The organism is Microbulbifer sp. TYP-18, assembly GCF_040932045.1.
Lineage (GTDB): Bacteria > Pseudomonadota > Gammaproteobacteria > Pseudomonadales > Cellvibrionaceae > Microbulbifer.
Genome location: NZ_JBFRBC010000001.1, coordinates 346030 through 403700, shown reverse-complemented (window position 1 = coordinate 403700; position 57671 = coordinate 346030). Strand labels below are relative to the sequence as shown.

49 protein-coding genes (2 of these 49 only partly in view) are annotated in these 57671 nt (G+C 59.9%); 9 read left to right on the top strand and 40 right to left on the bottom strand.

The window, feature by feature from the left end; genetic code table 11:
* Positions 1-228, bottom strand: the start of a protein-coding gene (locus ABVT36_RS01560) for a Do family serine endopeptidase (RefSeq protein ID WP_367148492.1). Its footprint begins 1170 nt before the window's first position; 228 of the gene's 1398 nt are visible here — the first part of the coding sequence; it begins with the start codon at positions 226-228; the stop codon falls past the left edge of the window.
* Between the two features lie 236 nt (positions 229-464).
* Between ABVT36_RS01560 and mpaA the strand changes: the two genes are divergently transcribed.
* On the top strand, positions 465-1181 hold the full coding sequence (mpaA, locus tag ABVT36_RS01555) for a murein tripeptide amidase MpaA (protein WP_368454938.1): 717 nt from the start codon (positions 465-467) through the stop codon (positions 1179-1181).
* Between the two features lie 2 nt (positions 1182-1183).
* On the opposite strand, the gene ycjG is transcribed toward mpaA, so the two are convergent.
* From ycjG to rpoE, 5 genes are all read right to left on the bottom strand, one after another.
* A complete protein-coding gene (ycjG, locus tag ABVT36_RS01550) occupies positions 1184-2131 on the bottom strand; it encodes an L-Ala-D/L-Glu epimerase (protein ID WP_368454937.1) in 948 nt (315 codons plus the stop codon).
* Between the two features lie 197 nt (positions 2132-2328).
* Positions 2329-2778 carry a SoxR reducing system RseC family protein gene (locus ABVT36_RS01545; protein WP_368454936.1) on the bottom strand — a complete coding sequence of 150 codons (450 nt, stop codon included), beginning with the start codon at positions 2776-2778 and terminating at the stop codon, positions 2329-2331.
* A gap of 10 nt (positions 2779-2788) precedes the next feature.
* Entirely contained in the window at positions 2789-3823 is a 1035-nt protein-coding gene (locus ABVT36_RS01540; protein WP_368454935.1) for a MucB/RseB C-terminal domain-containing protein, read from the bottom strand.
* Positions 3824-3825: 2 nt separating this feature from the next.
* The gene (locus ABVT36_RS01535; protein ID WP_368454934.1) at positions 3826-4515 is read right to left on the bottom strand and encodes a sigma-E factor negative regulatory protein; all 690 of its coding nucleotides are present in this window, start codon (positions 4513-4515) and stop codon (positions 3826-3828) included.
* A 188-nt stretch (positions 4516-4703) separates the two neighbouring features.
* The gene (gene rpoE / locus ABVT36_RS01530) at positions 4704-5318 is read right to left on the bottom strand and encodes an RNA polymerase sigma factor RpoE (protein WP_367148498.1); all 615 of its coding nucleotides are present in this window, start codon (positions 5316-5318) and stop codon (positions 4704-4706) included.
* Between the two features lie 171 nt (positions 5319-5489).
* Here rpoE and nadB point away from each other — a divergent pair, with 171 nt between their 5' ends.
* Positions 5490-7097 (top strand): L-aspartate oxidase, encoded by a 1608-nt coding sequence (gene nadB, locus ABVT36_RS01525; RefSeq protein WP_368454933.1) that lies wholly within the window; start codon positions 5490-5492, stop codon positions 7095-7097.
* 177 nt (positions 7098-7274) lie between these two features.
* Here nadB and ABVT36_RS01520 read toward each other — a convergent pair whose 3' ends face one another.
* Together ABVT36_RS01520 and ABVT36_RS01515 are read right to left on the bottom strand one after the other, a co-directional pair.
* A complete protein-coding gene (locus tag ABVT36_RS01520; protein ID WP_368454932.1) occupies positions 7275-7727 on the bottom strand; it encodes a protein YgfX in 453 nt (150 codons plus the stop codon).
* Positions 7702-7947: a succinate dehydrogenase assembly factor 2 gene (locus ABVT36_RS01515; RefSeq protein ID WP_368454931.1), complete on the bottom strand. Its 246-nt coding sequence runs from the start codon at positions 7945-7947 to the stop codon at positions 7702-7704. Before ABVT36_RS01515 ends, ABVT36_RS01520 begins: the two co-directional genes overlap by 26 nt.
* Before the next feature lie 156 nt (positions 7948-8103).
* Here ABVT36_RS01515 and ABVT36_RS01510 point away from each other — a divergent pair, with 156 nt between their 5' ends.
* Positions 8104-9138: a folate-binding protein YgfZ gene (locus tag ABVT36_RS01510; protein ID WP_368454930.1), complete on the top strand. Its 1035-nt coding sequence runs from the start codon at positions 8104-8106 to the stop codon at positions 9136-9138.
* Between the two features lie 13 nt (positions 9139-9151).
* On the opposite strand, the gene ung is transcribed toward ABVT36_RS01510, so the two are convergent.
* From ung to ABVT36_RS01490, 4 genes are all read right to left on the bottom strand, one after another.
* Entirely contained in the window at positions 9152-9874 is a 723-nt protein-coding gene (ung, locus tag ABVT36_RS01505; protein WP_368454929.1) for a uracil-DNA glycosylase, read from the bottom strand.
* A gap of 5 nt (positions 9875-9879) precedes the next feature.
* Positions 9880-10461 carry a uracil-DNA glycosylase family protein gene (locus ABVT36_RS01500; protein WP_368454928.1) on the bottom strand — a complete coding sequence of 194 codons (582 nt, stop codon included), beginning with the start codon at positions 10459-10461 and terminating at the stop codon, positions 9880-9882.
* Between the two features lie 15 nt (positions 10462-10476).
* Positions 10477-10959, bottom strand: a complete 483-nt coding sequence (locus ABVT36_RS01495; protein ID WP_368454927.1) for a YajQ family cyclic di-GMP-binding protein — start codon at positions 10957-10959, stop codon at positions 10477-10479.
* A gap of 100 nt (positions 10960-11059) precedes the next feature.
* Positions 11060-11599, bottom strand: coding sequence for a YaeQ family protein (locus ABVT36_RS01490; protein ID WP_368454926.1), 540 nt, complete (start codon positions 11597-11599; stop codon positions 11060-11062).
* 359 nt (positions 11600-11958) lie between these two features.
* Here ABVT36_RS01490 and ABVT36_RS01485 point away from each other — a divergent pair, with 359 nt between their 5' ends.
* The gene (locus tag ABVT36_RS01485; protein WP_368454925.1) at positions 11959-12777 is read left to right on the top strand and encodes a PDZ domain-containing protein; all 819 of its coding nucleotides are present in this window, start codon (positions 11959-11961) and stop codon (positions 12775-12777) included.
* 506 nt (positions 12778-13283) lie between these two features.
* Here the strand turns inward: ABVT36_RS01485 and ABVT36_RS01480 are convergent.
* The gene (locus tag ABVT36_RS01480) at positions 13284-14201 is read right to left on the bottom strand and encodes a zinc metalloprotease (protein ID WP_368454924.1); all 918 of its coding nucleotides are present in this window, start codon (positions 14199-14201) and stop codon (positions 13284-13286) included.
* A gap of 1208 nt (positions 14202-15409) precedes the next feature.
* Here ABVT36_RS01480 and ABVT36_RS01475 point away from each other — a divergent pair.
* Positions 15410-16582: an efflux RND transporter periplasmic adaptor subunit gene (locus ABVT36_RS01475; RefSeq protein WP_368454923.1), complete on the top strand. Its 1173-nt coding sequence runs from the start codon at positions 15410-15412 to the stop codon at positions 16580-16582.
* Between the two features lie 10 nt (positions 16583-16592).
* On the top strand, positions 16593-19778 hold the full coding sequence (locus ABVT36_RS01470; protein WP_368454922.1) for an efflux RND transporter permease subunit: 3186 nt from the start codon (positions 16593-16595) through the stop codon (positions 19776-19778).
* 183 nt (positions 19779-19961) lie between these two features.
* Here ABVT36_RS01470 and ABVT36_RS01465 read toward each other — a convergent pair whose 3' ends face one another.
* A complete protein-coding gene (locus ABVT36_RS01465; protein WP_368454921.1) occupies positions 19962-22457 on the bottom strand; it encodes a TonB-dependent receptor plug domain-containing protein in 2496 nt (831 codons plus the stop codon).
* A gap of 856 nt (positions 22458-23313) precedes the next feature.
* Here ABVT36_RS01465 and ABVT36_RS01460 point away from each other — a divergent pair.
* Positions 23314-26388: a glycosyl hydrolase family 18 protein gene (locus ABVT36_RS01460; RefSeq protein ID WP_368454920.1), complete on the top strand. Its 3075-nt coding sequence runs from the start codon at positions 23314-23316 to the stop codon at positions 26386-26388.
* A 130-nt stretch (positions 26389-26518) separates the two neighbouring features.
* Here the strand turns inward: ABVT36_RS01460 and gltS are convergent, their stop codons facing one another.
* From gltS to trmJ, 21 genes are all read right to left on the bottom strand, one after another.
* Positions 26519-27721 carry a sodium/glutamate symporter gene (gene gltS / locus ABVT36_RS01455; RefSeq protein WP_368454919.1) on the bottom strand — a complete coding sequence of 401 codons (1203 nt, stop codon included), beginning with the start codon at positions 27719-27721 and terminating at the stop codon, positions 26519-26521.
* A 901-nt stretch (positions 27722-28622) separates the two neighbouring features.
* Positions 28623-29309, bottom strand: coding sequence for a tRNA (N6-threonylcarbamoyladenosine(37)-N6)-methyltransferase TrmO (gene tsaA, locus ABVT36_RS01450; protein ID WP_367148514.1), 687 nt, complete (start codon positions 29307-29309; stop codon positions 28623-28625).
* A gap of 24 nt (positions 29310-29333) precedes the next feature.
* Entirely contained in the window at positions 29334-30797 is a 1464-nt protein-coding gene (locus tag ABVT36_RS01445) for an NAD-dependent succinate-semialdehyde dehydrogenase (protein WP_368454918.1), read from the bottom strand.
* Between the two features lie 72 nt (positions 30798-30869).
* Positions 30870-32264: a ribosome biogenesis GTPase Der gene (gene der / locus ABVT36_RS01440; RefSeq protein ID WP_368454917.1), complete on the bottom strand. Its 1395-nt coding sequence runs from the start codon at positions 32262-32264 to the stop codon at positions 30870-30872.
* Between the two features lie 158 nt (positions 32265-32422).
* Complete coding sequence (gene bamB, locus ABVT36_RS01435) at positions 32423-33589, bottom strand: outer membrane protein assembly factor BamB (RefSeq protein WP_368454916.1); 1167 nt, start codon at positions 33587-33589, stop codon at positions 32423-32425.
* Positions 33586-34341 (bottom strand): YfgM family protein, encoded by a 756-nt coding sequence (locus ABVT36_RS01430; RefSeq protein WP_368454915.1) that lies wholly within the window; start codon positions 34339-34341, stop codon positions 33586-33588. Before ABVT36_RS01430 ends, bamB begins: the two co-directional genes overlap by 4 nt.
* An 88-nt stretch (positions 34342-34429) precedes the next feature.
* Positions 34430-35692, bottom strand: a complete 1263-nt coding sequence (gene hisS / locus ABVT36_RS01425; protein ID WP_368454914.1) for a histidine--tRNA ligase — start codon at positions 35690-35692, stop codon at positions 34430-34432.
* A gap of 117 nt (positions 35693-35809) precedes the next feature.
* Positions 35810-36922 carry a flavodoxin-dependent (E)-4-hydroxy-3-methylbut-2-enyl-diphosphate synthase gene (gene ispG, locus ABVT36_RS01420; RefSeq protein ID WP_367148520.1) on the bottom strand — a complete coding sequence of 371 codons (1113 nt, stop codon included), beginning with the start codon at positions 36920-36922 and terminating at the stop codon, positions 35810-35812.
* A gap of 132 nt (positions 36923-37054) precedes the next feature.
* Entirely contained in the window at positions 37055-38044 is a 990-nt protein-coding gene (locus ABVT36_RS01415) for a RodZ domain-containing protein (RefSeq protein ID WP_368454912.1), read from the bottom strand.
* Positions 38034-38810, bottom strand: coding sequence for a type IV pilus biogenesis/stability protein PilW (gene pilW, locus ABVT36_RS01410; RefSeq protein WP_368454911.1), 777 nt, complete (start codon positions 38808-38810; stop codon positions 38034-38036). Before pilW ends, ABVT36_RS01415 begins: the two co-directional genes overlap by 11 nt.
* Before the next feature lie 455 nt (positions 38811-39265).
* Entirely contained in the window at positions 39266-40393 is a 1128-nt protein-coding gene (rlmN, locus tag ABVT36_RS01405; protein ID WP_367148523.1) for a 23S rRNA (adenine(2503)-C(2))-methyltransferase RlmN, read from the bottom strand.
* 56 nt (positions 40394-40449) lie between these two features.
* Positions 40450-40878, bottom strand: coding sequence for a nucleoside-diphosphate kinase (ndk, locus tag ABVT36_RS01400; RefSeq protein ID WP_367148524.1), 429 nt, complete (start codon positions 40876-40878; stop codon positions 40450-40452).
* A 259-nt stretch (positions 40879-41137) separates the two neighbouring features.
* Positions 41138-41332, bottom strand: coding sequence for a Fe-S cluster assembly protein IscX (gene iscX / locus ABVT36_RS01395; RefSeq protein WP_367148525.1), 195 nt, complete (start codon positions 41330-41332; stop codon positions 41138-41140).
* Between the two features lie 34 nt (positions 41333-41366).
* A complete protein-coding gene (gene fdx / locus ABVT36_RS01390) occupies positions 41367-41705 on the bottom strand; it encodes an ISC system 2Fe-2S type ferredoxin (RefSeq protein ID WP_367148526.1) in 339 nt (112 codons plus the stop codon).
* Between the two features lie 49 nt (positions 41706-41754).
* A complete protein-coding gene (gene hscA / locus ABVT36_RS01385; protein ID WP_368454909.1) occupies positions 41755-43617 on the bottom strand; it encodes a Fe-S protein assembly chaperone HscA in 1863 nt (620 codons plus the stop codon).
* A 2-nt stretch (positions 43618-43619) separates the two neighbouring features.
* Complete coding sequence (hscB, locus tag ABVT36_RS01380) at positions 43620-44171, bottom strand: Fe-S protein assembly co-chaperone HscB (RefSeq protein WP_368454908.1); 552 nt, start codon at positions 44169-44171, stop codon at positions 43620-43622.
* A gap of 97 nt (positions 44172-44268) precedes the next feature.
* A complete protein-coding gene (gene iscA / locus ABVT36_RS01375) occupies positions 44269-44592 on the bottom strand; it encodes an iron-sulfur cluster assembly protein IscA (RefSeq protein WP_367148529.1) in 324 nt (107 codons plus the stop codon).
* 12 nt (positions 44593-44604) lie between these two features.
* Positions 44605-45012: a Fe-S cluster assembly scaffold IscU gene (gene iscU, locus ABVT36_RS01370; protein ID WP_368454906.1), complete on the bottom strand. Its 408-nt coding sequence runs from the start codon at positions 45010-45012 to the stop codon at positions 44605-44607.
* 26 nt (positions 45013-45038) lie between these two features.
* Positions 45039-46253, bottom strand: coding sequence for an IscS subfamily cysteine desulfurase (locus ABVT36_RS01365; RefSeq protein WP_368454904.1), 1215 nt, complete (start codon positions 46251-46253; stop codon positions 45039-45041).
* Between the two features lie 81 nt (positions 46254-46334).
* The gene (iscR, locus tag ABVT36_RS01360) at positions 46335-46817 is read right to left on the bottom strand and encodes a Fe-S cluster assembly transcriptional regulator IscR (protein ID WP_367148532.1); all 483 of its coding nucleotides are present in this window, start codon (positions 46815-46817) and stop codon (positions 46335-46337) included.
* A gap of 130 nt (positions 46818-46947) precedes the next feature.
* Positions 46948-47733 (bottom strand): tRNA (cytosine(32)/uridine(32)-2'-O)-methyltransferase TrmJ, encoded by a 786-nt coding sequence (gene trmJ / locus ABVT36_RS01355; protein WP_368454902.1) that lies wholly within the window; start codon positions 47731-47733, stop codon positions 46948-46950.
* A 171-nt stretch (positions 47734-47904) separates the two neighbouring features.
* Between trmJ and ABVT36_RS01350 the strand changes: the two genes are divergently transcribed.
* Positions 47905-48708, top strand: a complete 804-nt coding sequence (locus tag ABVT36_RS01350) for an inositol monophosphatase family protein (RefSeq protein WP_367148534.1) — start codon at positions 47905-47907, stop codon at positions 48706-48708.
* Between the two features lie 111 nt (positions 48709-48819).
* Here the strand turns inward: ABVT36_RS01350 and ABVT36_RS01345 are convergent, their stop codons facing one another.
* Complete coding sequence (locus tag ABVT36_RS01345) at positions 48820-50796, bottom strand: ATP-binding protein (protein WP_368454901.1); 1977 nt, start codon at positions 50794-50796, stop codon at positions 48820-48822.
* A gap of 502 nt (positions 50797-51298) precedes the next feature.
* On the opposite strand from ABVT36_RS01345, the gene ABVT36_RS01340 reads away from it, so the two are divergent.
* Positions 51299-52450 carry an acyl-CoA desaturase gene (locus ABVT36_RS01340; RefSeq protein WP_368454900.1) on the top strand — a complete coding sequence of 384 codons (1152 nt, stop codon included), beginning with the start codon at positions 51299-51301 and terminating at the stop codon, positions 52448-52450.
* Positions 52451-52590: 140 nt separating this feature from the next.
* Here the strand turns inward: ABVT36_RS01340 and ABVT36_RS01335 are convergent, their stop codons facing one another.
* The 4 genes from ABVT36_RS01335 to ABVT36_RS01320 form a co-directional block, all read right to left on the bottom strand.
* On the bottom strand, positions 52591-54678 hold the full coding sequence (locus tag ABVT36_RS01335; protein ID WP_368454899.1) for a TonB-dependent receptor: 2088 nt from the start codon (positions 54676-54678) through the stop codon (positions 52591-52593).
* A 69-nt stretch (positions 54679-54747) separates the two neighbouring features.
* A complete protein-coding gene (locus ABVT36_RS01330) occupies positions 54748-55752 on the bottom strand; it encodes an alpha-L-glutamate ligase-like protein (RefSeq protein ID WP_368454898.1) in 1005 nt (334 codons plus the stop codon).
* On the bottom strand, positions 55753-57285 hold the full coding sequence (locus tag ABVT36_RS01325; protein WP_367148539.1) for an inactive transglutaminase family protein: 1533 nt from the start codon (positions 57283-57285) through the stop codon (positions 55753-55755).
* A 62-nt stretch (positions 57286-57347) separates the two neighbouring features.
* A protein-coding gene (locus ABVT36_RS01320; RefSeq protein ID WP_368454897.1) for an ATP-dependent zinc protease crosses the window boundary here: on the bottom strand, positions 57348-57671 show its 3' end. 375 nt of this gene lie beyond the right edge of the window; only the last 324 of its 699 coding nucleotides appear in the window; its start codon lies beyond the right edge, outside the window; the stop codon is at positions 57348-57350.

The window sequence follows — 57671 nt, the reverse complement described above, 5'->3', positions numbered from 1 at the left end:
GCCGCGGCGCGGATCCAGCAACTGGCGGAAAATATCCGGGATGTCCCCGCGGAACTGCGGCGGTTCGTTACCGCGGACCCTGCGACTGGTCTCCATAGTGTTGATCTTCACCACTGCGGGAGAATTTTCCTTGATGAGGTCGGTCAGTTCCGGCAGCCCCCTGGCGAAGGCGGATGTCGAAATCAAGAGACACAGAATCACAAGACACTGCACACTGCGCTTTACCATCGATTTGTTACCTTTGGTTATTCCTTCTAGTATCCTATAGGACAATCAACTTGGCAGTCACCTTCGGCCGCCCTTCGCCCATATGGTCGCCCATATGGGGGGCTGAGCCGCCGGCGACCATGGGTTTCCGGTAACGATTAGTGGCGTTTTGGCCGCAAAAGTTCGCCCCCATAGTGTAAATCAGTGTTAAGTCCAGCTTGAGCCGACATGGGAAAGGGCTCTCAATCGAGTCAACTATGACCAGGCCTCGCCCCCGCTCCGAACGCGGCCGCTTCTGCCATCCGCGCCGTCAGTACGGACACTCCGAACTGGGCGCGCCGCTGTTGTACTTTCCGGCCCAGAACCTGGACGACAGCCGTGGCCAACAGGGTATCGTCATGGCCGGCACCCACGGCGATGAGACGGCCTCCGTAGTGGCACTGTCATGCGCCCTGCGCAGCCTGCTTGCGGACCAGCTGCGCCACCATGTAATCCTCGCGGTAAACCCCGACGGCTGCCAGCTGGGTTTGCGGGCCAATGCCCGCGGAGTCGACCTCAACCGCAACTTCGCCACCGCCAACTGGACTCCTGACGGCAGTGTCTATCGCTGGTCCAGCACTGCGCAAGAGCGCGATGTGAAGCTGGCCACCGGCGCCTGTGGCGGCTCGGAAGCGGAAACCGCAGCCCTGTGCCAACTGATCGAACAGCTCGCCCCTCCCTGGGTGGTATCCATCCACGAGCCACTGGCCTGTATCGAGGATGCCGGCAACTCTCCACTGGGGCAGTGGCTGGCGGGTGGCATGGAACTGCCACTGGTGGCAGGGCTGGACTACGAAACGCCCGGCTCCTTCGGCAGCTGGTGCGCCGAACGGGCACTGCCCTGTATCACCGTTGAGCTGCCGCCAATTTCCGCTGACGCCGCCTGCGAGCAATATCTGCAGACACTGCTGGGGCTACTGACCTGGAGCGGCTGATTTCAGACCCAGTAAACCATACCCGCACCGTATCTCACCGGCGGATCCACATCCCGGGCGAGCCAGGAAGGCCCATCCAGGTCCAGCAGCGGTACCCGCTCTCCCAGCGGCCAGGCAGCGCGAATTGCCCGGGATGTGCACAACATGCAACCCAGCATCAACGCAAAGCCTTCGGCCCGGGCGGCCTCGGCCAGTGCCAAAGCCTCGGTGATACCGCCACTCTTATCCAGTTTGATGTTGAGCATTTCGTAGCGCCCCCGCAAGCGCGGCAGGTCGTCCCGGGAATGGCAGCTCTCATCGGCACAAATCGGCAGCGGATGGGCAAAAGAAGACAGGTGGGCATCATCGCCGGCGGGCAGCGGTTGCTCCAGCATCGCGACTTCCAATTCCGCCAATTGGTGACAGCGGGCCTCCAGGCTTACAACCGGCCAGGATTCATTGGCATCGATCACCAGCCGGCTGTCCGGCACCGCATCGCGCACCGCCCGCACCCGCTCAATCACCTGCTGGTCGTCGAGTTTGAGTTTCAGTGTGGCCGCCCCCCCGGATACGGCCACCTGCGCCGCTGACGCCATGGCCTGCGGGGTATCGATGACCAGGGTCTGCACTGTGGGCAACTTTTCCACTCCGGGAAGGGACTTCCCTGACTTTCGCGCCTGCCAGTCCGCCAGTGCACAGTCCAGCGCGTTGCGCGCCGCCCCGGCCGGCAGGCGCGACTGCAGTTGCCGCTGACTGAGCCCGCAACCAATATCCGTCAGCACCGGCGTCAGCTGCTGAATGACCGACTCCACCGACTCCCCGTAGCGGGCGTAGGGTGTGCATTCCCCAACCCCGGTAACCCCGCCCCCCTGCACTTCGGCCACCACCACCTGCACCTCTGTACGGGCGCCGCGGGAAATGACAAATGCCGTTCGCAACGGCCAGCTCTCCCTATAGCAGTGGGCACGCATGGAGAATCTCCTGTAGTCGCTGGAAAATCAGGCGGGAGGGGCACAATGACATTCGGGAACCCGATAGATGGTCACTCACCAGCCGGATCTTTACCTTTGAAATCCAGTGTAATTACACGATATGGCTTGGCGGCAAACTCCTGCGTCGACCTGTCCGTGTCCTGTCAGCGGGTTAATACCAGTTTAGCGGGGGGACTTCAGTCCGGCTGGTGGGATTCGATACGCAGCAACAGTGGTGTGTAGGAGGGGTTGGTTCGATTGCGGCGACTGTGCCAGTGCACCAGTGCGGCGCCCAGAACCAGCCCGCCAGCCGCCCCTATAATGGCGCCCCTCTCGCCGGCCAGCGCCTCGCCCACCAGTGCCGCCAGCATCAGGCAAGCCAGGGGTAACAGATAGACCAGCATGGCGGCGGCAGTCAGCGTATGCTCGGGGATACCGATCACTGCCTTGTCATTGAGGGAAAGGTCCATGGGATTCCAGCTGTTCAGATCGACCCGAATCCGCGACTTCCCCGCCAGATAGTCACTCAACAAACCGGTGCCGCAGCCGGATCTGGCCACACAGCCGTGGCAACCCTGCTGCCCCATGGCCTCCACCCAGATGGCATCGGCCTCGATAGCAACTACACGACCCTGCTGTTCCACCATCACGGTCACCTCAGGGCTGGGTGCCTACGGCCCGTGCCACCAGTTGCGCGGTGGCGCCGGGGATCTCCCCCACCACTGTGACCGTATAATTGACACCATCCACTTCCATTTGGTCCATATAGGCAACTGTGGCACCGCGGATAGCGCGGCCTTTGAAGTTCAGTTCTGGCCCGAGACGCTGCACAAAGACCGTAAAAACACTGAGCCCGTCGCTGAACGCCAGCATGTCACCATCGGCCAGTGTGCGCACCGCCACCAGCTTGTAGCCATCCGGCAGCCAGCGCACCTGCCAGCGACTCTGCGCGGACTCACAGCCGCCACTCTGGTCAATCTGACGCGCCCCGGGCGACTGTGGCTTGAGATCTGTATCGTCTATAGGGCCGAGATCCAGTTGTACAAACTGGTAGCGCTCCAGAATTTTGCCATCCGCGCCAAACAGGATCGACTTCAGCGGCAATCCCGTTTCCCGGTCCAGGTTCACCAGCATTCCCAAGCGGTGATGGTCCCGCGGACGGGCCTCGATCACTACCGTGTCCCGGTCCGCAACCCGCTCTTCGCCACGCAGTAAAAAATGGTAGGCATTCTGTGCACCGTCGCGAGCGGCACTGCCCCACAGCGACACCCGTGCCAGTGGGCCCATTCTATCACCGCAGTTCCCGGGGTGGCCCCGGCTGATCAGCTCGCGCGGCTGGCCGCTCAGGTAGCGCACCCGCTCCACCTGCTCCCCGGCGCGCACGGCGTGGACCACCTGCAAGGTTTCCAGTGTGCCCATGTGCTCGAAAGTCACCAGACCGCGATAGTCCAGACCGTCCACTGCCGCAGAGAGCTTGTCGAGCCAGTAATCAATCCGCTCCGAGGCTTGCGAATCCCCATCAGAACCGCCGGTGCCGGGTTGCTCTGATCCATCTGCCGGCTGCTGCAAACCTGGGTCTGCCAGGGCCGAACCGATCGCTGGTCCGCTCGCGCCCACAGGGGAAGCCATGAACAACAAAGCCAACAGCAGGCTGTTGGCTTGTGGATTGAAGCGGGAAAAGGCTGTGCGCAAGACTAATTTCCACCCTGTTCGGCAAAAGTGGCCCGCACAAAGGGTACCATGCCCTGATTACCCAACTCTGCAGCCTGCTCCGAATGCTCAACCATAACCCGGTTGAGGTGTCGCATCAGCTCCGGGGTGGGAAGCTGCTGGACAAACGCCTGGCCGGGACCGTCCCCCTGGCGCTCAGGAACCAGTCGCGGCATGGCCGTACTCACTGCGCGGGCAGTGGGCGCCGGCACATAGAAACCACTGGGCTGCTGGACGGACTGCACCGGCGGCTGAACCGGCCGCTCAGCCGTCGCCACCAGTTCCGCACTGCCGGGAGATTCGGGCAGCTGCTGCACACCCAAAATGGCCGCGAAGGCGACAGTCGCAGCCACCGCACCCCGGGTCAGCATACGGCGGGTGCGCCGGTAACCGGTATCCCCGACGGCAATACCATCGCTCGCCGCCTGCGCGGAAAGCGGCAATTCCCGCTCCAGTGCCATGGAAACACCGGCGGCGAGACCCGGATTCACTTTGGCGATCCGTTCGCGACGCATTACGCTGGCCGCCAACTGGTAACGCGACCAGCGCTCACCTATCTCTGCGGAGGTGGCGCTCGCCTTCAGCAGACGTTGTAATTCCAGCTCACTGGCCTCACCGTCCACCAGTGCGGACAGCGATTCGTTAAGCCGATTCTGATGATCCCCGTTAGACATACGGGTATACCCTCTCTGTGCGGTTGAATGCCCGGCCGTTACCCCTACCGGCGTTTGAATTTTTCTATGCTGACCGGTGAATGCCCCGGTCATGCTCTGAGACCCTCAATGCGGCGAATCGTTTCCCTGCTGCGGCAAATAATTCGTACAATTTTCCGCCAGTTTGCCCGGGGCCAGTGGCGCCTTCATCAACCTCGGTCGCCGACTATTTCAGGCTCTCCAGCCATCACCGCCTGAACTGCCCGGTCGATCGCCTCCCGGGCGCGAAAAATGCGCGATCGCACAGTGCCAACCGGGCAGCTCATGACCTCGGCGATCTCCTCGTAACTGAGCCCCTCCATCTCCCGCAAAGTCACCGCGGAGCGCAAATCCTCCGGCAGCGCGCGAATAGCTGCGTGCACCGCTGTTTCCAACTGGTCGCGGAACAGCTGATTTTCCGGTGTGTCATTGTCCCGCAGGAGATCCGCACCGGAATAGTACTCAGCGTCCTCGAGATCCACATCGGAAGATGGTGGACGCCTGCCACGGGCCACCAGGTGATTCTTGGCGGTATTGATCGCAATGCGATACATCCAGGTGTAAAAGGCGCTTTCACCGCGAAAATTTGCCAGCGCCCGGTAGGCCTTGATAAATGCCTCCTGGGTGACGTCCTGGACTTCGCTGTGGTCCTTGATAAAGCGGCTCACCACCGCCAGGATCTTGTGTTGGTACTTCAATACCAATAGGTCAAAGGCGCGCTTATCCCCTTTTTGTACCCGCTCCACCAGCTGGCTGTCACTCGGTGACGCCTGATGCGCTGTCATCCCCTACTCCCGTAAACCACTGCCCCACGCCCGCAGCCTTCTCCCAGGCCGCCGCGCGAAGCTTTCGTTATGTGGTGGTGAGGACACTCGAGAGACAACATAAGTTCCGGGCCAAATCGACGAATGAACGGTAGGCGCTATACTACGCGACCCCTCAACACATTGAAAATTATGACTACTCAGGCGAATTACGACATCCTGGTAATCGGCAGCGGCGCGGCCGGCCTGACTCTGGCCCTGCACCTGGCCTCCCGCTTTCGCGTCGCCCTGCTGTCCAAACAGCGGCTGCGGGACGGCTCAACCTGGTTCGCCCAGGGCGGTATAGCGGCGGTGCTGGACAGCGCCGATTCTATTGAATCACATATAGCCGACACCTTAGATGCAGGTGCCGGTCTCTGCCACCCGGATGCAGTGCGGCAGACAGTCGAAAATAGCGCCGCTACCATCCAGTGGCTGATCGAGCAGGGGGTGGACTTCGATCGCGAAGACAGTGGTTACCACCTAACCAAGGAGGGCGGGCACAGCCACCGCCGCATAGTGCACAGCGCCGACGCCACCGGCCGTGCCGTGCACAGTTCCCTGTTGGAGAGGGTGCGCGAGGCGGAAAATATCCACTGTTTCGAGCACCATATCGCCCTCGACCTGGTGCGCCAGCCCGATCCCTCCAGGGGTCGCTTCCGCTGTGCCGGCGTCTATGTACTCGACAGGCACTCCGAACAGGTCGAGCTGTTTCAGGGCCGGGCCGTTGTGCTGGCCACCGGCGGCGCCAGCAAGGCCTACCTGTACACCAGCAATCCGGATGGCGCCAGTGGCGACGGCATCGCCATGGCCTGGCGCGCCGGCTGCCGGGTGGCGAATATGGAATTCAACCAGTTTCACCCCACCTGCCTGTACCACCCGGAGGCCAAGGCGCTGCTGGTAACCGAGGCGCTGCGGGGCGAAGGCGCCCGACTGAAGCTGCCGGATGGCAGCCGCTTTATGCACCGCTTCGACGATCGCGGTGAGCTGGCGCCGCGCGACATAGTTGCCCGCGCCATCGACCATGAGATGAAACGCCTCGGCGCTGACTGCCTGTATCTGGATATCTCTCACCAGGACGCGGACTTTGTCCGCAACCGTTTCCCCACCGTGTACAACAACTGCCGCCAGTACGGAATCGACATCACCAGTGAACCTATCCCGGTGGTACCCGCAGCCCACTACACCTGTGGCGGCGTTGTGGTCGACCGGCATGGCCGCACCGACCTGGATCAGCTGTATGCGGTGGGGGAAACCACATTCACGGGGCTGCACGGAGCAAACCGGCTGGCCAGCAATTCACTGCTGGAGTGTCTGGTCTATGCGCGCGCCGCCGCCATGGATATAGAGGCCACCCTGGATGGAGTAGCCCCGCCGCGCACCGCCCCCGCCTGGGATGCCTCCCGGGTCACCGACTCCGATGAGGATGTTGTCATCTCACACAACTGGGACGAATTGCGGCGGTTTATGTGGGATTACGTCGGCATAGTCCGCACCCGCAAGCGCCTGCTGCGGGCGGAGCACCGGGTGAGGATGTTACAGGGGGAAATTCGCGAGTTTTACGCCAATTACAAAATCACCAGCGACCTGATCGAACTGCGCAACCTGGCACTGGTTTCGGAGCTGATCATCCGCTCCGCCCTGGAGCGGCGCGAGAGCCGTGGACTGCACTATTCGCTGGACTACCCGGAGCTGCGGGAACTGGCGATGGACACAGTGCTGGTACCGGAAAATTTCGCCAACCAGCGCCAGTTTGTCTAGCAGGCTGTTGAAATTCAAAGAATTTCGACGCCTGCTACCGGAATATGGATGTTCCGGCAAAATCGGCGACGCCTAAGTCGTTGATTTTGGGAGAAAAGTGAAAATCACATTTTTCACTTTTCGTGTTTTGAAACAGGCAGGACGCCTTTTTCAACAACCTGCCAGGGCCTGTTCCGGTCAGCGGGAGTATCGCAATGCCATCTGCAGACGCCGCCAGTGATCGCGACCGAGGCTGTCCCGCGCAAAGACCAGCCGCAGGCGCCGGTCTTTGGTGTCGCGACCGTTGATCACTATCAGCCAGAACCAGAGCACCAATTCGCCCTCAAAGGCAAACTCGCGCTCCCCGGCCGTTTCCGTGCGCCAAAACCAGCGCCGCTCCCGGGTCGACAAAACTCCGCAGCCAGCTCTGATCCGCCTCCACTCCACCCAGCAAATGGCAATCACCAGTGCGGACGCCAACAGGCTGACCGGCCACCAGAGCCGGCTCAGCCAGACCAGTGCCAGGGACTGGAGCCCGATTCCCAACAGGATCGCGGCCAGGAGGCGCGACGGTACCACAGAGCATTGCAGCCGGGCGCTGCGCTCAAAATTTGCCGCGCTAAAATTATTCCTGCAGGCCGGTATTGTCACGGATGATCTGCACTATGCGCAGCAATTCCGGGTCGTCCGGGTCGTCGCGATTCAGCAGCCAGGCAAACAGGTCCTGGTCTTCGCTATCCAGCAATTGGATATAGCGCTGCCTGTCCCCCTCCGGCAGGGTGTCGTAAACCTGCTCCAGAAACGGCAGCAGCACCAGATCCAGCTCCAGCATTCCCCGGCGACTGGCCCAAAAAAGGCGGTTGCGATCCACACTTCAATCCAACAGCGGTGAGTTTCGCGCAGTATACCGTAAACCGTGGCCGGAACCGCCGGCATATCCCCTCCTCAACCACTGTCCACGGGTTGAAAAAACATTGCGCCACCCTAAGGTAGTGCCGGTAGGCAAATTCAAATACGGGCGGCGATTATGGAGTTACAGCAGTGGCGGGATTTTCTAAGCGGGAGGGGCGCCACCTGGGACCGGGACCAGGCCCACTTCGCAGACACAGGTGGGGAGCTGCAACTGATTGACTTGAGCCCTATGGGCGCGGTATCGGTCACCGGGGCGGACAGCCAGAAGTTCCTGCAGGGGCAGTTCACCTGCGACCTGGTCAACCTACCCGACCACCACACAACCCTTGGAGCCCACTGCAATCCCAAAGGCCGGGTGATCAGTGCCTTCTTCGCCCTAAAAGTTGCCAGAGACGATTTTGTACTCTGTATGCCACGGGATCTGGCAGCGGTGGCGACAGCGGCGCTGGCCAGATACTCGGTCTTCTTCAAGGCGGACCTGTGTGATATCAGCGCTGACCACCAGTGGCTGGGCCTGCAGGGTGCGGAAGCGGTCCGGCATGCGGCTGAGCTACTGGGCCTGGAAGGCCTCGACAGCGGCACAGTAGTGCCCTTTGAGATCGACAGCAGCCGTGCACTGGCGTTTGCGGTATCCCCTCAGCAGGTTGCGATCCTGGTACCGCGGGCACAAGCGGAGGAACTCTGGCAGCGGCTGGAAAGCCACGCACAAGCTGCCAGCTACGGCAACTGGCTGGGTCAACAGATCGCCGCCGGCATACCGCAACTGCATACAGACACCAGCGAGGCGTTTATTCCACAGATGTTGAACCTGCATGTCTTGGATGGCGTAAGTTTCAAAAAGGGCTGTTATACGGGTCAGGAGGTGGTGGCCCGGCTGCAATACCGGGGCGCCACCAAACGTCGCATGTTTCGCGCCCGTTGCGAACCCGGCCCTTTGCCGACTCCGGGTACGGACATCCGCATTGGCGAGCACAGGCCCGCAGGTGAAGTACTGACCGCCGCGCCCGTTGCGGGCGGCATTGAACTGCTGGCGGTACTCAACAATGCCCTGGTGGCGGTGGAAGATCCCCTCTGTCTCGACGATGGCCGCGCCCTGAAACTGCTGGATCTGCCCTATGATGCGGACGCCGATCCACTAGCAGAGCCCTGACGCGGACAGGCGACTACACCTCCACCGCCACCCGACGCAGTGCAGCGGCCTCCGGCAGGGCCCACTCGATCGCCTGCTGGCCGTGCTGCAACAGCCAGTCATTGGCGGAGGAAAAAGGCCGGGTGCCGAAAAAACCCCGATTTGCCGACAGGGGCGAAGGGTGCGGGGCGCTCAGTACCAGATGGCGGCTGCGATCGATAACCGCGCCCTTTTTCTGTGCATAACTGCCCCAGAGAATAAATACCAGTCCTTCCCGCTGTTCCGCCAGAGCGCCTATAGCCGCGTCGGTGAACTGTTCCCAACCGCGCCCCTGATGTGCGCCGGCTCTGGAATCCTCGACGGTCAGGGTCGCATTCAGCAGCAACACCCCCTGCTCTGCCCACGGCTGTAAACAGCCGTGGCGCGCCGGCGCTATACCCAGATCCGAGTGCAGCTCCTTGTAGATATTTTGCAGCGACGGCGGAATCCGCACCCCCGGCATCACGGAAAAACAGAGCCCGTGGGCCTGCCCCGCCCCGTGGTAGGGATCCTGCCCCAGAATAACTACCTTAACCCGGTTGAAGGGGGTTGAATTGAAGGCGTTAAAAATCTGCGGGCCGGGGGGATAGATCCGCTTGCCCGCCTGCTTTTCCAACCGCAGGAATTCCCGCAGTTCAGCCATATAAGGTTTGTGAAATTCGTCCTCCAACACTTTGAGCCAGGAGGGGTGAATCTTGATTTTATGCTCTGTATCCATAGTCATTAGCTAAGAATTTTCGCTACTTGACGCCGCAATCCCGGCACGACTTCCGCCTCGAACCAGGGACGCTGGCGCAGCCAGAGGGTATTGCGCGGGCTGGGGTGCGGCAGGGGAAAATAACCCGCCGGCACAGCGTCGCGGAAGTGCCGCACATTTTCAGTAATGCTGCCATACCAGTGCGGCAGGTAATAGCGCTGCGCATACTGGCCGATCAACAGTGTGAGTCGCAGCTGTGGCAGCTGCTGCAACAACCGGGCGTGCCAGGCCGGTGCGCACTCCGGCCTCGGTGGCAGATCGCCGCCCGCACCGCGGCCGGGGTAACAGAATCCCATCGGGATTATGGCGATCCTAGAGTCATCGTAGAAAGCGTCCCGCTCAATATCGAGCCAGCGCCGCAGGCGATCCCCGGAAGGGTCATTCCAGGGGATACCCGTCTCATGCACGCGGGTTCCGGGCGCCTGGCCGACAATCAGTAAACGGGCGGATTCCCCGGCGCGCACGACGGGATTCGGCCCCAAAGGCAGCAGCGCTTCACACAGGCGGCAGGCGCGTACCTCCTGCAACAGGGAAATCAATTCGCTCATGACAGTGGCAGATACTCAATCGCGAAAATTGCTGAACTGCAGCGGCTGCTCCAGCTCCCTGTCGCGCAGCATGGCCATTACCTGCTGCAGGTCGTCGCGCTTCTTGCCGGTGACCCGCACCTGGTCGCCCTGAATGGCCGCCTGCACTTTCAGCTTTTCATCCTTGATCAACTTGACGATCTTCTTTGACAGATCTTTTTCCAGGCCGTTTTTCATCGTCACCGAGGCCCTGAGCTGTTTGCCGGACTGTTCCTTTTCCCCCACCTCCATCGCCAGGGGATCTATCTGACATTTGACCAGCGCCGCACGCAGCATATCCAACATCTGATCCAGCTGGATATCCGCCTCGGCGCGCACTACCAGGGAGAATTCATTTAACTCCACTTCCGCATCCACACCCTTAAAATCGAAGCGGTTGGCCACGGTGCGGTTTACCTGATCCACCGCATTGGTCAACTGGTGCTTGTCCACTTCGGACACTATGTCAAATGAAGGCATTGCTATCTCCTTGTTGTGTAGCTCGCGTAACTCACAGGCCAAATGGGCGCCCTTCGGGTTGAGCCAATCCGCCCGGCCCCGCGTGTTTTGAGTCTGTGACTCAGGGTTTTCGGATCTCCGCCACCAGCTCCGCACTGCGGTTTCCCGATCCAATCCAGATACGCCCGTCCTGCACAGTGACATGCAGGTCCATATTGCGCTCCGCCATGGTTGCAAGTTGCGCACAGGCATCGGCATCCAGGTGGTAGACACACAGGTTTTCGTGGCGACCCAGAGCCTGCCCCTGTTTTTGCCACCAGACCTGCGCCGTGCGCCGCCCATAGCTGTATACCAGAACCCGATCTGCGCGATTGCAGGCCTTGCGCAACCGCTCGGGCCCCGGCAGCCCCACTTCGACCCAGAGTTCGATGGCTCCACTCAACCCCAACTGCCAAAGGTCCGCTTCGTCTCCCGACGAAAGCCCCCGGGTAAATTCAAGCTGTGGCGACGCATTGTGGGCAAAAGCCAACAACCGCACCATCATCCGCTCATCGGTTTCGGAAGGGTGGCGCGCCAGAGTCAACTGGTGTTCCCCATAATACTCCCGATCCATATCCGCCACCTGGAGCCGGACTTTGAAGATGGTTGCTTTTAATGCCATTAGAGTAGAACACCCCGGTGTTGACGGAATCCAGGCCCAGACAGAACGCCCTGGCTATTACAGGCCTAGGAACAGCAGCATTGTGCGCCGGGATTATATCGTCGCCTGCTACTGCTACAACCCTTGGCCGGACACAAGAAGCAGCAGGCAATCCCAGTGCAGACCCCAGTCGCAATAGGACCGGCATCAGCCCCGCCACTGGTACGACAACACCACCCCAAAACCCCCGACAATACCGCACCGGATTGATTAGGCGAAGGTCGTCGGCAGAAACGGCTAAATTTTCGTACACTACTATTTAACCCGGTACCTGGGATCAACCCCCAAGTGCCAGAACAGATATAGAGAGTCGATTCACAATGAGAAGTGAAATACTCATCGCCGCCGCCGGTGTTCTCGCACTGGTTCCTGCCGCCTATATCGCTGCCGAACTAACCGGTGAAGCTTCAGCAAATCCCGCTCCGGCGGCTACCGACACCGCCAGCCTCGAACTCCGCGTAGCGCGCCTTGAGTCCTCCCTGCAGCGCATCAACGACATCCAGGGCCGCCTGCTGGAACTGGTGGGTGATATCCAGGCCCAGGCCGATGGCACCCCCACTGCCGACCACGCCGACCCGGCCGCCCCCGACCGTCAGACCTCGGCAAGTCAGCCTCGATCGAGGCGCGACAGCCAGCAGCGTTTGCGCGACCACCAGCTGCAGCAACTGCTGCGTGCGGGCATGCATCGGGACCGGGCTGAATTAGTGCTGCGCAGACAGGAGCGCTTCAACTATGAACATATGTCTTTGTCCCACAGCTACCATCATCTGGCGGACAAGGGCTCCGCAGAAGCTCTGGCACTGCGGGAACAAATGGAACACTACAGAAATCCCCGCCGGGCACTGGCAGACGAACTGACGGATGCGGAGTTTGAAGCGTATCTGCAGGTGATCGGCGGGCCCGCCGATATGCAAGTACGCAAGGTGGTTATCGACACGCCGGCGGCGGCAGCGGGATTGCAGCCTGGTGACAGAATCGTTTCCTATAACGGACAAAGGGTCTTCCACATGGGCGACCTGCGCCGGGAAATCTACAAGGTGCCCCCGGGAAAAAACGTGGCTATCGAAGTGAAGCGGGCCGAAACAGGGCAGAAGGACACGCTGTTTGTGCCCAGCGGACCACTGGGAATTCGCGGATAGGTCACGGCACAACCGGATAAGGGACTGCCCCACAATGGCCGCTATTATCTGCACAATCCGAATATCGCATAGAGCAATCAAGCACCAGTTGTGGAATACGCCCTACCCCCGGTCTTAGGGCCTGTTCACACTAACTGAGTCGGCCCTGTTGTGCCAGAAAAGGTGCCAATCGAGGCAAGAGGAGCGCGGTTTGGTTGTTCCAAATGAGCGACGAGCAACGAAGAGTGGCGCCTTTTCCGGTACAACCCGAAGGGCTGCCCCTGGTTTAGCGCCCTGCGGCGTTAAAAATTGCTCATGTGGGCCACAATTCCTGCCTTGCAGGCCACTAAACCAGTAGCAGCAGGGCTATCTCAGTTAGTGTGAACAGGCCCTAGCAGGCTGTTGAAACAGGGATGTGCGGGTGGCAAATTAGAGGGATAACTGCCTGGTTTGCCGTGGAGGGTTTGCGGACATGTGCCGCAAACCCCGGTTGAAAAAAGCCTGAAAAAGGCTTTTTCAGCAACCTGTTAGAGACCGCGATAAACGCTGCTCAGTTCGTCCGCGCGGCTGGACTGCCCGGCGGTAAACTCAAACATGCAGGAGTCATAGCTGTAGTCCATAAAATTATGGATCGGGTCTACACCCGGTGAACTCTTGCCTTTACAGGAATCGCGACCTATCGGGCAACCACTCGCCGGAGATCTCTCTGCCGGCGTATCGGCAACATAGTCACCGCTGCCCCGGCAACCACCCTGGAAAGTATGGTAGAGACCCAGCCAGTGCCCTACCTCGTGGGTCATAGTATCCCCTTCGTTATAGGGCGCAGCGCTACCACCGGGCAGTGAACCGGTCAGCACCACCACACCATCGTCAATGGGGTTACCGGCATACCAGCTGGGAAAAGTCGCCCAGCCCAGCAGCCCGTTACCTATGTTGGCCACGTAAATGTTCAGATCACTGGCATCACCCACGCGCAGAGCCGACTTCATGGCGGCTTCCGCCGGGGAGTCAGGGCTTACGTTGTACCAGGCATTGTTGGCGGTGCTGGTGGTGGATACCAGATTGAATGTGAAGGGCGTATCCGCAAAGGCGGCATTCAGGACGTTCATCTGATTGTTGATAACAGAATTTGAAACCGCGCCGTTATTGCTGCTATCGGTGATCACGTGAAAGTGCACATCGACACTGACAGACCCCGCGGAGCGCTCGGCATAGGCGGCGCTGGCGTCGGAACCCGACGCTCTGACCCGCATATTCTTGAGATGCTCCTCCCTCAAAGCGGCCTCTTTATCCGTTGGGTGCTTGGTACCACAGCGGAGAAAGTTGGCGTTGTCGCTGGCATGCCCGAATGCACTGTCACTTTGCGCACTGGCAGCCATAGGGGTTGCGAGCACACAAAAGGCCAAAGCCTTACCAATGAGATTGGTTCGCAAAGAAAGCTGCATAGAATAATTCCTTAGCATTTATTGTTGATTATTGTTTTACTTCAAATGAAGCCCGCATAAGATCGAGTTTTTCTTATACCTCTGTCAACCTTAGGGGCCGCAATAATAATATATTGGCGCATGAACCATCCACCCAAAAATCCAAAAAATCGACGGCCGGCAGCCCTCCGCATAGTAGTTTTATACACAGAGGTAAAATTCTTGCCAGACTCAAATCAAAATATCGCCAACAAACTTATTTACCCTATTTTTTAGCGGAAAAACCGCAATATTCAGCGTTATAATTCACCAGACAAAATGAGGTATGGCTCACATTTACCATAAGTTTTTTTGACACTTTCACCTTACACCCCTAACGATGACTTACTGTGCGAGCTGGATAAATAATACCGAAATTCTCGGTGGTTCCGGCTACAGGAATAACAAAAATTTGGCGCCCCTCACCCACACAAAAACACAAAGACCACTTATGTTCTCTTGGTCCCAACAGTATTTACCGACATATAATCATTAATGGCATCAAAAACAGAACATGGAATACAGGAGTTATACCGGGACTTAGCGAAGCGATTTCAATGGCTGGAGTTTTATTTTCGCCGATAGACCTTCACTTGAATATCTGTGTCAGCCATATACCTGGCTTTTACCGCACAGAACCTGTATCTGCACAGTTGATTTGACACCTGCAAGTGCGCACTGAAATCGACGAATTTTCCCACTCACCTTTTCCCTAAAACCCCGCGAAATTCAGGGGGACAACAAACTCCCGTGCCCGGCCAGTATCTGCGCCTAAAGTAATCTGACCACTTACAGCCACAGCCAATACGCCGACGGTGTCCACATCCGGGCAACTTTGGCAGCCGGCGACTGCCCTGCCCCGCAGCCTTAAGCCGCAATAGGTGCAACCTGAACCGGCTGCTTTTTCGCTGTGATCGAGACAATCAAGCCCTTCCCCCGCTAACTCCCCTCTCGTCTGGGCGCGGAATTACAACACTTCGCCGCAGGGGAATCTGGCCGGAGTACACCCAAGCCCTTGACCACATTGGTTAAAGCCTTCCGCAAGCCGCAAACCCACCCCCATTAAGTGGTTGATCGAAAATCACGCAATCACATAAAATACACCATGAATGGAATCGGCCTCCCCGCCACTTCAATATTCCCCGTGTTCGATTACAGTACCCGCACAGTCGGCACTTATCGAGGTAGTCATGCTCAACAGGAAAATTCTCGCCGGTCTTCTGGCCGTATCCTCACTGCTCTCGGCCTGTAGCGAAGAGAGCGCGGTGCCCCCGGGAATGACACCTCAGGTGACGGTGGTCACCCTCAAGTCCGAACCGGTCACTCTCACCCGGGAGCTGCCCGGACGCACGGCACCCTTCAAGGTGGCGGAAGTCCGCCCGCAGGTTAACGGCATCGTAAAGCAACAGCTGTTTCGCGAGGGTGGCCAGGTCGATAGCAACCAGCCGCTCTACCAACTGGATGACGCCATCTACCGCGCGGACCGGGACAGTGCCCAGGCGAATCTGCAGCGCGCCGAAGCCGCCATGAATATCGCCCGCCTGAAGGCCGAGCGCACCAAGGATCTAATTGGCAACGGCGCGGTAAGCGAGCAGGAGAACGACTCCGCCGAAGCGGACCTGCAGGAAGCCAGAGCCAATGTGGCGGCGGCCAAAGCAGAGCTGCAAAGGGCCAGGATTCAGCTGGACTATGCCCGGATTACATCGCCCATCAGCGGCCGCATCGGTAAGTCTGCGGTGACCCAGGGTGCGCTGGTCACCGCCAACCAGAGTGCGGCGCTGGCAACGGTGCAGCAACTGGACCCCATTTATGTAGACGTCACCCAGTCCGCCGCGGAACTGCTGAGTCTGCGCAGGGCCCTGGATGCGGGTGCCCTGGCTGAAGCCAGCCACCTGCCGGTAAAGATTCTGCTGGAAGATGGCAGTGAGTTCGCGCACCCGGGCAAACTGGAATTTGCCGATGCCAGTGTGGACCCCTCCACCGGCAGTGTGTTGCTGCGGGTAGTGGTGCCCAACCCGGACCATATGCTGCTGCCGGGCATGTATGTGCGCGCGGTGGTGGGCAGCGGCGTGCGCGATAACGCTATTCTGGTACCTCAGCAGGGTATAGCCCGGGATCCCAAAGGCAACACATCGGCAATGGTAGTAACCCCGGAAAATGTAGTGGCACAGCGTTCCGTGCAAGTGAGCCGCACAGTGGGCAGCCGCTGGCTGGTGGAAGACGGCCTGCAGGCCGGGGATCGGGTGGTAGTGGCCGGTCTGCAAAAGGTCCGCCCGGGTGCGCCAGTGCATCCCACTGAAGCTACCGATGAACAACAGCCTGCTGCGACGGGGGATACCCAGGCCACCGAGCCGGGGGTTTAAGGAAAGGGTTATGGCAAGTTTTTTTATTGACCGCCCAATCTTCGCCTGGGTTCTGGCCATCATCACCATGTTGGCAGGGGCTCTGTCCATCAGCAAACTGGCGGTGGAGCGCTACCCGAATATTGCACCGCCCGCGGTGAATATCAGCGCGAATTACCCCGGCGCCTCGGCCAAGGTGGTGGAGGACTCGGTCACCCAGATTCTTGAGCAGAGCATGAAAGGCCTGGATGGCCTGATTTATATGTCTGCTACCAGCCAGTCCAATGGCAGTGCCTCCCTCTCCCTGACGTTTGCAAACGGCACCGACCCGGATACCGCCCAGGTGCAGGTGCAGAACAAGATGCAGCTGGCGTTGCCACTGCTGCCGCAGGAAGTCCAGACCCAGGGGGTGAGCGTCAGCAAATCCCGCTCGGGCTTCCTGATGGTCGCCGGCTTCGTGTCGGAAGACGGCAGCATGAACCGCAACGATATCGCCGACTATATCAACTCAGCGGTGGTGGACCCAATCAGCCGGGTACCCGGCGTGGGCAATGTACAGGTGTTCGGATCCAAGTACGCCATGCGTATCTGGCTGGATCCGAACAAGCTGCTCACCTACCGACTGTCGCCAGCGGATGTGGCGGCGGCAGTGCGGGCCCAGAATGCCCAGGTCGCAGTGGGCGACCTGGGTGGTGCACCCTCGGTACCGGGACAGCAACTCAACGCTTCCATCACCTCCCAGGGTCGTCTGCAGACGCCGGAGCAGTTTCGCCAGATCGTAGTACGGGCCAATGACGACGGCTCCCTGCTGCGTCTCGGCGACATTGCGCGGGTGGAACTGGGGGCCGAAAACTACGAGTTTATCTCCCGTTACAACCGCCAGCCGGCGACCGGTATCGCAATCAACCTGGCCACCGGCGCCAATGCGCTGGACACTGCAGAGGCGGTCAAGGCGAAACTGAAAGAGCTGGAGCCCTTCTTTCCCCGGGGCCTGGAGACAGTGGTGCCCTTCGATACCACGCCCTTTGTCAAGGTTTCCATTAAAGGGGTTATCAGCACCCTGATCGAAGCGGTCATCCTGGTTTTTCTGGTGATGTACCTGTTCCTGCAGAATTTCCGCGCGACCCTGATTCCCACCATCGCAGTACCGGTGGTACTGCTGGGGACCTTCGCCGTACTCGCCGCACTGGGTTTCTCGGTGAATATGCTCACCATGTTCGCCATGGTTCTGGCTATCGGCCTGCTGGTGGACGACGCCATTGTGGTGGTGGAAAACGTCGAACGGGTGATGAGCGAAGAGGGGTTGCCGCCCCGGGAGGCGACGAGAAAATCCATGCGACAGATAACCGCGGCCCTGGTGGGTATTGGCGTGGTGCTGTCGGCGGTGTTCGTGCCTATGGCGTTCCTGGATGGGGCCACCGGGGTAATTTACCGGCAGTTCTCCGCAACCATTGTCGCCGCTATGGCCCTGTCGGTGCTGGTGGCGATTATTCTGACCCCGGCCCTCTGTGCCACCCTGCTGAAACCTTTACCCAAGGGCGGCAGCCACGGAGAGAAGGGCTTCTTCGGCTGGTTCAATCGCAATTTCGAGCGCGGCAATCAAAAGTACCAAACCGGGGTGAGTGCGATCCTGGCCCGCAGCGGCCGCTTTATGCTGCTTTTTGTGGGGCTCTCCGCGGTGATGGCACTGCTGTTCCTGCGCCTGCCCACCTCCTTCCTCCCCGATGAGGACCAGGGAATTCTGTTCGCCATGGTGCAGGCACCGGTGGGCGCCACTCAGGAACGCACCATGGCCTCTATCCGCAAGGTGGAGGACCAGTTTCTGGACCAGGAACAGGGCACGGTAAAATCCGTGTTCGCGGTGCAGGGCTTCAGCTTCGCCGGCAGCGGCCAGAATACGGGGATCGCCTTTATCAATATGGAGGATTGGTCCCAGCGCGAGCAGCCGGCACAAAGTGTCAGCTCAGTGGCCATGCGGGCCATGGGCGCCTTCACGCAGATCAAGGACGCCTTGGCTTTCGCCTTCGCCCCGCCGCCACTACCCGAATTGGGCACTTCCGGCGGCTTTGACTTTTACCTGAAGGACAACGGCAACCTGGGCCACGAGGCGCTGACCGCGGCCCGGAACCAGTTTCTGGGCATGGCCGGGCAGAACCCATTGCTCGCCAATGTCCGTCCCAACGGCCAGGAGGACACGCCGCAGTTTCGCGTCGAGATAGATACTGCCAGGGCGGCGGCGCTGGGATTGTCCATCGCCGACATCAACAGCACTCTGAGTACCGCCTGGGGCAGCGCCTACATCGATGACTTTATCGATCGCGGCCGGGTCAAGCGGGTTTATCTGCAGGCGGATGCGCCCTATCGTATGGTGCCGGAAGATTTCCAGCTGTGGTCTGTACGCAACAACAAGGGCGACATGGTGCCGCTGTCCTCCTTCGCCAGCTTCTCCTGGGACTACGGTTCGCCGCGCCTGGAGCGATACAACGGTGTACCCGCCATGCAGATCAATGGCCAGGCGGCACCCGGCGTCAGCTCCGGGGAGGCCATGCAGGAGGTGGAAAAACTGGTCGCGCAGCTGCCGGCAGGCATCGGAATGGAGTGGAGTGGCCTGTCGTATCAGGAGCGCGCCGCCGGCGCCCAGGCACCGCTGCTCTACACCTTGTCGCTGCTGATTGTATTCCTGTGCCTGGCCGCACTCTATGAGAGTTGGACAGTACCCACGGCGGTGCTGCTGATGGCGCCCCTGGGGGTATTGGGCGCGGTGCTTGCCAACACTTTGCGGGGCATGGAGCGCGATGTTTATTTTCAGGTGGCCATGCTCACCACTGTTGGCCTGACCAGTAAAAACGCCATCCTGATCGTGGAGTTTGCCAAGCAGAACCTGGAAAACGGCATGGCGGTGGTGGAAGCCACTATGCGCGCAGTGCGCGACCGCTTGCGCCCGATTCTGATGACCTCACTGGCGTTCGGCCTCGGCGTGCTGCCACTGGCGATATCCACTGGAGCGGGATCCGGCGCCCAGCGCGCCATCGGCACCGGGGTACTGGGCGGCATGGTGGTGGGAACCCTGCTGGGCATCTTCTTTATCCCACTGTTTTTCGTCGTGGTGCAGCAGATTTTTGGCCGTAAAAAAGTGCCGCAAAATTCCGGGCCGGCTCAGTTGGATGAGGTTGCCGATAAAAAAGGGGAAAAAACACAAACAGCGGACGCCCTGTAAAACACCCCGGCTACTGCTCCGGGCTTTGTGGCTATATAAAGGCGGAAGAAAGTAGATCCGGGCAGGAAACCCGCCCAAGGAGAATCTCAGTTGTCGCTGGAAGCGAGTCGGACAGGACTTGAGGCCTAAGGCTGAAAAAAAACCGGCAACCTATTTGGTTGCCGGTTTTTTCATTTAGTACCCTCAGTCAAAATCATACCGCGCGCGCATATAGTAGAAGGCGCCATTAAAACCCATCGGCGAGGTAGCCGGGTATCTGGAACCGGCAATGCCACTCCACTCGTGCTCCGTCGGGTAATTATCCAGTATGTTCTCGGCACCGGCGATAAGGGAGAGCTGGTCGGTGAAGTTGTAACCTACCTCCACATCCAGTGTCACCTCGGACGGCGCGTCGATCGGCAGTGTGTCATCCTCCAGGTGCGGCTCCCAGAAGGCACCGAAGTAGTTGACCCGTGCCAGGGCACGCCAATTGTCCTCCGCATGCCTCAGGGAGATGTTGCCACGGGTATTTGGCAAATTGTCCTCAATCTGGCGAATCCGCAGGTTACTCATGGTCTCGGGATTGAAATCCTCAACCTCGGTCTCGGTCCAGTTGAAGGCCAGACTCAGGTCAGTGCTACCGCCCATCAGGTCCAGCGGATAGGTTGCCACCAGATCGAGCCCCCGGGTGTTGGTATCGAAGTCGTTGGTATAAAACTTGAACGAGTCCAGTGATTCCGCCCCGGTAATGCCGGCGGCCACCAGCTCCGCGCGCTCCTCGTCGCTCAATTCCCGATCCGCCGACTGCGACAACCGGCCCTCGACATCGATATTGAAGTAATCCAGTGTCACGTCCAGGTCACCGATATTGAACACGGCGCCGAAGGTGTAGTTGGTGGACTCTTCAGGCTCCAGCTGCCGGCCCCCGTAGACCAACGCCACCGGACTGGTGGGCGGGATGGTGCCCTGGTTCACCAATTCTCCTTCCACAAAAACAGTGGAGACCGCGTTGATATTGGACTGGCCTGGAGTGGGTGCGCGGAAGCCTGTAGAGGTGGTGGCGCGCAGCGCCAGGCTGTCGACAACCTGGTAGTGGGCGGAGAGCTTATAGTTGCTGGTGGAACCAAAGTCACTGAAATCCTCCCAGCGCAAAGCCGCCCCCAGCAACAGACTGTCGGTGAGTTCCGCTTCCACATCGGAGTAGAGAGCGACATTCTGGCGATCGAAGGTGCCGGCCACCTGCGGGCCGAAGCCGGGAAAACCGTTGGAGCCAATGGAGAAACCCTGGTCCACCAGGGGGCCCACTTCCCAGGAAGCCTGATCCCCAATCTGCGCTTCAAACTGTTCTTCCCGCCACTCGAAACCGGTAGCGAAGTAAACGGTGGTGCCGCTCAGGTCCAGCTGCCGGTTCAGGTCCAGGTTGAAGTTTTGTTCCATCTGGATATAGGTGCCGGGATTAAAACTGGTGGGGGAGGCGGAACCCAGGGAGGCATTGACGGTGTTGTAGATAAAGAACTCCACCTCACTCCGGCCCACCCCCAGGCTTACATCGTAGCCCCAGCCATTGTCCATCTCCCCGCGCACGCCGGCCACGCCGGCAAGGTCCACCACATCGCCGCCGAAGCGCGGGGTGAAGCCTCCGGGAAAAATTTCCGTAAAGGAGAAACACTCATCGCTGCTGGCGGCGTCCGCATGACTGAAGCCGATACAGTCGTCGAGCCCATTGCTGGGATCCTCGTCACCGACCAGTGGCGTATCAACGTCGCCGTCGTCATCGGTATCTATCGCAAATACTGCCGGGCGGTTGTCCGGGTTACGGAAATAGAAACCGCCGTCCACCGTCTTGGTGGCGTAGTTACCAAAAGCGTAGGCTTCGGCGCCATCGCCCAGTTCCAGACCGAGGTTGGCGAATACTTTTACATCATCCTTCACCTCCGGCTGGCCCCAGACCTGCGCCGGATCGGCCACGGCAGTGTTGCCAGCGGCAATCAGGCCCGCGGCGTCATCGCGCTGCACACTGCGGCTGGTGGCGTCCTGTTGGCGGTATTCATAGCTGAAATTGGCAAAGCCGGCAGCGGTCAGCGGCAGGCCGATATTGCCGGATACCATATACTGGTCACCGTCGCCCTCGGCGGTGGTGCCCCACTTGGTCTCGATGCTGCCGCCGTCACTGGCATCCTTCAGCTGGAAGTTAACCACCCCGGCAATGGCGTCGGAGCCATACTGGGCCGCCGCACCGTCGCGCAGAACCTCCACCTGCTTGAGGGCTATGGCGGGAATCACAGAGATATCCGGACCCTGGGCACCATCTGCCAGGCCGCCGCCGAGAAAAGAGATTACCGCCGAGCGGTGGCGGCGCTTTCCGTTCACCAGCACCAGCGTGTGGTCCGAAGACAGGCCACGCAGGTTGGCCGGCCTGGCTATGGTCGCCGCGTCGCTGATGGGCTGGGCATTGACGTTGTAGGAGGGGACCACGTTGCGCAGCAGATTGGACATGTCGCCATCGCCCTGATTGACGAACTCCTCTGCGGAAATCACATCCACCGGCGCGGCTGAGTCCGACGCGGAGCGCCCCTCCACCCGGGTGCCGATGGTAATGACCTCTTCGATAATCTCCTCTTGCGCAGTGGTGGAACCCGCCGCAACAGCGACCGCCACGGCCAGCAAGCTGGGGCTCATTTTTTTTACTTTGATTTGCATACGTCCTGTTTCCTTTATTGTTATCTCTTAAATGTGCCGGATGATCAACCTGACTAGGCTCGCACCCGCTTTAAATCCCTAACGGGCTATATTCGCAGCAGCAATCTTGCCAGAAATTCTGCAACCTTGCCCCCTAAAAATTGTTTCCAAAAAATAAAAAGAATTGAGCGCCCAAGTGAAACATTTCTCTCATGAGGAATTTGCCGATCTACTGTTACCGGACTTGGGACTGCTTACTGAATAGCTTCGCGCAAAGCTTTAAAACTTTGCGAACTGCATCATACTAACTTCAGTTTGGCGCACAATACAACGCAATAAAGTTCTTTAAGGCATGTCATGCAAAATGGCGGATTGTTCGGGGGATTACTTTCAAAAATTAAAAGCGTTTCGCACCTAAATAGAATATTTATCCCAAGGGAGACTTACCGATCTATTGTTACCAGACTTGGGACTTCCTACTGAACGGCTTCGCTCAAACCTCTCAAACTTTGTGAACCCGATCACATCATATTTAGGTTGGCATTTAATACAACGCAATAAAGTCTCTTATGGCACGTCATTCAAAGTGCCAGATTGTTCGTGTAACAGCGGGCTGCTATTTTGACAACGGTGTCATTTTCGAGCCGGCGGTATTTAACCCCGCAATCCAATTGATGATCCCTCATCGATTGGACGGCGGCCTTTAGAAACCGGGCAATTACGTGGTGTCGTCTGCTTTTCAAGGGCTTGTGCCGGCTTCCACCCGGTGGCGGCGCATCCTTGTACCGCATTTACCCGGCAACTTATTGCATTGCCGGAAGAATAAAATACCGCTACGCCAAACACCGATAAAAATAACGACTGCAAGGTGAAAACTATGAACAAACCGATTGCGCTCGGCGCGCTACTGGCGGGCATGATCGCCGCCACCTCTGCCTACGGAGTGGATTGTACGCCACTGCCGAACTGGGACGCTGCGACCGCCTATACCGGCGGCGCCCAGGTACAGCACAATGCCAACGCCTATCAAGCCAACTGGTGGACACAAAACCAGGATCCCGAACAGTACTCCGGCCAGTATCAGGAGTGGACACTACTGGGCAACTGCGATGGCGGCAGCCAGGATCTCCCACCTCAGGGGAATTTTACCAGCCCTGCCAATGGAGCTTCTTTCAATCAGAATGACAGCGTTATCATCTCCGTCAATGCCAGTGACGACAATGGTGTAGCCTCAGTGGAGTTTTTCATCGGCGGCGCCTCTATTGGAACCGACAGCAGTGCCCCTTTTTCCATTACCTGGATCGCCTCAGCCGGCTCGCCAACCCTGGGGGCAAGAATTGTGGACACCGCCGGCCAGGTGACCCTGGTGAGCGAGATTCAGATCAATGTGGGTGACGGCAGCGCCCAGCCGCCGCAACTCAGCCTGGATAGCCCCGGTGCAAATGCCACCTTCTCCACAGGCGATACTGTGCAGCTCAGCGCCTCCGCAACTGATGCGGATGGCACCATTGCGACGGTGGAGTTTTTTGTGGACGGCGGCAATATCGGCAGCGACAGCAACGCACCCTTCACCGCCAGCTGGACCGCCACTGCCGGCAATCACACCCTGACTGCCAGGGCAATCGACAACGATGGCCTGACCGCGGAAGACAGCGTTTCCATCGCGGTTGAGGATGACGATCCGGTGGTATCGGAACACCCGTGCCGACCCGATGGGCTGTTTACCACCAGCGGAACCGCACCCAACTACTGTGCCATTTATACCGCCCAGGGCCGGGAGCAAATGGGAGCCGACCATCCGCGTCGGGTGATCGGCTATTTCACCAGTTGGCGCAACGGTGCCAACGGCCAGCCCAGCTATCTGGTCAAGGACATCCCCTGGAGCAAGGTCACCCATATCAACTACGCCTTCACACATATCGGCGACGACAACCGGCTGTCGGTGGGCAATACCGCGGATCCGGACAACCCCGCCACCGGTATGACCTGGCCCGCCATCCCCGGCGCGGAAATGGATGATGAATTTTCCTATCAGGGCCATTTCAATCTGCTGAGCAAGTTCAAAAAGCAGTTTCCACAGGTCAAGACACTGATCTCCGTCGGCGGCTGGGCCGAGACCGGCGGCTACTTCAATGAGTCCGGTGATCGCGTCGCCAACGGTGGTTTTTACACCATGACCACCAACGGCGACGGCAGTATCAACCGCGTCGGCATCGAAACTTTTGCCGATTCCGCCGTGGCATTTATCCGCCGCTACGGCTTCGACGGTGTCGACATAGACTACGAATATCCCACCTCGATGAACGATGCCGGCAACCCGCTCGATTTCGGCGTCGCCAATCCGCTCCGCGCCGCGCTGATGAATTCCTATGTGGAGCTGATGCGGGTGCTGCGGGAAAAGCTGGACATCGCCGGGGCACAGGACAACACCCACTACCTGCTCACTATCGCCTCGCCTTCGTCCGGATACCTGCTGCGCGGTATGGAAACCATGCAAATCACCCGCTACCTGGATTACGTCAACGTCATGACCTATGACCTCCACGGCGCCTGGAATGAGTATGTGGGCCACAATTCAGCCCTGTTCGACAATGGTGCCGACCCGGAGCTGGCGGCGGCGGGCATATACAGTACGTCCCAGTACGGCGGACTCGGTTACCTCAATATCGACTGGGCGGTGAAGTACTTCCGCGGCAGCCTGCCCCCGGGCCGGATCAATATCGGCATCCCCTACTACACCCGCGGCTGGCAGGGCGTCACCGGCGGCAACCAGGGTCTCGGCGGCACTGCCCCACTGCCGGACCAGACACAGTGCCCCGTGGGTACCGGCGGCTGGGCCAAGTGCGGCTACGGCGCCATTGGCATCGACAATATGTGGCACGACCTGGATGAAAACGGCGGCGAGGTGGGAGCCGGGTCCAACCCCATGTGGCACGCCAAGAATCTGGAAAACGGCATCCTGGGTTCCTACCTCGCCGCCTATGGTCTGGATCCGGCGGGGGATCCGGATGATGCTCTGGTGGGGGTTTACGCGCGCAACTACGACAGCGTGTCCCGGTCACCCTGGCTGTGGAACCAGACCAAGAAGGTTTTTCTCTCCACCGAAGATAACCAGTCCATGGCCGCCAAGGTGCAATATGTCAGCGACCAGGGACTGGGCGGTATCATGTTCTGGGAGCTGGCGGGGGACTACGACTGGGATGCGGGCAAAGGCGAATACACCATGGGCTCCACCTTGACCAGCCTGGCCTATGACACATTCCGCACGGCCGCGCCCTATCGCCAACAGCGCAGCGAGCGCCCGCTGCCGGCCGAAGCGCTGGATATCGCCATGGAAGTTACCGGCTTCAAGGTCGGCGATCAGAACTACCCGCTGAACCCCAAGCTCTACGTCACCAACAACACCGGCGAAACACTGCCCGGCGGTACTGTATTCGAGTTCGATATGCCCACCTCTACCTCCAATCTCATCTCCGACCAGAGCGGAGCCGGCCTTGCGGTGATCGAGAATGGTGCCAATGCCGGTGGCGGCAATGTGGGGGGGCTGGAAAACGAGTTTCACCGGGTGCGCTTTGCTTTGCCCGGGTGGCTGAACCTGGCCCCCGGTCAGACCTGGGACATGACACTCAACTACTATCTGCCGGTGTCGGGCCCCCAGGCCTATACCGCCACCATCAACGGCTCCAGTTACGCCCTCGCGTTTGAGTATCCGGAACTGCCGCTGGGTTCCGTGGACAGCGGCCCGGGGGGCGGTGGCAACGGCGATAATTGCGACGATCTGGGTGTAGATACCAGCGGCCTGGTCACCTATCCGGTTTGGCCGGCGGGCGACCACGCCAATGGCGGTGACCGGATCGTCCACGACGGCAGCGTATACCAGGCCAACTGGTGGACCAACTCGGTGCCGGGAACCGCCGACGGCAGCTGGACTCTGATCTGCTCCATCGACTGACCGGCATTTCGAATGTAAACCTGTGTCAACCCCCGCGCGAGGCTTTGCGGGGGTTGCTTTCAACCTGCCGCAACGCTCTCCGGATCCCCTTGCATCCACCATTGCTGCCGCGGTTCCGCGCAAAATATCTTCAGCCAAATAACTCCAGCATCAGGTTGACCACGAACGCATTGGCAATATCGATAAAAAAAGCACCCACCAGCGGCACCACCAGGAAAGCCTGGGGCGCCGGGCCGTGTCGCGCCGTGACCGCCGTCATATTGGCCAGGGCGGTGGGCGTTGCGCCCAACCCCAGGCCCACATAGCCGGACGACATCACCGCCGCATCGTAGCTACGCCCCATAACCGGAAACAGCACCAGCACTACGTAAAGGGTAATCGCCAGCACCTGGCCCACCAGCAGCATCACTATGGGGCCGGCGAGATCCAGAATGGTCCACAACTGCAGGCTCATCAGCGACATGGCCAGAAACAGGCCCAGACTCAAATCGGAAATCAGCGCCAATATGGGCGTGCCGCTGGGCCAGTTCAGCTGTTTGAACAGCACTGGAACCGTATTGGTCAGCAGGATACCGGCGAACAGGCAGCTCACAAACAACGGCATATTGATGTCGAGGCGTCCCAGCAGTGCGTGAAACTGCAGCCCCATACCCAGCGCGATACAGATGACCAGCAGCGCATTGAGCACCGAATCCACCGAGATCTGCTCATCCGTGTCCCCCTGGGGAATACCCACTGCGAGATACTCTTCGCTGGTGGAACTCAACTGGTGTCGGGCTATCAGGAATCTGGCGATAGGGCCGCCGATAACACCGCCGAGCACCAGGCCAAAGGTCGCGCAGGCGACCCCGATTTCCAGCGCCCCGGCGACACCGTAATGCTCCTTCAGGATAGGCGCCCACGCAATTGCCGTACCGTGGCCGCCGCTGAGGGAAATACTGCCGCCCAGGATACCGACAGCCGGCTCCAGACCGCTGAACCTGGCAATAATGACACCGATCAAATTTTGCAGAAACAACATGCCCACTGCCAGCAACAGCAGTTTGAACAGGGTTCTGCCACCCGCAAGCAGACTGCTGATGCGCGAAGACAAGCCGATACAGGTAAAGAAAACCGTGAGGAAAGTGTCCCGTCCGTGCAGGTCGAACACAAGGGTCCGGTCCGCGGTGAAATAAAGAACACTGATCAGGAGCGACGCCAGTACTCCGCCGGTCACCGGCTCGGGAATATTGTAACGGCGCAGAAAGGCCGCTTTGGAATTTAAATACTTACCCAGGAACAAGACCAGAATCGAAACGATCAGCGTCTGCCTGGGGTCCAGTGCATAGGTCATGGTCCGTCGAGGTTCCCAAAAGTCAAGTTAAAAAAGTAACACCACTGTCAGCCCCATTGCGCCCTCCCGAAGGATTCGAAGTGGCCTTGTTGCCGGCACAAGAGAAAATTCTCACAACCACTTTCAATTTGGACTTCTGTCTCACAAGTGGCAAATTTCCGAAAAAAGTGCATTTATTCACTCATAGGACCTGTCCGGCACTCCATGACAATTGTAGCAGCCCGGTCTCTGATCGTTGCATTAGGGTTTAAAACAAGCGAAGCTTTAGCAGCCTAAAAATCAACACAGGAAAACTGATTTTATGAAACGCTTTCTATTTCTAGCCTCCCTGACGTTTTTTTCACCAATCGCTTTTTCCAATAGTTGTAGCACTACGGGCTGCCTTGACATCATTAGTACCCTATTCACAAAAACTGATGGTCCCGTTTACATCGGGACTCCCGGAGATGAAACCCTTGCCAATTGCTCTGCTCATAACGATGTTTATTTTACATTGCAAAAAAGTCAGCCCAATTTTGAGGCCGTATATTCAACGCTTCTCGCGGCATATATCAGCCAGGAAGAGATTCAATTGAGGGTAATAGAGGGGACAGACCCCTGTGAACTGGAATATGTTAAGTTGAGTCGTTAACAGGTTGTTGAAAAAGTATTTTTCTACAGCCTGCTGTCCTGAACAGGGATGATCAGGCCGAAAATCAAGCATATAACTGCTTGATTTGCCGTGGAGGGTTTACGGACATGCTCCGCAAACCCAGGTAGAAGAAATCCAGGGAAAGCTTTTTCAACAATTTACCAAGCATCAATCCGCTCCGTTCTTCCCCTCAAAAATGAGGGAGGGAATCACACCCAGTTATAGCCAACGCGACACAGTGAAGTTTTCAAACCCGGTTGAGCGCCGTCTTTACTGCAGGGAAACCACCTTCACTGTGTCCCTGTCCGTATAGCGCCACTGCAGATTAAACCCGCATAACCGCATACCGTAGATACGCTCTGGTTCCGGCTGCTGGTAGGCGGGCTTGGGATTTTGGGCCAGCACCTGTTCAATGAGCCGGGGCAGGTCGGTGCCCCAGTCGTCTCGATAGGCGGCAGCCTTTGCACGTACTTCCGCAGGAATGTCCACATCGACCACTGCGGGCGCCCTGTCCGCAAAAGCGCTGTGCGCCCCCTCCAGCGCATCGGCATAGGGAATATAGGGTTTGATATCCAGCACCGGGGTGCCGTCCACCAGATCGATACCACCGACGATCAACATCACCTTCGGCGAGGTTCGCACCTGCAACAGGCGCACCACCGACAGGCCGATGTTGTTGGGGCGAAAGGGGGAGCGGGTGGCCAGCACCCCCAGCTTCCTGTTACCGCCGAGGCGCGGTGGGCGCACCTTTGTCGACCATTGTCCGGCCGCCTGGTGAAACTGGAAGATAACCCATAGATGGGAGTGCGCCTCCAGCCCGGCCACCGCGTCGCTCACGTTCAGTGGCGGCAACAGTTCTATGGCCGCCCGGCTGGCATCCGCCAGCAACGACTGGCGCGGCACCCCGAACTTCTCCCCGAAGCAGGAGTGCACTTGGGCAATGGGCTCGAGGTTCATCCTCTGCAGCAGTCGCCAATGCGGCTAGCGATCGATCCCCCCCAGACAGAGGTATTTGATCTCCAGATAATCATCAAGGCCGTATTTGGAGCCCTCGCGGCCGATACCCGATTCCTTTACCCCACCGAAGGGCGCCATCTCGTTGGAGATGATACCTTCGTTGACTCCTACCATGCCGTATTCCAGCTTTTCGCCGACACGCCAGATGCGCCCTATGTCGCGGGAGTAGAAATAGGAGGCCAGTCCGTATTCGGTATCGTTGGCCAGCTGAATCACCTCCTCCTCGGTGGAGAATTTATAGAGTGGCGCCACCGGACCGAAAATCTCCTCGCGGAAGAGTCGCATTGTATTGTCGACGCCGGTGAGCACCGCGGGTGCATAGAAGCAGCCGCCCATCTCACTGGGGCCACCGGTCACCGGGGCCTTGGCACCCTTGGCCAGCGCGTCCTCCACCAGCGCCTGTACGTCCTTCACCGCCTTGGCGTTGATCATGGGCCCCACTTCGACACCCGCCTCTGCGCCGTTGCCCAGGGTCAGCGCCTGCACCGCCAAACTGAATTTGCGCGCGAATTCGTCGTATACGCCTTCCTGCACAAATATGCGGTTGGCGCACACGCAGGTCTGGCCGGCATTGCGGTATTTACAGATGATGGCGCCTTTGACTGCCGCATCCACGTCGGCGTCGTCAAAGACAATGAAGGGCGCATTGCCACCCAGCTCCATGGAGGTTTTCTTGATGGTTTCGGCACACTGGGCCTGTAACTTCTTGCCCACTGCGGTGGAGCCGGTAAAAGTAAACTTGCGCACCAGCGGATTGGAAGTCATCTCCTCGCCAATCTCGCGGGCACTGCTGCCGGCTACCACGTTGAACACACCGGCGGGAATACCGGCCTCTTCCGCCAGTACCGCCAGTGCCAGCGCCGACAGCGGCGTCTCCGAGGCGGGCTTGCTGACAAAAGGACAGCCGGCTGCCAGCGCCGGTGCCATCTTGCGGGCGATCATGGCGCTGGGGAAATTCCACGGCGTCACCGAGCAGGTAACCCCGACGGGTTGTTTGATCACTAAAATGCGCTTGTCGTTGGAGGGCGGTGCCACCACATCACCGTAAGCGCGCTTGGCCTCCTCGGAAAACCATTCGATATAGTTGGCGCCATAAATAATTTCAGTCCTGGCCTCCGCCAGGGGCTTGCCCTGCTCCGCCGTGAGGATCTTCGCCAGGTCGTCCAGGTTTTCGATCACCAGGTCGTACCAGCGGCGCAGGATTTTTGCCCGCTCTTTGACCGTGGCAGCACGCCATGCGGGCCAGGCCGCGTCCGCAGCTTCTATGGCGCGACGGGTTTCCGCGGCACCGCAACTCGCGATGGTTGCCACCAGCTCCCCGGTGGCCGGATTGGCAACGTCCAGTGTGGCTCCGGAATCGGCGTCGATCCACCGCCCATTGACAAAGGATTGTGTGCGCAACAGTGCAGGTTTACTCAATTCCAACATGACTTTCTCCTCGTGTCTGGCCTTGTCCGGGACCTACGCACCGACCGGGCGCGATGCCAGCCGATGACGACTTTACTTCTTCTTTTTTACAAATTTCATCAAGCGGCGCTTCTTCGCCTTCTGACGGTCCGTCAGTTTGTTTTTCTTTCCGGCGTAGGGGTTTTCACCTGAGCGGAATTCAATTTTCACCGGTGTTCCGTGCAACTCCAATGCGTTGCGAAAGGTTTTTTCCAGATAGCGCACATAGTGCGCCGGTACCTGGTCCGTCTGGTTGCCGTGAATCACCACCACCGGGGGATTCTGCCCGCCGGCGTGGGCGTAGCGCAACTTGATGCGGTGGCCGCGGACCAGTGGCGGCTGATGTTCGCTCACCGCCCACTGCAGAATACGTGTCAGGTGGCTGGTGGACAGTTTGTCCGTCGCCGCCCGGTAGGCCGCTTCGATGGATTGGTATAAATGCCCCACGCCGGTACCGTGCAGAGCGGAAATAAAGTGAACATCAGCAAAGTCCACAAAGCGCAGGCGCCGCTCCAGTTCCGCTTTGACAAAATCCCGGTGGTCCGCCTCCAGGCCGTCCCACTTATTGAGCGCCACCACCAGTGCGCGCCCAGCCTGGATCACGCTGCCCATCAGGTGCAGGTCCTGATCCACCAGCCCCTCGCGCGCGTCGATTACCAGCACCACCACATTGGCGTCTTCCACTGCCTGCAGGGTTTTGACGATGGAGAACTTTTCCACCGACTCCTTGATATTCTTGCGCCGGCGGATTCCCGCGGTGTCAATCAGTGTATAGGGCTTTTCGTCCCGCTGATAATTGATGTAGATGCTGTCCCGCGTGGTGCCGGGCTGATCGTAGACCACCACCCGGTCTTCACCCAGGAGGCGGTTTACCAGCGTGGACTTGCCCACATTGGGGCGCCCGACGATGGCGATCTTGATCCCGGTCGCCAGCTCTTCCTGCTCCGGCGCCTCTGCCGCAGGCAGATCCGCGACCACACGCTCCAGCAGCGTGCGCACGCCCCGGCCGTGGGTGGCGGTGATCGGGAACAGGTCGCCGATACCCAGCTCGTAAAAGGGTGCCAGGGCGATATCGGGATTGACGCCATCCACTTTGTTGGCCACCAGCAATGTGGTTTTGGAGCCGGTGCGCAGACGCCGGGCGATGATTTCATCCGCCGGCGTCAACCCCGCGCGACAATCCACCAGAAACAGCACCAGGTCCGCCTCTTCAATGGCCTGCAGGGATTGCTCCGCCATGGCCACATCTATGCCTTCCTCATCGCCGCTGATGCCGCCGGTGTCCACTAGGATCACCTTGCGGCCGTCGATTTCCGCTTCACCGTACTTGCGGTCGCGGGTGAGGCCGGCATAGTTGGCCACCAGCGCATCGCGACTCTTGGTGAGCCGGTTGAACAGGGTGGATTTGCCTACATTGGGGCGTCCGACCAGGGCTATTACAGGCAACATGGAATTGTTTGGTACTCTCGATGGCCGACTTGGGCCGCCACTTTCTCTATCGCGGCGGAGAACCCGGACCCGCGGCTAAAACGCCAACGCCCGCGGGGTGCGGGCGCTGAAACCGGTGGGCGCGGATACTGCAAAAATCCGCCGCCCGTTACTGGGTATTACTGGATGCGCTCCAGGCGCAAGGCAGCCAGCTCACCGCCGTCGGACAGGGCAAACAACAGGTCCCCATCCACCAGCATGGGAATGCGTATCCGGTCCCCGTCTATGCGCTCCCGGCCGATAATGGCCCCGGTGGCCGGATCCAGCACATGCAGGTATCCCTCCAGGTCGCCCACCACCACGCTGTTGGCAAAATAGGCCGGGCCGCTCAATTCGCGGCGCAACAGGTCGCCATTGTTCCACTGGATCTGTCCGGAACCCACGTCGTAGGCGTAGACGCTACCGCCGGCATCGCTCAAGTATACATTGCCTCCCCCCACCGCGACGCTGTGATAAGTGGAGGCATCCCGCGCCCACAGGCCGCGACCCTCGTCGCGGGATAGTGCCGCTACACGGCCCTGGTAACTGGCGGCAAATACCAGATCACCGCGCACCACTGGCGCGCCGTCAATATCCACCACCCGCTCCAACTCCGCCGCTCCCTGTGGAATCGCCACACGCTGCTCCCAGCGCGCTATGCCGTCCGCGGCATCCAGTGCGATTACTTTGCCATTGTCCAGACCCGCAAATACGATACCGGCGGAAATCACCGGTGCCGCAGTACCGCGCAGCGTCAATACCGGCAATACCGTGCTGTGGCTCCAGCGCTCACTGCCGCTGTCACCGTCGAGACCGATCAGTTTGCCATCCACGGTCTGCACCACGACTACACCGGCACCGACCGCCGGGGTGGACACCACTTCGGCGGAAACCTGGTGGGACCAGCGCTCGGACCCGTCGTCCAGGTTCAGCGCAATGACCCGTCCGCGGTAGTCCGACACCACCGCCAGCCCCTGGCCGACACCAACCCCGCCACTGATGGGCACATCCAGTTCGGTTCTCCAGCGGCGCTTGCCGCTGTTGCGATCCAGGGCGGTGACATCGCCGTCGCTGTTGGTGGCGACAATCATGCCGCTGCCGATGCCCGGCGTGAGCATTGCGTAGAGCTTGCTGTCGATATCACCGATATTGGCGGACCAGACTTCCCGCAGCTGGACACTCGCGGAGATATCAACCAGTTCCACCGGGTCCGTGTCTTCCTTTTCCTCGTTCGACGCACAGGCAGCCACTACCAAGGCCATCACCAAAGCGACGGCGCCATAGATGGCGCGGGTTAGGGATTTCATTGCTCGTCACTCTCCTGCTGCGGCTGACCCGCCTCCATTTCAGAAGCCTCTGCAGGCTCAAGGTTCCCAGCCGGGGATTCCTCTGCGGCGTCCTCAGACGCAGCGGCGATACTGTCCGCCTTGAGGCGCAACAGCTGGGCGCTGGCGGCCTGCTCCGGCAGCAGCTCGTCGATCGCCTGCTCATAGGCCAGCCTGGCCGCCTCTTCATCGCCCTGTTGCAACAGAATATCACCGCGGGTTTCCGCATAGAGTGCGGCAAAGGCATCGGGGATATCGCCACCCAGCATTGCCAGTGCCTCATCGGGCTGACCCCGCGCGGCCACAACCGCGGCCAGGCGGCGGGTCGCGAGTAATTTCAGGGTATCCTCTCCAGTGTTGGCCAGTACCCACTGCAACTGCTCCGTCGCAGCCTCCAGGTCATTGTCAGCCGCCGCCAGGGCCGCGACACGCAGGGCTGCCTGACTGGCGTAAATGCGGCTGCCGTACTCGTCCTTCAGCTGTTGCGCGAGACTCCTGGCTGTTGTCATCTGCTTGTCGTCCGGCTGACTCTCGTTGGCAGTCACCGCCTCCACAAAGCTCTGGTATAAATTGGAGGCGCCTTCCGCCGAGCTGCGCTCGGAGTTCTGCCACCACTGGTAGCCGAAATAACCGGCTAGCGCCAGCGTTATGCCGGTCACAATGCCTCTGCCGTTTTCCGCCCACCAGCGCTTCAGCGTTTCTATTTGTTCTTCTTCGGTAAGATGGTCAGCCATTGGGTAAATCGCCCTTCCGGTAATTGTAAATTCATGCAAATGAGGCGGCCGCAGCCGCTCATACTTATCGGCAGTGTCTGGCGGCCCGCTAACTCTGTAGCAGTGCCGGCAGTTCCGCCAGTGCCAGCGTCTGCTGCGGTTCGCCGGAGCGTAAGTCCTTCACCGTCACCCGCCCCGTCGCAGCCTCGTCCTGGCCGATAATCAGTGCATAGTCAGCACCGCTTTTGTCGGCCTTCTTCATCTGGCTTTTCAGGCTGCCGCCACCGCAATGGGTCTGCAGACGCAGCCACGGCAGCTCGTCGCGCAGCTTTTCCGCCGCCGCCAGGGCGGCTGATTGTACCTCACCTGCGACCACAAGGTAGGCGTCTACCTGCTGGTGCAGGGATTCGGGCAGTGCCTGCAGGGTTTCCAGCATCAGCACCAGACGCTCGACGCCCAGGCCAAAGCCCACCGCAGCAACCGGCTTGCCGCCCATCTGCTCCACCAGGCCATCGTAGCGGCCGCCGGCGCAGACAGTGCCCTGCGCACCCAGGCAGTCTGTGACCCACTCGAATACCGTCTTGCCGTAGTAGTCGAGACCGCGCACCAGGCGCGGGTTGATCTCATACTCGACGCCGGCGGCGTCCAGCAACCGGCGCAGGTCGTCAAAATGCGCCGCAGATTCCCGGTCGAGAAAATCCAGTAGACAGGGGGCAGCTTGCAGCAGTTCCTGGGTCCGGTCATTTTTGCTGTCGAGGATTCGCAGTGGATTGCGCTCCAGCCGCCGCTGGCTGTCCTCGTCCAACTGCTCCCGGCGTTCGCTGAGATAGTCTACCAACGCTGCGCGATAGGCCGCGCGACTGGCGCTGTCGCCGAGTGAATTGAGTTGTAGCCTGAGGTTGTCGGCGATGCCCAGTTGGCGCCAGAGGCGCGCGGTCATGATCAGAATTTCAGCATCGATATCCGGGCCTGCAATGCCGAAGACTTCAATGCCAAACTGGTGGAACTGGCGCAAGCGGCCCTTCTGGGGGCGCTCGTAGCGAAACATGGGACCAAAGTACCAGAGTCGCTGGGGTTGATTCAGCAGATTGTTCTGGATCGCCGCACGCACTGTGCCGGCAGTACCCTCCGGGCGCAGAGTGACACTGTCGCCGCTCTTGTCATCGAAGGTGTACATTTCCTTTTCAACGATATCCGTCGCCTCCCCCACCGCGCGACTGAACAGCTGCGTGGCCTCCAGATAAGGGGTACGAATTTCGCTGTAGCCGTAGCGGCCAAAGAGTTCGCTGAGGGTGGTTTCCACATACTGCCACACCGGTGACTGGTCTGGCAGCAGGTCGTTCATGCCGCGGATTGCGCGAAGCTGTTTCAACGGTGTTTCCCAATTCTTATGTTGCAATAAATCCGGTCGCCGGGGCCAAACGATTAACCCGGCAACCTTGATTACCGGGTTAGTGAGTACCATGCCACCGGCGCTTGGCCAGTGTCTTTAGGCCTTGGCGATAATGTCCGCTTCCCGCTCGGCCTTGGCCGCGGCTTTTTCGCGGATCAGGCGCTCCAGATCGTCCACCAGGTCATCGTTGTTAAATTTCCGGCTGGGCTGGCCGTCGACGTAGACAGCGTGACTGGGAGCGCCGCCGGCCAAACCGATATCGGCCTCTCTGGCTTCGCCGGGACCGTTAACGATGCAGCCGATCACCGCCACGTCCAGGGGCGCGGTTATGTCCTCCAGTCGCGTTTCCAACTGGTTGACCGTTTGCACCACATCAAAATTCTGGCGCGAACAACTGGGGCAGGCGATGAAGTTGATACCCCTGGTGCGCAGGCGCAGACTCTTCAGCAAGTCCCAGCCCACCTTGACTTCCTCCACCGGATCCGCCGCCAGCGACACCCGCAGGGTGTCCCCGATGCCGTCCAGCAACAGTGCCCCCAGGCCGATTGCCGACTTGACGGTGCCGGAGCGCAGACCGCCAGCCTCGGTGATACCCAGGTGCAACGGCTGTTCTATCTGCTGGGCCAAAGCCCGGTAGGCAGCCGTGGCCATAAAGATATCCGAAGCCTTGACGCTGACTTTGAAATTGTGGAAATCCAGGCTGTTGAGAATCTCCACATGCCGCAGGGCTGACTCCACCAGCGCATCCGGGGTGGGTTCACGGTATTTTTTCTGCAGATCCTTTTCCAGCGACCCGGCATTGACGCCGATCCGGATCGGGATATTCAGGTCCCGGGCCTTGTCCACCACAGCGCGGATCCGCCTCTCGCGGCCGATATTGCCGGGGTTGATGCGCAGACAGTCGACCCCCAGGTCGGCCACCCGCAGGGCGATACGGTAATCGAAGTGGATATCCGCCACCAGCGGAACTTCCACCTGCCGCTTGATTGCACCAAAGGCCTCAGCGGCATCCATGGTCGGCACGGATACGCGGACTATATCCGCTCCCGCCTGCTCCAGACGCTGAATCTGTCCCACAGTGGCAGCCACATCACAGGTATCTGTGTTGGTCATGCTCTGCACCGATATGGGGGCGCCGCCGCCAACGGGCACCTTGCCCACCATTATCTGGCTCGACACGCGGCGGACAATAGGTGACTCAAATTGCATAGGCTTTTCACCCGGCGGTTTACGGACTGGATTTTTGCGGGGGGAATTATAGGGCCTGTCGGCATGAAATTCGATGGCCGCCGCCACCGGTGGCAGCGGCTGGCGGCCTGTGCCCAGGCGACAGGGGACCAGCTACTCCCCTACAGTCAGCCGGCGGGTACGACGGCCGCCGATGGGGTCACTGGCAATCAGCTCACCGAGGTAGCGCACCTCGGTGGCGGCGGCATTGCCCAGCATCAGTTGGAACGGCGGCGTGCCCTGGAGGCTCAAGCGGGAACCGGCGGCCTGCAACTTTGCCAGCAGCACGGCACCGGTGGCGTCCCTGACCTCTATCCACGCCTCTTCGGCAAATCTCAACTGCAGGGGTCCGACCTCCCCCGATTCCGCCCCGGCAGGCGGAGCTAACCGCGCCTCTGTGGACGCCGGCGCCGGCAAGTCTTCGGCGGACGTGGATGTCACCGGCAAAACGGCACTCTCCGGCTCGTCCGGCAGCGGCGGCTGCGCCTGCCCGCCGGGCACAGTCCCAGTATCCGGCTCCGCCAAGGGTCTGTCTGTTGATGCCACAACCGCTGTAGAGGCTTCAGGGCTGTCGCGTTGGGGGAGAGTCGCCGATGGGCCGGGTTCCGCCGGCGCGGCGCCGAACTCCCCCTGCAGGTCGCTGACGGCCTCCACAGCGTAACCGGCATCCGGTGCCATATCGCGGCCGTAAAACCAGTAAATGGCACCCGCTACCAATAGCAGCGGCAACCAGGTTAGGTGGCTCTTGCGCGTCTCCACCACCGGCCCGCGCCGCACGTGCTCGACGATTGCACGACTCTGCTGCTCGGCGGCGCTATAACCGGAGTAGGCCTGCAAGACCGGCCCGGGATCGATACCCAGCTCCTTGGAGGCATTGCGGATATAGCCGCGCACATAGATGGGCGCGGGCAACAGCTCATACTCATCCCGCTCTAGCCACTCCAGTTTGTCACAGGTCATGCACAGGCAGCGGGCCAGCTCCGGCAGGCTTATCCCCGCCTGCTCGCGCGCGCGGCGCAACTGGCTGCCGGGGGAATTGTCCAGCGTGGGTGTGGTGCCGCTGGCGGCCTGACTTTGCTCTGTATCTGCAATCTTATCCGTCATTGGCGGTCATCTTCTGGTATTCCAGCGCCTCCGCAGAATAGGGATAGAGGTTTTTCAACGCCAGCGCGTAACTCCGCTCTTTGTCCCTGTTGCCGAAGATTTTTTCGATACGCACGCCCAACCACAGAGACTGGGGCACCTGGCGATGGTGGGCACTGTAGCGGTCCAGAAACTTCTTGGCCTCGGGGTAGTTGCCGCTGTCAAACCTGAGTTCTGCCAGTTCCAGCAGCGCCTGGGGCAGATCCGGATCCAGTCCCAGCGCGCGGGAAAACGCCGATTCGGCCGCCACCACATCGCCGAGGCTCAGCGACGCGCGACCGAGATTGGTCAGTGCGTAGGAGCGCCGGTTGTAGGTGAGATCCTCAGAGGCTATCTGAAACTGCTCGCGGGCTTCGCGAAAGCGCCCCTGCTGATAGAGAAACACCCCGTAGTTGGTCCGCGCCATGGAAAAGTGCGAGTCGTAGCGCAGGGCTTTCTTGAAATGGGACTCGGCCACCGCCAGTTCGCCGTCGGCCTGATACAGCAGCGCCAGGCCGTGGTGCGCCTGGGGATTGCGTTTGCCCAACTCCAGGGCCTTGTTGAAATGATAGCGGGCGACTTCACGGTTATCGCCACTTTGCAGATAGCGCAAACCCAACTGCACATGGGTTTTCAGGGCCTTGTCCAGGTCCACTTCGCGCTCCGGCAGCCCGGTGGTCACACAGCCACCCAGGTAGGCACTGAGCAATACTAATATCAGGGCGGGGGAACAGATCTTGGCTAACACTGCTGCATCACCTTAATTATTAATCCGGCGACCAAACAGCCTGTCCCTGTTCTGTTTGATTGGTGTTGTTGTATAGCGGCACAGCATGCCCGCATTATTCGGCATTCGCGGCGGCGACACTAGGGCCTGTTCACACTAACTGAGATAGCCCTGCTGCTTCAGGTTTTGTGGCCTGCAAGGCAGGAATTGCGCAGTGTGGTGGGTCCACATAAGCAATTTCTAACACCGCAGGGCGCGAAACCAGGGGCAGCCCTTCGGGTTGTACCGGAAAAGGCGCCACTCTTCGTTGCTCGTCGCTCATTTGGAACAACCAAACCGCGCTCCTCTTGCCTCGATTGGCACCTTTTCTGTCACAACAGGGCCAACTCCGTTAGTGTGAACAGGCCCTAGCACTACACTGACTCTACGGCCTCTGCCGGGTGCAGAGACCGGCTCCCTCCGGTATTGCCCCAGTCCTAGCCCAGGATACGGACCGGTTGCTCAGTGTTGCGGTAGCGCTCTGAGCGGCGCGTGCGGTCGTTCACATTGCCGGCCAACTGGCCACAGGCCGCCGCTATGTCGTCACCGCGGGTGGTGCGCACAGTTACGGTATAACCTTTGTCCAGCAAAATCTGTTGAAAGCGTCGCAAAGCGTTATTCCCGACCCGCTGGTAGTCGGACAGCTCGAATGGATTGAAGGGTATCAGATTTATCTTGACGGGCACATCTCGCAACAGCTCCGCCAGCTGCTGGGCGTGCTCGGGGCGGTCGTTGACCTCCCGCATCAGCGTGTATTCGATGGTCATTTTGCGATGGGTGTCGGGCATGCGCTCAATGTAGCGCTTGGCGCTGTCCAACAGCATGGCTATGGGATATCTGCGATTGATGGGCACCAGTTGATCGCGCAGTGCATCGTTGGGCGCGTGCAGGGAGATGGCCAGACTCACATCGGTGACATCCGCCAGTTTATCCAGCGCCGGCACCACCCCGGAGGTACTCAGGGTCACACGGCGCTTGGAAATCCCGTAGGCATTGTCCTCCATCATCAGGTTCATGGCGTCGACCACATTGTCGAAATTGAGCAGTGGCTCACCCATGCCCATCATCACCACATTGGTCACCTTGCGCGGCCCGCCGGGCTGCAACTGGCCGAAGGATTTACAGGCGATCCACACCTGACCGATGATCTCCGCCGCACTCAGGTCGCGGTTGAAACCCTGCTTGCCAGTGGCGCAGAAGCTGCAGTCCAGCGCGCAGCCCACCTGCGAGGAAACGCAAAGCGTGCCGCGGTCACCGTCGGGGATATAGACGGTCTCCACCGCATTGCCACCCTCAACCCCGATCAGCCACTTGCGCGTGCCATCGGCGGAATCCCACTGCCCCAATACTTCGGGCGCGCGAATTTCGGCCACCTGGGCCAGCCTGTGACGCAAGGCTTTGCTGACATTGGTCATCTCGGCAAAGTCGTCGACGCCACTCTGGTGCATCCACTTCAGCAGCTGTACAGCGCGGAAGCGCTTTTCCCCCAGGGACACGCAAAATTCTGCCAGCTTATCCAGCGACAGGCCCAGCAAATTGGTTCTTTCCGCTTGTGCTTCGTTCATGCAGTCACCTCGGGGGCGAATCGCACCGGCTCAGACAAGCCGGTGCTCAGGCGCCTCTAGCCGCGCGGGCAAACCTCATCGGCGGCGAAAAAATAGCTCACCTCCCGCGCCGCCGACTCGGCGGAATCGGAGCCGTGCACTGCGTTGGCGTCAATGCTCTGGGCAAAGTCGGCGCGGATGGTGCCCGGCGCAGCTTCTTTGGGGTTGGTCGCGCCCATCAGGTCGCGGTTTGCCGCAATCGCATTCTCACCTTCCAGAACCTGGACCACCACCGGTCCGGAAGTCATAAAGTCCACCAGATCCCCGAAAAAGGGGCGCTCCTTGTGCTCAGCGTAAAAGCCCTCAGCCTTCTCCCGCGACAGATGCAGCATTTTCATGGCGACGATTCGCAGGCCCGCCTTTTCAAAGCGGCTTTCAATCTCACCAATTACGTTCTTGGCGACCGCATCGGGCTTGATGATGGAAAGAGTGCGTTGCAGGGCCATGTTGATCTCCGATTAATAGGTTGCAAGTACAAAAAGAGCAACCGCAGTTGCTCTCGTTGGAATTCTGTGTGCGCATTGAACCGTCCGGTTTGGTACCGGGGACAGTCCGCCGCCAGTTACGGACGGCGGATTATACGCCCTAGTGCACGAAGTTTGTACTATTGCCCCGCGGGGGCCGGTGAAACAATGGGGCCGTCACTTGAGCGCCGGGGGTGCGCACTGCCCCCCCCAGATTAACGGCACAAGGCGGAAGAGCAGCTTACTCGGCCTCCTCGATCCAGGCCGCCTGGATCGCTTCGAGGATCTTCTCACCACAGCGGTCGGGGTCATCATCGAATCCGGGCAGGGCCATGACCCAGGCGCGCAGGTCAACGAAATTGACCGCCAGCGGATCTGTGTCCGGACGGGTCTCCACCAGCTCTATGGCGATTTCGTTGATATCTGTCCATTTCATCGTGAACTCCTCGGCAGTTCCGGCAGCCTGTCACTCAATGTTTTTCCGACACCTGGTTGATCGTGTACTTGGGAATCTCCACCACCAGGTCCTCTCCTTCCACTATGGCCTGGCAGGAAAGACGCGAATCCGGCTCCAATCCCCAGGCTTTGTCCAGCAGATCCTCCTCCAACTCGTCCGGCTCTTCCATGGAATCGAATCCCTCGCGCACTATCACATGGCAGGTGGTGCAGGCACAGGACTTCTCACAGGCGTGCTCAATCTCTATCCCATTGGCCAGGGCGGCATCACAGATACTCACGCCACTGTCCACCTCGATCACCTTGCCCTCTGGGCAGATCTCCGCATGGGGCAAAAACACTATCTTCGGCATAGGCTTCCGACTCTCTCAGGTCACTCTGCGGAGGCGGGCTCCGCACCACTTATTGGTCAAATTCATCCAGCGTATGGCCCCGCATGGCGCGCTTGATCGATGTGTCCATACGCCGCGCCGCGAAGACTTCAGACACCTGATTCAGCGCCTCAATGCGCCGGCGGATCTCCTCCGCATCGCTGCCCCGGTGAGCCAGCCGCAGGGCTTCCATATCCCGCTCGAGGCGCCCTATCTCCTCCTCCTGAAGCAGTTCGGCGCCGTTTTCCCGCAGCGCCGCCAGCAGGGCCTCCAGGGCCCGCTCCGCCTCCACTCGCGCCTCGCGCAGGGCCCGCTCCGCCACATCCTCCTGGGCATGCCGGTAGGAGTCCCGCAACATGCGGGAAATGTCGGCGTCCTGCAGACCATAGGACGGCTTGACCGCAATATCGGCGCTGACCCCACTGCTCTTTTCCACAGCGGTGACGGACAGGAGACCGTCGGCGTCCACCTGGTAGGTCACGCGGACATGGGCCGCACCGGCTACCATGGGCGGAATTCCCCGCAACTCGAACCGCGCCAGTGAACGGCAGTCCTCCACCAGTTCGCGCTCGCCCTGCACCACATGAATGGACATGGCGGTCTGGCCGTCCCTGAAGGTGGTGAATTCCTGCGCTTTGGCCACCGGGATAGTGGTATTGCGGGGGATCAGCTTTTCCGTCAGGCCACCCATGGTCTCTATGCCCAGGGCCAGCGGGATAACATCCAGCAGCAACAGATCGTCGTTGGATTTATTGCCCACCAGCACATCCGCCTGCAGTGCGGCGCCGATGGCCACAACCCGGTCCGGGTCAATATCCAGGTGTGGGGCGCGGCCAAAGAACTCCTCCACCCGCTCGCGTACTCTCAGAGTGCGGGTGGACCCTCCCACCAGCACCACCTCCTGTACTGCACCGGGCCCGATCCCGGCGTCGCGGAGCGCGCGCTTGCAGGCGCGCAGTGTCCGGTCGATCATGGGGTCCAGCATTGCCGCCAGTTCACTGCGGTTCAGGACACCGCGCCACTGGCCATAGTCGATCTCCACCTGCTCGCACTGGGCCAGTGCCTCTTTGGCGGCACAGGCACAGTCCAGCAGTGCCCGTTGGGCGAGAGCGTCGCAATCCGCTTGCAGACCGGCCTGCCCGGCAATCCAGTCGGCGATGGTGCGGTCAAAATCGTCGCCCCCAAGGGCGGTGTCACCACCGGTGGCCAGCACCTCGAAAATGCCGCGGGAAAGGCGCAGGACGGAGATGTCAAAAGTGCCACCGCCCAGGTCGTACACCGCGATCACCCCCTCCTGCCCTTTGTCCAGACCGTAGGCGACCGCGGCGGCGGTGGGCTCGTTCAGCAGGCGCAGCACATGCAACCCCGCCAGCTGCGCCGCATCCTTGGTGGCCTGGCGCTGGGCGTCATCAAAATAGGCCGGGACAGTGATCACAGCGCCATCCAGGGCGCCACCCAGCGCCTCGCTGCCGCGGGCTGCCAGCACACGCAGAATTTCCGCGGAAACCTGCACCGGGTTGACGGTGCCGGAGGCGGTCTCGATCGCCACCATACCGCCCTCTGTATCCGCCAATTGATAGGGCGACCGGTCGCCGAGGCTCTGCAGGTCCTCCCGGCCACGCCCCATCAATCGCTTGACCGACAGCAGGGTGTTGCGGGGATCGCTGGCCGCGCCCCGGCGCGCCGACGCGCCCACTGTGGTGGTGCCGTCGCCGGCGTAGTGCACTGCGGACGGCAGAATGACACTGCCATCGGTGGCCGCAATGGCCTCGGCATCGCCATTGCGCACTGTCGCCACCAGCGAATTGGTGGTGCCCAGGTCAATGCCGACCGCGCGCTTGTGCTGGTGGGGTTCCGGGGTCTGGCCGGGCTCGGAAATCTGCAGTAGTGCCATCGTCAATCCAGTAAATCCTCTTCCAACTCCTCCACCTGCCGCTGCAGCTTGGCGAGAAACTGCAATCGCAGCAGGGAGTCCCTCGCCGCCGGCAAGTCACCGCCACTGTATCCCCGGGCAAAGCACTCCTCATCCGCTGCGCGCAGTGCTTGCACCTCTTGCTCCAGTGCCCGCAGCGCAGCTGTGGGGTCGGGTGCCGCAGGTATCTCTTCGAGCCGCTCCCGCAGCGCCATTTGCTGCATCAGAAAAGCGGCATCTGAAGTGGTCTGATCGGGCCCCATCTCCACCCCCGCCAGTTGCAGCAGATAGGCGGCGCGCGCCACGGGATCGCGCAACGTGTTGTGGGCCTCGTTGATCCGCGCCGCATATTGCATAGCCAGCATTTGTTCCCGGTCCGAGTGCGCCGCATACTTGTCCGGATGGAATTGTCGCTGAAGTTCCCGGTAACGTGCAGCGAGCCTCGAGCGGTCCACCGCAAAGCCCGGCCGCAGACCAAATATCTCGAAAAAATTCTGTTGAAGGCCCATCAGTCCACCCATCCAAGTGCTGGTCAAAACCCCGCCCCAGACGACTTTTACCGCGTCGGTGCACCGTACAAAAAAGGCCGGCATGCTCCCTCGCACCCGGCCCGGCAACCTGGAACATCGAGTTTCACACGTGGAAACTCTCGCCGCATCCGCACTCATTTTTCACGTTTGGATTGGAGAAGGTAAAACCCTCGTTCAAACCCTCTTTGACAAAATCCAGCTCGGTGCCGTCGATATAAGCGAGGCTTTTGGGGTCCACAATCAGCTGCACCCCCTCCTGCTCAAAGATCACATCTTCGCTGTTGGTCTCGTCCACAAATTCGAGCACATAGGCGAGCCCGGAGCACCCGGCGGTTTTTACCCCGACGCGAATTCCGATACCTCTGCCGCGTTTGCTGAGCTGGCGCTGGATATGCACCCGCGCCGCCTCCGTCATAGTCACTGCCATGGTGCGCCTTGCTTAACCGGCTGCGGACTGCTTTGTCTTGGTGTCGCGCTTTTCGCGCACATCCCGCACCGCCGCCTTGATCGCATCCTCTGCCAGTACCGAACAGTGAATTTTCACCGGCGGCAACGCCAGCTCCTCGGCAATGGCCGTGTTCTTGATCTGCTCGGCCTCGTCGATACTCTTGCCTTTTACCCACTCGGTGAGCAGTGAGCTGGAGGCGATCGCGGAACCACAACCGTATGTCTTGAACTTGGCATCCTCGATAATGCCGTCTTCGCTTACCTGAATCTGCAGCCGCATGACGTCCCCACAGGCGGGGGCACCCACCATACCGGTACCCACATTGTCCGCTTGGTCATCCAGGCGGCCGACGTTGCGCGGATGCTCATAGTGATCGATTACTTTATCGCTGTATGCCATGGCTTTTCTCCAAAATCTCTACGCGTTTAGTGCGCCGCCCATTCAATGGTACTCAGATCGACACCATCTTTGTACATATCCCAAAGCGGCGACAGCTCGCGCAGTTTCTCCACTGCCTTGCGCACTTCCGCAGCCGCGGTATCCACATCCTGCTCACTGGTAAAACGTCCGAAACTGAAGCGCAGTGAGCTGTGGGCCAATTCATCATCAACACCCAGAGCCCGCAGAACGTAACTGGGCTCCAGACTGGCAGACGTACAGGCGGAACCCGAGGAGACAGCCAGATCCTTCAGGGACATGATCAGACTTTCGCCTTCCACGAAGGCGAAACTCACATTCAGGTTGCCGGCTACGCGCTGCTGCAGGGAGCCGTTTACATGCACCTCTTCCATATCCTTGATCTGATCCCAGAAGCGGCCGCGCAGGCGCAGCAAACGCTCACGCTCTTGCACCATCTCCTCTTTGGCGATGCGGAATGCCTCGCCCATACCGACAATCTGGTGCGTGGGCAGGGTACCTGAACGCATCCCCCGCTCGTGCCCTCCACCGTGCATCTGCGCTTCGAGACGCACCCGCGGCTTGCGGCGCACATAGAGAGCACCGATACCTTTGGGGCCGTATATCTTGTGCGCGGAAAATGACATCAGGTCCACTGGCATTGTAGCCAGATCAATCGGCACCTTACCGGCACTCTGGGCCGCATCCACATGAAACACGACCTTGCGCGCCCGGCAGATTTCCCCGATTGCGGCTATGTCGTTGATGACCCCGATTTCGTTGTTGACATGCATCAGGCTCACCAGAATGGTGTCTTCGCGCAGCGCCGCCTCGACCTGCTCCGGGTGGACTATGCCGTCGGCGCGCGGGCTCAGGTAATCGACTTCGAACCCCTCCCGCTCCAGTTGCCGACAGGTATCCAGCACCGCCTTGTGCTCGACCTTGGAGGTAATGATGTGCTTGCCCCTGCCCTGGTAAAAATGGGCGGCTCCCTTGATCGCCAGATTGTCCGCCTCGGTGGCGCCGCTGGTCCAGACGATCTCGCGGGGGTCGGCGTTGATCAGCTCGGCCACATGGCGGCGCGCGTCCTCCACCGCCTCTTCGGCTTTCCAGCCATAAATATGCGAGCGGGAAGCGGGGTTGCCGAAGTTACCTTCCATAGTGAGCTGTTGCGCCATCTTTTGGGCGACCCGGGGGTCCACGGGACAGGTGGAGGAATAATCCAGATAGATGGGAAGCTTCATAGATATCTCTCTCCGCGCACTTTAGCGGCGGTTTCAATGTGCTCTCGATTGCAAACTTTCAACGCGGGGCCGGCGCGCAACTTACTGCAGACTGCCAATCACCGCCACCCTTTCTTCCGGCGTCTCATCGCGCTTGTCCTGCCGGCGCGCAACTTCCTGCACGTCGGAGCGGGCCACCAGGTCCGCGAGGCTGATACCACTGAGGAAACTGTGGATCTGCTCGCTCAGATCAAACCAGAGATAGTGCGTCAGGCACTGCTCTCCCGCGGCACAGTCATTGTTACCACGGCAGTTGGTGGCATCCACGGACTCGTTGACTGCATCGACAATCTGCGCCACAAAAACCTCTTTGGCATCCCTTGCGAGCCGGTAACCGCCACCGGGACCGCGTACGCTGGACACCAGCCCGGATTGGCGCAGGCGGGAAAACAGCTGTTCCAGATAAGACAGGGAAATACCCTGGCGCTTGGAAATATCCGCCAGGCTGATAGGCCCCCGATCCATGTGCAGCGCCAGGTCCAGCATCGCCGTGACCGCGTAACGGCCTTTGGTTGTCAAACGCATTCGCACTCCCGACTGATTGACGGCCCTTTGAATTGGATGCGAGTATGGAATAACCCACTACCGCAGTCAAGTATATAACCGGGCAAATCAGTCAGGTATTGACTGCAGTGTTTCTGGAACTGGTGGCGCACTATCCGTCGACAGCATCCCCCCCGGGCCTGCCCCGCCCGCCGCTGCGATGGATATGGTTCTGGATGGCCGTCAGCATCCCGCGCAGTATGCCCAGCTCCATATCGTCGGGACGCACGCGACTGAACAGTCGACGCAAGCGGGCCATTGTCTGGCGCGGATTGTCCGGATCGATAAAACCCAGTTCCGTCAAAGCCCGCTGCAAATGGTCGAAATAGAGTTCCATGTCGCTGGATTTGGCCGGCGGCCTGTCCCATTCCGCGTAGCTGAGCTGGCCACCCTGCTCTTTCTCCAGCGCGGCCATGCGCACCTCGTAGGCCAGCACCTGTACCGCCGCGGCGAGATTCAGGGAGCTGTAATCCGGATTCGAAGGAATATGCACGTGGAAATTACACAGCTGCAGTTCCTCATTGGTGAGCCCCCGGTCCTCGCGGCCGAACACCACTGCCACCGGGTGCACCACCGCCTCCGCCACTGCCCGGGCACCGCATTCCCGCGGCGTCAGCATGGGCCAGGGGATACGTCGCTCGCGCGCGCTGGTGGCCACCACCAGGCCACAGTCGGCCACCGCCTCCTCCAGTGTCTCCACAACCACCGCGGTATCCAGAAGATCCGCGGCACCGGCGGCGCGCCAGATCGCATTCGCGGCGGGAAACTCCCGCGGCGCAACCAGATACAGCTGCTTCAGGCCCATATTCTTGAGCGCGCGGGCGGCGCCACCTATGTTGCCGGGGTGAGCACTGTTGACCAACACGAAGCGAATACTATCGGGAGCGGACTTAACCATAAGGCGTGGACAGGGTACAGAGACCAATTAATGGGGTTTGCGGGCGCGCGAGTGTAGCAAATATACACGAGAATCCCTACAATCCACGCACCCCGGCTGGCCCGGGGCCGGAGGCCACCCCTGGCAATCTCCCGCTTTTTAACCCCATCAACCACTGAGTGCGGAAGAGTTATGGAACCCATGCTGAATATCGCCCTGCGCGCGGCACGCAAAGCCGGAGAATTGATTGAACGGGCCTGGGAGCGCAGCGACCTGACCCAGTTGGAGGAGAAGGGTCGCAACGATTTCGTCACCGATGTGGACCGGGCCAGTGAGCGGGAGATTATCTACCACCTGCGCAAGGCCTACCCCAAACACAGCATACGCGCGGAGGAAAGCGGTCTGCACGAGGGCGCCGAACCCGAATACGAGTGGATCATTGATCCCCTGGACGGGACCACCAACTTTATCCACGGCGTGCCGCAATTCTGCGTATCTATCGCCTGCCGCTACCGCGGCAGAATCGAACACGCGGTCGTGCTCGACCCGATAAAGCGCGAGGAATTCACCGCCAGCCGCGGTCGGGGGGCGGCACTGAATGGCCGCCGTATCCGCGTTTCCGGCCGCCAGGGTTTGCGCGGTGGTCTGATCGGCACTGGAATTCCGTTTAGCGGCCCGGCGCTGGAAAACGTCGACCCCTATTTGACCGCCCTGAAGGAAATTGCCCGGCAGACCGCCGGCATCCGCAGGCCCGGTGCAGCGGCACTGGACCTGGCCTATGTGGCGGCCGGACGCTTCGACGGTTTTTGGGAGATGCACCTGAACACCTGGGATATCGCCGCCGGCGCGCTGCTGGTGAAAGAAGCGGGCGGACTGATCAGTGATTTCCACGGTGGTGAGAGTTACCTGGACTCGGGCCACCTGGTGTGCGGTACGCCCAGGGTATTCAAGCCGCTGCTGCAGATCGTCGGCAAACACCTGAACGGGGTTCGCTAACCGGGCGAGTTGCCGGACCAGTGAAGCCCGTAAAATTGATAACCGTCCACCGCTCCGGACCTCCGCAGCCCATTGGAGACCTCGCGGTGGACCTTGCGGTGCTGGCCCAAATCAACATTCCCCGGAGGCGATACTGGTCTCCAGCACTTTGCACAGCTGCGCCAGGGGAAAGTTCTGGGGCAGCCAGGCGACACAGTCCCCACCTGAATAGTCCCCGACGGCGACGCAACGAATATCGGTTGTGGCCGGATCATTGCTGAGAATGCGCGCTATCTCCTGCGCCGACAGTCCCGGCATCGCCATGTCCAACAAAACCACATCGGGCCGGCGGGTGCGCGCCACAAATATTGCCTCCACGGCATCCCCGGCCACCAAATGCTGGACATGGGAAAAGCCCGCCAGCATTTTTTGCAAACGCTCGGTTTCCCGCGGGCGGTTCTCCACCTGTAGGATACGACAGGAGGGCGGCACTTCCACTTCCACCGGCGTCGGGGGTATTTTGATTGTTTCCGCCGGAGCGCCGATCAGTGGGAACTCTATCCAAAAAATGGAACCCTGGTCTTCGAGGCTTTCGAAGTCGATACGCCCACCCATGGCCTCAGTAAGGCGCTTGGCAATCGCCAGTCCGACGCCAGTGCCCTCGATATGACCTTTCTCGGCCCCCAACCGGTTGAAAGGCTCAAATACCTCGCTGCGCTTATGCTTGGGGATACCGCGGCCGGTGTCCAGGATGCTCAGTCTCAACCAACCCTCCGCTTGGGGGACGAAGTTGATCACCACCCGGCCATTTTCGCGATTGTATTTCACCGCATTGCCGGCGAGATTCAGGACCACCTGCTTGAAGCGAACCGGATCGGCACAAATGTGGGCCCGCTCCCAGCCGAGGGGCTCAAAAATCAGATTCACCCGGCGCGTTTCCGCCAGTGGTTCCAACAGCCGCATACAGTCGGCCACCAGGGGCACCGGCTGGATAGGCTCCATAGACGGCGCCAGGCGCTGACTGTCGATCCGCGCCAACTCCATAACGTCCCCTACCAGATGCAACAGATGTTGGCCGGCGCGGCGGATTTCTGTCAGCCGCTGGCGCTGATCCGGGTTGAGGCTCTGGTCCTGCTCGACCACCTTGCTGTAGCCGAGAATCGCGTTTAGGGGCGTGCGCAGTTCGTGCCCCAGGCTGACCATCAGCTCAGAGGTATTTTTGCTCAATTCCCGCTGGCGCTGCAGGTCCCGTTCAGCGCGCTCCAGTGCCACACGCTTCGCCGTAACATCCTGCACCAGGCCCACCACACGCTCCGGCCCCTCATCTCCATCCCCCTGCACCCGGCCCCGGCATCGTACCCAGACAATACTTCCGTCCCGGTGCCACATGCGGAACTCCAGGTCCAGCGGCGCTTTCTCCTGCAGGTGGCTGAGCAACCCCTGTTCCACCAAGGGGAGATCGTCGGGCAATATACTGCGCTTCCACAGACCGGACCGGGAGCAGGCATCCGTGGCCAGGTTGGCACTGTCATAACCCACTATGGCCCAGCCGCGGGCATCCAGCAGGATCTGGTCGGCGCTCAGATCCCATTCCCAGATTCCGTCGCCGACACCTGTGAGTGTCTGCAGCGCAGATTCCTGCGCCACAGCGGGGCCACGGCACTGGGACCAAACCGCCGTGAGATCGCTGAAGCCACCCACTACATAGGTGCCGTCACTCCCGAGGCTGGTCCCCCAGATACGCAGCCAATGCTCGCCATTCCGCGGGTCACCGGCGCAAAACGATAAAGCCGCGACGTTCCCCCCCGCGCCCAGACGGCGGAAAAATGTCTGCAGTTTCTGGCGGTATTCGACCCCGACCCAGCGGGGAGGCGTTTCGCTCCACAGGCTCTCGATACCCGCCAGTCCCCTCTCCGCCAAACTGGACCACAGATGCCCACTGGTGTTGACCTGCCCGGTTTTGGGTCTCCATTCCCAAACCCCGCAATTGCCATCGTCCAACAGCCGGCACAGTCGATCCAGTTGTAGGGCGGGCGAATCAGGTGCCTCATTACCTGAAGCCAGCGCAAAGAGGTCGCGAGCTTGTGTTGGGGGAGCTTGTCTGGACACAGTGGAGGGTGCGCTTTTTTTGCTTTTTGTGCCTCCAAGTGAAGCACTATTCGCATTAAAACAAAAGTCCCAGTCAGCAGTAGAAGCCGCCATCAAGGCCAGCAACAGACTTTCCGGTCAGTATTTGCAGGCGCTGGCGGCTCACTTGGGATTTGGCGCCAACTTATGGGCATTGAGCCGACGACTGAATAGGGTGGATATTTTCACAACTATACGCGGGTACTTTACCTGCAAATTTCGGTGCACAAACCCGACCAAATAGTCATGCCCATTTCAGCTCTGCCCAGGCATGGGAGTAGGTGGTACTCAAGTTCAAATTTCCGCAGCGCGGGGATGTGCTGGCTTCGGGGATGGGTTAGGATTCCGCCCAGGGGTCAACTGTCTCCACAAGCGAAATATTTCCGACCCGTCGTCCACGCACAACAGTGCTTTGAAATATCAGTGGCGCAACCGGAATACGGGACGACAGGTGTTACCAGAGTATTAAAAACAAGGTTACTGCATGAACGCTTTCACTGAGGCACCCCGCATCTGGGTCACAACCATTCTTTTTGCCGGCACCGCTCTGGCGGCGCTGATCCTGGTGCCCCTGTATGGTGTAATGGTGGGCTACCACTGGTATCAGTGGCTGGCTTTTGCGGTTTACGGGGCACTGTGCGGATTTAGCATTACCGCTGGCTACCATCGCCTCTGGTCACACCGCACCTATGATGCCCACTGGTCTCTGCGCCTGCTGTACGCCCTGTTTGGAGCCGCCGCACTGCAGAACAGCGTCCTGATCTGGAGTTCCGACCACCGCCGCCATCACCGCCATGTGGATGACGATGGTCTCGACCCCTACTCCGCCAGTCGCGGCTTCTGGTTCTCTCATATCGGCTGGATGTTGCGGCAATATCCCAGCGGTAAAGTGGACTTTGACAACGTCAAGGACCTGCAACGGGATAAGATTGTTATGTGGCAACACAATCACTATATCCCCATCACCCTGGTTATGAATGTGGGTCTCACACTGCTGTTGGGCTGGGCCACCGGTGATATTGTCGGCATGATGCTGCTGGCGGGTGTATTGCGCATTGTTGTGAACCATCACACCACTTTCTTTATCAATTCCCTGGCCCATATGTGGGGACAGCGCCCTTACACCGATGAAAACAGTGCGCGGGATAACGGCGTTCTGGCTTTTTTTACCTTTGGTGAGGGCTACCACAACTACCACCATATTTTTCAAACCGATTACCGCAACGGTGTGCGCTGGTATCAGTGGGATCCCACCAAATGGCTGATCAAAACCGCCAGCTGGCTGGGACTGGCACGCAACCTTAAGACCATACCGGCGATGCGCGTCCAGCGGGCCATGCTGTCCATGCAGTTCAAGCGGGCGGAACGTAAACTGCAGCAATCGAACCATAAAGAGAGCTGGCGTGAATTGTTGGAAAAAGAGGCTCAGCAGTTTTCAGCCGCACTGTCCGAGTGGAAACAGCTACAGTCCCGCCGCTACGAAAACGCCCGCGAACGCCTGCTGGCCAAGTGGGAAACCGCCGCGATTCGTACCCGGGTCAAAGAACTGGAATACAGCCTGAAAATGCAGCGCAAGCGCCTCAATATCATGATTGAACAGTTTCACCTATGTCCCTCAGCCCTCTCCGGAAGCTGACCCTTTAATCCGTGCCGGCAGGCGGGACCGCTCTTGGCCCCGTGCTTTCTTGTCCCTCGATCATACTCCCGTGCGGCAGCCAATGCCGCCGGGGCTACTGAAGAAAGCGACACAGGCACTGCGCACAACCGCCGCAACTTTCACAGTGCCAGACTCAAGTCCACATAGACGCTGCGTGGCTCGCCAATAAAGTAGCGCTCCCCACCCCCCAGGCGCGAAAAGTCTGCCCTTTCCGCGTAATCCACATTCGCCAGATTGCGCACCCGCACACCGACGGTTGCGCGCTCGGACAACTGTTGGCGTAAGCGCAGAGTGAGCAGCTCGTGACCATCGTAGCGGTACCGATTCTCAATATCGGTAAAATAGGCGCCCGTATGATCCCAGGCCAACTCCGCCTGTGTCGACTGTGACGGCTCCCAACCCAGGCGGACGGCAAACAGTCGCCGCGGCGCGGTATCTATGTCGTTGCCCGCAGTTTCGATCAGGTCGTTACTGCCGGGCGTCGTCACATCGGCCGTGTACCGGTGGCGGGCGAGAGTTCCGGTGAAAGCGAGCCGCCAGTTGCGCGGCAGCTGCCAGCGCAGATCGTATTCGAATCCATAGTGCCGGGTGGCGCCATCACTGAGATTCAACCGGTCCGACGACTGGAAAACCACATCTTTCTTCTCCTGGTAAAAAGTTACCAGATGGAACTGCAGTGTGTCGCCGCCCCCTCTCAGCCCAAACTCCACACTATCGATGGACTCGGCATCCAGGTCCGCGCGCCTCTGCCCATTTTGCAACCGGTACAGTTCCGTCGCCTGGGGTGCCCGGTAACCCCGCGCCATCTTGGCAACACCCGCTAGCACGGGGCTGAACTCATGCACCAGACCAAACTCCACGGAGGTATTTTCAAACAGATCCCGCCGGTCTGCGGGCCGCGAGTAGCGACAACCTTCCGCACCGGTAAAACTGCTGATGCAAACGGATCCGTCTTCGCCGGTATCGCCGTCCTGCATACGGTTGTCATAGCGGTAGCGCAATATCTGGTGGCGGGCCCCGAATGTCGCGCGGGAAACATCGGACAACTCATAGTCGAAGCTGCCGAACAGGGCGGCAACCAAAGCACTGACCCGATAATCATACTGCCTGCCCGCGGGAAAGACGGAAAACCCCTCTTCTTGGGACTGCCGCAACCAGGCATCGGTAGCCTCAAGATCAAAACCGAGGGTGGCTGTCAGCGCATTTGAGAGATCGCCCACATAAGCGCTCTGCAATCCCAAGCTTCGCTGTCCGTTCTCTTCCAGTGGCGTACCGGGCAGAAAGTGCATCAGAAAAGCCATATCGGTGTAGCGGGCGTAGGGCGTCAGCACCCAAAGGTCACCGCCCTCCCCGGACAATTCGAACCGGCTTTGCAGCCGCACCGAACGACTGTCGCGAAAGGCTTCCGGGTTGGGATTTTCCCGTTTGCGGGCCGCGTCTTTATAGGCGTCCCGTCCGTAGACATAGCCGGCTGTCTCCTGGTTGAGGTTATTGACGCTCAACAAAGTGCGCACGCTGATATCCGCACCCACATAGTCATGGCGGCCGGTCATTTTCTGCTGGTCGAAACCGGAGTCCCGCTTAAAACCACCATCACCTGTCCCATTGACTGCAATGCCAAAGGCGTGGCTACCATTAACAGCGCCCTGGTTCAGTTTGACCCTGCGATAGTCACTGGGGCCCAATTCAAAGGTCAGATCGCCGGTGTTAGCCAGTGGATCGCCGCTCAGCACATTGATCACACCATGCTGGGCATCGGAACCGTAAAGAACGGGGGCCGGCCCCTTCAGTACTTCAATGCGCGCCGCCTGCTCGGTATTGACATCGAACAGTTGATTGACGTTACAGAAGCCCGTCGCCCGTACCGGCACACCGTCCTCCACCACCGCGAAGGCTCCACAACTGCCCGCGCCGGTCAAAACGGGGGAGCGGATGGCCGTCAGATGTTCCTGGCCATTGCCGCGATTGATCCAGACTCCGGCCTGCCCAGCCAGTGCCTCACTGACATGCACCGCCGCGGACTGCAGCAGCTCTTCCCCGGAAACAACCGAGAGGCTGGCGGCAAGCTCACCCAGGGGGCGCGGCTCGCGGCTGGCAGTCACTGTGACCAGCTCCGGGGCCGGATAATCGGCGCACACCGGTACCGCCAGGGGCAGCAACAGCAGGGCAAGAGGACGGCGGGCCAGCGGTGAAAGTTTTAACCCCATATCAGAATCCAGAAGACGGCGTTACTTTATTTGTGTGGCTATCGGGGCGCGCGACCGCAAACCGGGTGATCAGCTCTCTCCGGCGCCCGCGAATTGGTGCATGGCATAGATGACGCGCTCGTCCACATTTTTTTCCAGCTGCTCCAGCTCCATGGCCTCGATCAGGCCCAGGCGGGTGCGCAGTCCGGCGCCATTGGCGATTTGAATGGCGAGGCCCGGTCGCGCATTCGCCTCCAGCAGCAGAGGCCCGCGTTTGCGATCCAGCACAATGTCGCAACCCAGATAGCCGAGCCCTGTCATTTCGTAACAACTGGCGGCAAGGCGCACCAAATCGCGCCAGCCGGGTACCTGCAGTGCATCGAACCGCATTTCCGTATCCGGATGTTTGCTGATGCGCAAACCGCGCTGCACCGCGTGGCAGCTCCGCCCGGTGGCGAGGTCAATTCCCACCCCCACCGCACCCTGGTGGAGGTTGGCCTTGCCGTCGGAATCGTGTGTGGAGCAGCGCAGCATCGCCATGACTGGAAAGCCCCGGAAGACAATCACGCGGATATCCGGGACGCCTTCAACGGAATAATTGTCGAACACCGGGTCGAAATCCACCAGTGCCTCAATCATAACCCGGTCCGGCTTTCCGCCCAGGCTGTAGAGTCCGCTGTGGATATTGCTGACGTGTCGGAGAATATCCAGAGCGCTGACCTGGGCCCCGGACGGTTTGAGGTACTTGTCTCCCTCGCGGCCGACGATCACCAGAATTCCCTTGCCGCCGGAGCCCCGCGCCGGCTTGATCACAAACTGCCACAGGGGCTCTATCACCGCCATTACCCGCGAGCGGCTCGGCTGCACCTCAAATGCATCAATCAGCTCCGGTACCGGAATCCCCGCCCTTTTGGCGGCGCGCTTGGTATTGAGCTTATCGTCGACGATGGGATACTTGTCCCGGTCGTTATAGCGGGCGATATAGTCCACATTGCGCGCATTCATGCCGAGCACGCCCAGGCGCTGCAGCGCCTGGGGCGAAACCATGCCACCGCGGGCCTTGACCAGCAGGTGCCTGAGGGAGAAGCCGCGCATTTACCGCACCAGCTGGCGAAAACGCACCAACTCGCCGAGGCGGAACCCGGTGTAGTTGCCAATCACCAGAATCATCGCCAGCAGCACCAGGAGCAGCTCGGGGAAATTGAAAGTCAGGTGTTCCACCAGCCGGTTGGTCATTACCCAGTAAGCCAAGACCGCCACCAGCAGACTGCCACCTGCCTGTACCACCACTTCGTAGGGACCGTCTTCCTCCCAGACGATCGACATGCGTTCGATTGTCCACGCCAGAATAATCATCGGGAAGAAGGTGACTGTCAGCGCCTGTTCTATACCCAGCTTGTAGCTCACCACACTGATAGCCCCCATCAGTATCACTACCGTAACCACCACCGCGGCGATCCTCGCCACCAGCAACAGATTGAGGCGGCTGAGATAAAAACGGACCCACAGCCCCAACATCAGGATGAGGGTAAAAATACTAAGGCCGGTCACCAGGCGGGTTTCGATGAAAGCAATTGCCAACAGCACCGGCATAAAGGTCCCGGAAGTGCGCAAGCCGACAAACACCCGCAGTAACACCACCACCAGCGCCCCCACCGGAACCAGTAGTATCAGTTTGAAAATACTCTGCTGCTCGATCGGCAGGCTGTAAATGGAGAAGTCCACCAGTGCTTCCCGCTCCCGACTGGTACCCAGCATGGCCACATCGCGGGCCGGCACGTCGTTGGCGATTACCGAGAATGTCACGCGGGAGTTCCGGCCGCCCTCGACGTCCAGCAGGCTTTTGCCACCGCGTTGCCAGATAAAGAAATTTTTCGGCAAACCGGGTGAACCGGTGATGGGTTCGAACACCACCCAGCGCTCGCCGTCGTAAACCTCCAGTAAATCCTGCGGGTCGAGACGGCGACGATCATCTTCCAGATAAAGACCGCGGATTCGGTGCGCGGGAATATCCGCTGCGGCCAGTACCAGGAGGGCCACATCCACCAGTGAGCGGTTTTTATAGAAACCAAAGATCATATTGCGATCCTGGTTGCCGGTATCAGCCAAATCGGTGAGCAGCTGGGTGGTAAAGGTCTCGGTATCCGCGGACCGCTCCCGCGCTGTGTCCACCAGCGAATAAATTGCCTGGCGCACCGCCTCCTGTTCGCGCGCACCGAGGAAAGGCCGGTCCACCTCGGTACTCAGGTCCAGTGGCTGATCCAGTGCTACTCCCGGGGTCTGGTACACGTCCAGCTGGTAGAACAGGGACTGGCTGCCGGAGGCCTGCCGGCGGGACCACACGGCCCGGTACTCATCGTTGTCGCGGATAACGTTAAAGCCGAAGCCGGAGGAGCTGAAGGTTTCCGCCAGCACCTCCATATTGCGCTGAGCCCGCGGCAGGGTCAGCGCCGCCTTTACCGGGCCGCCCTCGGCGGTGAAACGCACCTTGGCCTCTATGGTCCATACGGTGCGGTACTCTCCCGGCAGTAACGGAAAACCCAGTTGGCGATTTTTGTAGATGGTGAGGCCGGCCCCCATGAGCGCCAGCAGAGCAGCGAGAACATATACTTGTGCGCGCGGCGACATTCGCCATTCCCCAACAGTGAGAGGACCCCGTCATATTGCGGCCCTCCAAAACTCATTCAGTGTTATTTGCTCTCCGGCAATTGTGGCGTGCCCTGCACATGGCGCCGGCTGACATCCACCACCGCAGAATCCTTGAGAAAATTGCGTCCCACCAGCAATGGGTAGTTGGCGTCGCTGCGGTCAGTCAGGTTCACCTCCACCATATGGGTCACCTGGCCGACATTCAGGCTCAAGTCCACTATGGGGCGGCGCTGACGATCAAAGCCGGGGCGGGCCACGCGGACATAGCGTTTGACCGGCAACTCGATGGACACAACCCGATTTTCCCCACCGCCGCCGGGCGGCAGTAAAAACCTCACCCACTCCTTGCCATCCCGCTCAAAGTG

Coding starts and splice junctions, on each gene's coding strand:
- mpaA (WP_368454938.1), top strand. CDS start 465: ATGACCAGGCCTCGCCCCCGCTCCGAACGCGGCCGCTTCTGCCATCCG.
- ycjG (WP_368454937.1), bottom strand. CDS start 2,131: ATGCGTGCCCACTGCTATAGGGAGAGCTGGCCGTTGCGAACGGCATTT.
- ABVT36_RS01545 (WP_368454936.1), bottom strand. CDS start 2,778: ATGGTGGAACAGCAGGGTCGTGTAGTTGCTATCGAGGCCGATGCCATC.
- ABVT36_RS01535 (WP_368454934.1), bottom strand. CDS start 4,515: ATGTCTAACGGGGATCATCAGAATCGGCTTAACGAATCGCTGTCCGCA.
- rpoE (WP_367148498.1), bottom strand. CDS start 5,318: ATGACAGCGCATCAGGCGTCACCGAGTGACAGCCAGCTGGTGGAGCGG.
- nadB (WP_368454933.1), top strand. CDS start 5,490: ATGACTACTCAGGCGAATTACGACATCCTGGTAATCGGCAGCGGCGCG.
- ABVT36_RS01510 (WP_368454930.1), top strand. CDS start 8,104: ATGGAGTTACAGCAGTGGCGGGATTTTCTAAGCGGGAGGGGCGCCACC.
- ung (WP_368454929.1), bottom strand. CDS start 9,874: ATGGATACAGAGCATAAAATCAAGATTCACCCCTCCTGGCTCAAAGTG.
- ABVT36_RS01500 (WP_368454928.1), bottom strand. CDS start 10,461: ATGAGCGAATTGATTTCCCTGTTGCAGGAGGTACGCGCCTGCCGCCTG.
- ABVT36_RS01495 (WP_368454927.1), bottom strand. CDS start 10,959: ATGCCTTCATTTGACATAGTGTCCGAAGTGGACAAGCACCAGTTGACC.
- ABVT36_RS01490 (WP_368454926.1), bottom strand. CDS start 11,599: ATGGCATTAAAAGCAACCATCTTCAAAGTCCGGCTCCAGGTGGCGGAT.
- ABVT36_RS01485 (WP_368454925.1), top strand. CDS start 11,959: ATGAGAAGTGAAATACTCATCGCCGCCGCCGGTGTTCTCGCACTGGTT.
- ABVT36_RS01480 (WP_368454924.1), bottom strand. CDS start 14,201: ATGCAGCTTTCTTTGCGAACCAATCTCATTGGTAAGGCTTTGGCCTTT.
- ABVT36_RS01475 (WP_368454923.1), top strand. CDS start 15,410: ATGCTCAACAGGAAAATTCTCGCCGGTCTTCTGGCCGTATCCTCACTG.
- ABVT36_RS01470 (WP_368454922.1), top strand. CDS start 16,593: ATGGCAAGTTTTTTTATTGACCGCCCAATCTTCGCCTGGGTTCTGGCC.
- ABVT36_RS01465 (WP_368454921.1), bottom strand. CDS start 22,457: ATGCAAATCAAAGTAAAAAAAATGAGCCCCAGCTTGCTGGCCGTGGCG.
- ABVT36_RS01460 (WP_368454920.1), top strand. CDS start 23,314: ATGAACAAACCGATTGCGCTCGGCGCGCTACTGGCGGGCATGATCGCC.
- gltS (WP_368454919.1), bottom strand. CDS start 27,721: ATGACCTATGCACTGGACCCCAGGCAGACGCTGATCGTTTCGATTCTG.
- tsaA (WP_367148514.1), bottom strand. CDS start 29,309: ATGAACCTCGAGCCCATTGCCCAAGTGCACTCCTGCTTCGGGGAGAAG.
- ABVT36_RS01445 (WP_368454918.1), bottom strand. CDS start 30,797: ATGTTGGAATTGAGTAAACCTGCACTGTTGCGCACACAATCCTTTGTC.
- der (WP_368454917.1), bottom strand. CDS start 32,264: ATGTTGCCTGTAATAGCCCTGGTCGGACGCCCCAATGTAGGCAAATCC.
- bamB (WP_368454916.1), bottom strand. CDS start 33,589: ATGAAATCCCTAACCCGCGCCATCTATGGCGCCGTCGCTTTGGTGATG.
- ABVT36_RS01430 (WP_368454915.1), bottom strand. CDS start 34,341: ATGGCTGACCATCTTACCGAAGAAGAACAAATAGAAACGCTGAAGCGC.
- ispG (WP_367148520.1), bottom strand. CDS start 36,922: ATGCAATTTGAGTCACCTATTGTCCGCCGCGTGTCGAGCCAGATAATG.
- ABVT36_RS01415 (WP_368454912.1), bottom strand. CDS start 38,044: ATGACGGATAAGATTGCAGATACAGAGCAAAGTCAGGCCGCCAGCGGC.
- rlmN (WP_367148523.1), bottom strand. CDS start 40,393: ATGAACGAAGCACAAGCGGAAAGAACCAATTTGCTGGGCCTGTCGCTG.
- ndk (WP_367148524.1), bottom strand. CDS start 40,878: ATGGCCCTGCAACGCACTCTTTCCATCATCAAGCCCGATGCGGTCGCC.
- iscX (WP_367148525.1), bottom strand. CDS start 41,332: ATGAAATGGACAGATATCAACGAAATCGCCATAGAGCTGGTGGAGACC.
- fdx (WP_367148526.1), bottom strand. CDS start 41,705: ATGCCGAAGATAGTGTTTTTGCCCCATGCGGAGATCTGCCCAGAGGGC.
- hscA (WP_368454909.1), bottom strand. CDS start 43,617: ATGGCACTACTGCAGATTTCCGAGCCCGGCCAGACCCCGGAACCCCAC.
- iscA (WP_367148529.1), bottom strand. CDS start 44,592: ATGGCAGTGACTATGACGGAGGCGGCGCGGGTGCATATCCAGCGCCAG.
- iscU (WP_368454906.1), bottom strand. CDS start 45,012: ATGGCATACAGCGATAAAGTAATCGATCACTATGAGCATCCGCGCAAC.
- ABVT36_RS01365 (WP_368454904.1), bottom strand. CDS start 46,253: ATGAAGCTTCCCATCTATCTGGATTATTCCTCCACCTGTCCCGTGGAC.
- iscR (WP_367148532.1), bottom strand. CDS start 46,817: ATGCGTTTGACAACCAAAGGCCGTTACGCGGTCACGGCGATGCTGGAC.
- trmJ (WP_368454902.1), bottom strand. CDS start 47,733: ATGGTTAAGTCCGCTCCCGATAGTATTCGCTTCGTGTTGGTCAACAGT.
- ABVT36_RS01350 (WP_367148534.1), top strand. CDS start 47,905: ATGGAACCCATGCTGAATATCGCCCTGCGCGCGGCACGCAAAGCCGGA.
- ABVT36_RS01340 (WP_368454900.1), top strand. CDS start 51,299: ATGAACGCTTTCACTGAGGCACCCCGCATCTGGGTCACAACCATTCTT.
- ABVT36_RS01335 (WP_368454899.1), bottom strand. CDS start 54,678: ATGGGGTTAAAACTTTCACCGCTGGCCCGCCGTCCTCTTGCCCTGCTG.
- ABVT36_RS01330 (WP_368454898.1), bottom strand. CDS start 55,752: ATGCGCGGCTTCTCCCTCAGGCACCTGCTGGTCAAGGCCCGCGGTGGC.
- ABVT36_RS01325 (WP_367148539.1), bottom strand. CDS start 57,285: ATGTCGCCGCGCGCACAAGTATATGTTCTCGCTGCTCTGCTGGCGCTC.